A 57,671-nucleotide genomic window follows, 5' to 3' on the forward strand; every position below is an offset into this window, starting at 1 on the left:
AGTTTTCAGTCGGCAGAACAGCCTCTACTGGGTCAGTTTTCGGTCAGCGGCAACATACGTCTATAAGTTCGTCCCCAGCGGGCGTTACGTGCCCGGTGCCGATCAGGCCAACCGTCAGCTGCTGGACAGCGGCATTCTCTACGTGGCGCGTTTCAATGCTGACGGCAACGGCGAGTGGCTGGCGCTGGTTCACGGCCAGAACGGCCTGACTGTCGCAAATGGCTTCGCCGACCAGGCTGAAGTGCTACTCAATGCCCGCGCTGCTGCTGACCAGGCCGGCGCGACGCCCATGGACCGGCCGGAATGGGTGGCGGTGCACCCGCGAAGCCGCGAGGTCTACGTGACCCTCACTAACAATGACGGTCGCGGTAAAAAGCAGCCCACCGACAAGGCCAACCCACGACCGAACAACCTGCACGGACAAATCCTGCGCTGGAACGAGCAGGGCGCCGATCCGACCGCTACGTCCTTCACTTGGGAGATCTTTCTATTGGCCGGCGAGCGGCCAGGCGCCAAAGATGCGGAGGGCCAGCCGGTGCCGGCCAACCTCACCGGCACTATCGATGGCGATATCTTTTCCTCGCCGGACGGCGTGGCGTTCGATGGCGCTGGCAGGCTGTGGATCGAGACCGACTACGGCGACGAGGAAGTAGTGATGCAGGCCATGGGCACAAACCAGCTGCTCTGCGCCAATCCCCGTACGCGTGAGGTCCGGCGCTTTCTGGTCGGCCCGCGTGGGTGCGAGATCACGGGCATCACCTGGAGCCCGGATTACCGTGCGATGTGGATCAATGTGCAGCATCCCGAACTGAGCTTCCCCGCCAGCGATGGCAAGACCCGCCCGCGCGCCTCAACCGTGCTCATCACCAAGAATGACGGTGGCGTCATCGGCACCTGAAAGCGAATCGTCCGAGCGATGGGCTAGGCTCGGAAAAGAGCCGGCTCACTGCTGAGGTGCGTCCTAAACGCGTCGATGAACGTTTCGGCAAATGCCTGGCTCTAAACATGCAGATACATTCCCTACTGCATGTAACCAAGGAGCTGGGCCATGGCAATCCCGCATTTGCGTGCTCGCGTATCCCTCGCCGTATTCGTCGCTTGTGTTCCGGCAGTCAGTCAGGCTGACCTGTATTCCTTGAAGATCGAAAACGATGTCATCGCCACCGGCAATGATGGCCACTACACCAACGGCTTCGAGTTGATGCGCTCATTCAAGCCCGACGCTGATCACTGGTCGCGCCGGTTCGCCGATGTGCTGCCGGGCTGGAGCGCGGACGATGTGGACAATGTCGCCTACCGGCTGGGTCATCAGATCTACACGCCAAACGATATCGAGCGAGCTGAACTGATCGAAGACGATCGGCCTTATGCGGGTTTGCTGTTCGCCGGGATGTCTATTTTCTCGGATGACCAGCACGACGGTTGGCGCGGTGCCAGCGGTTTGCATCTGGACGCTGGCATCGTCGGGCCTGCCGCCGGTGGCAAGAAAATACAGCGCAGGGTCCATGAGATCACCGACAGCGACGAGCCTCGCGGCTGGGACAATCAGTTACGCAACGAGCCCTTCGTCAACCTAGCCTATCAGCATCGCTGGTGGCTGCAGCAACGTTTTGCCGGGCTGGAGTTCGAGTATGGGCCGAGCGCCGGCTTCTCACTGGGTAATCTCTACACCTACGGTTCTGCTGGGCTGGGGCTGCGCATCGGCCAAGGGTTGGCGCGCAGCTTCAGCATCCCAGCGGTAGCACCCGCGCAGAGCGGCAGCATGTTCTTCGACCAAGGCGGCGGGTTCGCCTGGAGCCTGTTCGCCAACGTGGAAGGGCGCTACATGGCGCAGAATATGCTGCTGGAAGGCAATACGTTCAAGAGCAGCCATTCAGTAGACCCACGCGAATGGGTCGGGGATGCCAAGGCTGGGGTGGCATTGACCTGGAACAGCTGGCAGTTGGCGTTTGCCAGTGTCTGGCGGACCCGGGAATTCAACGGCCAGGATGAGCATGATCAGTTCGGCTCGTTGACGGTCTCGACCTGGTTTTGACGGGCGTTCGAGTAGGGTGGATGACGTTTCATCGATCCACCAAGCCAAGGCCTGGTGGATGTAAAAACGACATCCACCTATGCCTTGGATTTCCTCATGTCGGATCGCGAACTCTTGAGTCGCGTTCGGCAGGGCGCGTATCCGCGTTCTACTTCTTCACCCAGTTGCCATTGAGCTGGATGATTTGCCCCGACGGGGTTTTCTCCAGGGCCTTCTTGCCGGCGATGGCTTCGACATCGCTTACGCTGATGCCGTTCTTCTGCGCCAGGCGATGGTATTCGGCGCGGCGTGCCTGGTTGATCTGGCTGGCAATATCCTCGGCTTGGCCGCCGGGCTGCACCACACCGAGGTAGCCATCGGGCTTCTCGCCGAGCTGGCCGCTGGCCTTGGCCAGGCCAAGTGCGGACATGGCTTCGTTGAGCGACATGGCGACGGCGGGCAGAGCCAGGCAAAGCGCCAGGAACAGGGTTCCGAGTTTCAGATAGGTTTTCATAACATTCCTTCAGAGCGACGGGCTCAGAACAGGCCGCTGTCTTCGTTGATGATTGAGTCGAGCTGCTTGTCGACCTTGATATAGATCTCGTGCTCGATTTTTACGTTGAGATTGATGTTGATCGGCTCGTTGGGCACGGCCAGTTCCACTCTCGGGGTGCAGGCGCTGGCAAGCAGGGCCAGCGCCAGAATGCTGATCGGATGGCGCAACCGCATGACGGTTTCTCCTGTTCGGGTTGTCGCTACAGTGCCTCATCTGAGGCGCTCCTGCACGCGTCGTTGAATGGTTTCGCTGACCCGATCGGACAATTGCAGGCTGGTCAGCAGCGCGGGAATGTCTTCTTCAAGATTGATCGAAAAGTTGATCGGTCGCCCGCCTTCCAACGCGGGATTTCGGCCGTGCAGCTTCAACCCGAGGTCTAGCGTGCCGTCGGCGGCGTATTGCACGTCGCTGGCGAGCAGGTCGTAGTGAAAGTCATCCAGCGCTTCGGTTACCAGACGCATCGCCGGATTGGACTGGCCCAGCGCCTGAATCTTCGCTGAGCGGAACTGCAGGACGCCGCCTGGCTCGCGCGCTTGCAGCGAGCCCTGTTCGATGCTCACGCCTGCCTCGTTGCGTAGTAATTGCAGCTCTCCGTCGATTACGCCGGTGCCTGAAAGGCCTTCGGTGGGGTAGGCCTCGAGCAATAACGGCAACTGCAAACCGCGTAGATGAGCCGTCAGCTGTTGCTCGTTGGCGGCCAGATCGGCAGCGCCGGGGTCCAGCCAGAGCCTACCGCCCAGCAGCTGGACTTCAGCGGTGGTCCAGGCAAGGCGGCCTCGGTCGAGACGCTCCAGGTTGCCGGCGTATTCACCGTTGAAGCGCAATGGACCGAAGGTGAAGCCGGGGTTGGCCTGCAGCAGGGTCAGTTCTTGTATGTCCAGCCGCAACTGATTGCGCTGCAATGCCAGCGCCAGGCTGGCGTCGAGTCCGCTCAGCTCGGTGCGGTCGTAAATGCCACCGAGGCCCTTGGCTGTGAGCGTCGCCGTGGCGGTTGGCGGTCCGCTGGCAGGCACATCGAGTTGCCCTTGAGCCTGTAAGCGGCCGGTGTTCAGCTCCAGCACTTGCGGCCAGCCAGCGAGGGTAGCGGCGAGCGGATTGCCTGCACGCAGGAATAGCTCTGGAAGCTTGGCGTCCAGGCGGATCGCGCCGCTGGCCCAGTTGCGCGTGAGTGTGAGTGGGAGAGTCAGCCCAGCATCGTTGTCCAGCGACCCATCGAGCGAAATCCGTTCGCGATCGCCGTTGAGCGTGCCGCTCCAGCGCCAACCCTGCGGACGCAGTGATGACTGGCGGAGCTTGGCCACGTTCACCGCGGCGCGCCCGTCGATCAGCAGCCTTTGTAGCTGTTGTTCAGCAAGGCTCGCCTCAAGGCCGATACCGGCCATATCCAATTGCAGCTTTTCCGCCGTGATCGCTGTCCCGCTCGACAGGCTACCCAGCGTGAGCTGCGAGCCATTGTCGAGCCGAACGACAACCTTCTCTTCAGAGGCGCGGCAGCTAAGGCGCAGGTCGGCTTTCAGGTCTGTCATTGCAATGTCCTGCAGTGACAGCGCGGGGCTTCGCAAGCTCAAGCGGGTCTGCTCGAAAGCCACGGCAAACGGCGCGGTGGTTTTGAACATGAGCTGTGCATCGAGCGTAACGGGGGAGGGGCCGCGAGCGGTCAGCTGGATCTTCAATGGCAGCGTTGAAGCCGACTCGCTTGCCGGGCCCGGCGTAACGACCAAACGAACATCGGCAGGCCTCAGTTGGGCTGGCAGTTCGCCGATCAGCGCGGCGGTGGGCTGCAATTGCATATCCGCCGCGAGTGCCGTCGGGATCCAGCTACCGCGGTCGACTTTGGCGGTCAGATCCAGCTGGCCCTGCAGCTGGCCGAGCTCCGCTATAGGCCAGGGCGCAGGAAGATTTGCGGACAGCCGAAAGTCGCCTTCCAAGGCTTTCCAGCCGCCTCCAAGGGCGTTTCCGTCGACGTATAACGCCCAACCGGCACCGATGCGCATCTGCTCGGGCAACTGGGGCAACTGGGGCAGCGGCGGTGGCGCGTAGTCCGACCATTCGGCTAGCCATTCCAGCAGCCATGGCGCTTCGGGTAATTCACTCATGGCCAGACTGCCACGCCACCGTGTTGCGCTGCCCTCCGGTGTCAGCTGGTTTTGCATGGTCAGGCGCTGTTGGCCGTCCAGCTGCAGCTGGAAACTCACATGGGTTTCATCGTCTTGTTCGTATGCATCAGCCAGCAGCGCCAGGCGATGCGTGTTGCGCTGCAGCTGCACGCTCACCTCGGCTGGCAGCGCCTGTTTGCCGGCATGCTGCCACTGCATTTGACCCTGTTCTCGGCACGTGCCGCTTGTGCAAGGCAGGACCAGGGCGAGCGAGGCGATGTGGCCCTGCCGGGGAATCCAGGTTGCCCAGCGCTCGAGTTGCGCGCGACCGGGCAACGCGAGTGGCTCATCCTCGCTTACATCGCTGTCGTCCGGTGCCGGCTGCCACTGAGCTTCGAGATGATCGATGCTGAGCGACCGAAGCGGCAACGGTTGCCACCAGGAATCGACGTCGAGTTGCAGGCCGTTGACTCTCAGCGCAAGCCGTTCGTCGGCGACTGCCTGCTGGATAACGACAATTTGTCGCACCGAGAGGCTAGCAGCCGACAGGCGCAAACCGCTGACATCGAACGCGACGATGCCGTGTTCGCGTTTGAACTGCAGCCAGCGAAATCCACCGTAGACACCGGCGCCTACGGTGAGCAGAAGCACGCCCACGACCGCCCAGAGCAGGAGTTCCCGCCGCTTCGTCATAGCCCTTCCCGTTGTGTTCAACGTGCAAGCATAAGCGGGTCGATGCGCGCATGCGACGTGCCTTGAGTCGGTGCAGCCGACGACTGGTCATGTTCTGAAAAGTTCCAGAACTGACCGCATAAAGTCCCGCGGAAGCGCTTAGGACGGGCGGTTTGCGCTTGTTGCGCCAAACTTGTGCACATTCTGCGAAGTGTATTGTCAAGCGCTTATGACAAACTGTCGTAAACCGAGCTGGCCCATAGATCGATAATTAACTTACTGAAAAATAAGGGAAAATTTCGTTGGTGAAAAAAGCGCCAGTTTGACCTCAGGCCCCTAACCATCAGCACTAGGGAAATCTGTAACCTGTTTGCCCACAGAGTTATCCACAGCTTCTGTGGATTAATTTTTTGTGTGATCTGGATCGCGCTTTTCAGCGTTTTGCAAGACTTTAACTCTCTGAAAAAAGGAGTAGAGTGCGCGCCCTTGTCCCTCCGATGCTTTCGGTGACCATGAGAACGCGTACTCTTGCTTCGGCTTCGGTCGATAGCGCTTCATCTTCTCCACGCCTGCCATTGCGTATGGCGTTGTGGCTGCTGGACAGCCAGCGTCTAGGACAGACCCAGAGTGTCAAACGAATCGCTGGTCGGCTGCTCAAGCAGCCAGCGCTGGAAGGCGTGGTCGAAGCGCAGAGCCGCCTGGGGCGATTGCTCTGTAATGATTGCGACAGCCAACGTGACCGCCGTATCGGTCTCGAGCTGCTGCGTCAGGCGGCGCGTGCCGGTGACTGCCAGGCGCAACTGGAACTCGGCCAGCTGTATTGCCAGCCCAAGCACCGCGAGCTGCGCAAGGCCAGGCACTGGCTGGAGCAGGCTGCGGCGCAAGGCTCTGCCGAAGCCTCGCGAGTGCTACAGCGGCTACAGGCCAAGCGCTAGGCAGACAAAACCTGCATCCAGCGCGGTAGACGGTCTGGACTGACCGGAAGGGCCTCGCTGGCTATACTGCCCGGCAATTCAGCCGGAGCAGCCCATGCCTCTCGATCCAACCTATCTGCTTGCCGGGCTCGGTGCCCTTTGTCTGGTATTGATCGCGACAGCGGCAGTGTTGCAGCGGCGGCTATCCCAGCGACAGGCCGAGCTGGCGCTGCTGGACGAGCGCCTGAGCCAGGCCGTCATGGCTCAGGAAGGCCTTAGCGCACAACTGGAAACCAGTCGTCAGGAACACGCCGACCTCGCGGAAACCCGCGCCGCGCTACAGGCCGAATTGGCCGCCTTGCGACGGGAGACCGAGTGGCTGCAGGCTCAGCGGCTGGAAACCCGTGAAACCCTCGACGATCTGCGGGCCGAGCGCGATGCTCAGCAGGCCGAACTGCGCGCGCTGAGCGCAACCCACGCGGCGGTCAGCGCCGAACTGAACGAACAGCGGAAGACTCACGATCAGCGTCTGGAAGATCTCCAGGGCGCCCGTGACGAACTGCGCGCGCAGTTCGCCGAACTGGCCGGAAAGATCTTCGAGGAGCGCGAGCAGCGTTTCGCCGAGGCCAGTCACGAGCGCCTGGGGCAATTGCTCGACCCGTTGAAAGAGCGCATCCAATCATTCGAAAAACGCGTCGAGGAGAGCTACCAGAACGAAGCCCGCGAGCGGTTTTCGCTGGCAAAGGAGCTGGAACGGCTGCAACAGCTGAACCAGCGACTGGGCGACGAGGCGACCAACCTGACCCGTGCCCTGCAAGGACAGAAAACCCAGGGCAACTGGGGCGAGCTGATTCTCGAGCGAGTGCTGGAGCACGCTGGGCTGGAGAAGGGCCGTGAATACCACACGCAGGTCAGCCTCAGGAGCGCCGATGGCGAGCGCTTCCAGCCGGACGTACTGATTCAGCTACCGGGCGACAAACAGGTCGTCGTGGATGCAAAAGTCAGCCTGACGGCGTATCAGGCGCTGGCTTGCGCCGAAGATGAAGGCAGTCGCGCGCTGGCGCTCAAACAGCATGTGCTGTCGTTGCGTAACCACCTGAAGGGTCTGTCGCTGAAGGACTATCAACGCCTCGAAGGCCTGCAAAGCCTGGATTTCGTGCTGCTCTTTGTGCCTATAGAAGCCGCCTTCGCAGCAGCGCTACAGGCCGATCCAGAGCTGTTTCAAGAGGCGTATGCCAAGCACATCGTGATCGTCAGCCCAACCACCTTGCTCGCCACGCTGCGGGTGATCGACAGCCTTTGGCGGCAGGAGCGGCAAAGCCAGAATGCCCGTGAAATCGCCGAACGGGCAGGGGCGCTTTACGACAAGTTCGCGGCGTTCATTCAAGACCTGGATGAAATCGGCACTCGCCTGCAGCAACTGGACAAGGCCTATCTCGGCGCGCGCAACAAGCTCACCGATGGGCGCGGCAATCTGGTCGGTCGCGCCGAACAGCTCAAGCTGCTGGGCGCGCGTGCGAGCAAACGGCTGCCCGCCGACTGGCTCGAGCGGGCCGGTGCCGAAACACCGCTGGAAGAGGCGGGGGAATAGCCGATCGTGATTGGGCGTGTGCAAGCGACGCCAGCCAGGCGTGGGAGGCCCGCCCCGGGGCGAAGCTTTGGCTTTTTGCGCTGGTTAAGCGCGCTTTCGCCGCGAGGGCGCGCCTCCTACGAAAGCGGATCGGCGCGGAGCAGCGGCATTTTGCTCAATGCAACGGCACATGCCGGCTCATCAAGGCGCGTAGCGCGGCCGGCTTGACCGGTTTGGCGAGGAAGTCCAGGCCGGTCGCGTGTATCGCCGCAATCAGCTCCGGGCGGCCATCGGCGCTGATCACCACGCCGGGCACCGGCTCGCCGAGGCGCGTACGCAGCCAGGCCATCAATTCCGAACCGGTGTCGCCATGGTCCAGGTGATAGTCGACCAGCACCAGCTGCGGCCTCACGTCCTCCTTGATCAACGTCTCGCAATCGGCCCGGTTGCTGGCCGTCCAGACTTGGCAGCCCCAGCGTGACAACAGGCTATGCATGCCAACCAGGATGCTGTCCTCGTTGTCGATGCACAGCACCTGAATCCCGGTCAGCGCCGTTTGTGGCGCTTCGCCTTTGCCATTGCCTTTCACCTGCCGGCTCACATTATTTGCGATCGGCACGGTCACGCTGAACACGCTGCCTTTACCGGGCTGAGAGCGCACCGCCAGCGGGTGGTCGAGGACCTGGCAGAAGCCATCAGCGATCGCCAGGCCCAGCCCCAGGCCTTTCTCGGCGCGGGTCTGGTGGCTGTCCAGGCGTTTGAATTCCTCGAAGATCACCTGCAGTTTGTCCTCGGCGATGCCCGGGCCGCGGTCCCAGACTTCCAGGCGCAGCGACGCGCCCTGGCGCCGCACGCCCAGCACCACGTGTCCCTTGGCATAGCGGAAGGCATTGGTGAGGAAGTTCTGCAGCACCCGGCGCAGCAACCGAATGTCGCTGTCGACCCGCAACCGGCTGCCATGCACCCGGAAGTCAACGCCCTGCTCAGCGGCCAGCATCGTGAACTCGGTGCTCAGGGTGTCGAACAGGGTTGCGAGCGGGAAGGGGTTGCGGTCCGGAGTGATGCGACCGTTCTCCAGGCGCGAAATATCCAGCAGGTCGGAAATCAAATCCTCGGCCGAGCGCAGCGAGCTGTCCAGGTGACGAACGAGATCCTGCGCTTCGCGCGGCAGGGCCTCTTGCTGGTGCGACAGGGCCGCGGAGAACAGCCGCGCGGCGTTCAATGGTTGCATCAGGTCATGGCTGACTGCTGCCAGAAAACGCGTCTTCGACTGGCTGGCAGCCTCGGCGGTGCTCTTGGCTTCGGTCAGCGCCTTGTTCAGCTCCGACAGTTCCTGGGTCCGCTCGGTGACGCGCTGCTCCAGGCCTTCGTTGGCATCTTTCAGGGCGCGTTCGGCCTCGCGGAAGGCGGTGATGTCACTGAAACTCATGACGAAGCCGCCGCCCGGCATCGGGTTGCCGATCAGTTCGACCACCCGGCCGTTGGGAAACAGTCGCTCGGAGGTATGCGCGCGGCCTTGGCGCATCCAGTGCAACCGTTTGGCCACGTGGGTATCCGCATCGCCGGGACCGCAAAGTCCGCGTTCGGCGTTGTAGCGAATCACATCGGCAATCGGCCGGCCGATGTAGACCAGCTCATCCGGGTACTCGAACATCTCCAGATAGCGATGGTTCCAGGCCACCAGTCGCAGCGACTGATCGACCACACTGATGCCCTGGGTGATGTTCTCGATCGCGCCCTGCAGCAGGGCACGGTTGAACTGCAGCACCTCGGAAGCCTCGCCGACGATGCGCACCACGTCATCGACTTGCATGTCGCGACCTTCCAGCGCGGACTTGACCACGGCGCGGGTCGAGGAGGCGCCCAGCACACCGGCCAGCAGACGCTCGGTATGGGCAATCCACTGACCATCGGCCTGCTGCTTGGGCGAATAGTCATGGCCGTGGCGACGGGCGAAGCGCTGGAAGCTGATTTCAGCGCGCTCTGCACCGACGAAGCGCGAGGCCAGCGACAACAGATCTTCGACCTGTACCGCCAGCAGACGGCGGGTGCTGGCAGTCGAATGAATTTCCTGGCCGATGAAGCGGCTGGCCTGCCAGTGTTCGGCCACGCGGGTTTGCGACAGGATCGAGACCCAGAAGAACAAAGTCGCATTGCCTACCAGGGACAGCATCACGCCCAAGGTCAGGGCGCTGGTGTTGAATGGCAGGTCGGTGCTGTACAGCCACTGCAGGCCGGGGAACATCTCCAGCGGCCAGCCGAGCAGCGGCAGGATCAGCGTGTAGACCCAAATCATCGCGCCGGCGGCGAGGCCGGCAAACACACCGCGGCGGTTGGCCTGCTTCCAATACAATGCACCGACCATCGCCGGCGCCAACTGGGTCAGCGCGGCGAAGGCAATCTGGCCGATAGTCGCCAGGCTCGCGCTGGAGCCGAGCAGGCGGTAGCTGACGTAGGCCAGCAGCAGGATCGCGACGATGCTGATGCGGCGCACCGACAGCATCCAGTGGCGGAATTCCTCGAACGGCTGCTCGGCTTCATTGCGACGCAGCAGCCAGGGCAGCAGCATGTCGTTGGACACCATGGTCGACAACGCCACGCTGGCGACGATGACCATGCCGGTCGCAGCCGACGCGCCACCGATGAAGGCCAGCAATGCCAGCGCCGGATGCGCTTCTGCCAGTGGCAAGCTGATCACGAAGGAGTCGGGACTGACCCCGCCCGGCAGCAGCATCTGCCCGGCCAGGGCGATCGGAATGACGAACACTACCGCCAGCACCAGATACAGCGGGAATACCCAGCGCGCCAGGCGGAAGTCGCGCGGCTCGATGTTCTCCACCACGGTTACGTGAAACTGCCGGGGCAGGCAGACGATGGCCATCAGCGCTACGCAGGTCTGCACCAGCATCGCCGGCCAATTCACCGTCTCTTCCCAGAACCCTGTCAGTTCCGAGGAATCGTAAGCCTGATTGAACAGATCGCCGAAGCCGTCATACAGACCGAATGTGACGAAGGCGCCGACCGCCATGAAGGCGAACAGCTTGACCAGGGACTCGAAGGCAATCGCCAGCACCATGCCACGATGGTGCTCGGTGACATCCAGATTGCGCGTGCCGAACAGCACCGTGAACAGCGCCAGCACCACGGACACGATCAGTGCCGTGTCCTGCGTGCCGGAGCCGGCGACAGCTTCGCTGTGCTTGCCGATCAGCAGATTCACACCGAGCACGATGCCCTTGAGCTGCAGGGCAATGTAGGGCAGCACGCCGACCAGGCAGATCAGCGTCACCACCACCGCCAATGGCTGCGACTTGCCGTAACGCGCGGCAATGAAGTCGGCGATGGAGGTAATGTTCTCCTGCTTGCTGATCATGATCGTTTTCTGGATCACCTGAGGCGCCAGCAGCATCAGCAGGATCGGCCCGAGGTAGATCGGCAGGAAGGACCACAGCTGTTCGGCCGCCTGGCCGACGGCGCCGAAGAAAGTCCAGCTGGTGCAATAGACCGCCAGCGACAAGCTATAGACCCAGGCGCGCACACGCGGCGACATCTGCGCGCGGTTACGATCGCCGTAAAAGGCGATGGCAAACAGCACGGCCATATAAGTGAAGGCGACCAGCGCGATCAGCCCACCGGACAACAACATGCGAACTCCAGACAGCAAATAAAGCGGCGGCTTCCATCCGCCCGGTCGCTTGGACGGGTCGGGCATGCCGAGCCTGGCGGCGCTCAAGTAATGGTCGGTACAGGCAGGGCAATCGCGTCGTTTGTGCTGATTAGGCTCAGCCGGTGCGATACACCTGTTCAGGACCGGGATTATCGCTCGGGCGACAGTTCATGCTCGGCAGGTTTCGGATAACCGGAGGCTGCCGCTAGTGATAGATGAATTTGCAAAGTTTCGCAGTAAAAAAGGTCCGCGTGTTGCGGCTGCGACCATGGTCGCATGAGGCTGGTGGTCGCAGAGGAAACCGACGAAAGTACCGTCCTACAATGGCTCGACTGGCTCGGCGGATGGCATGCGGGGACGGTGGGTCTGTCCCCGCCGCGGTCATTGCACGCCGCCCCGACGTCGAACCGGCCACGGCGAGTTTGCCGCGTTGGGCACTTCCCGCCTGCACAACGATCACAACAGCGTCCCATCCGCCCGTTCAGGAGAGTATCGATGTTCACGCCGCGCCCGGTCACTTTGCAGAGGGGAGCCTTGCGTCTGGATCCGCTCGCAGAAACCGATATTTCGGCCCTGGTAGATCTCGCCGACCGGAACCGCGACGAGTTGATCTACCTCAACGGGCCGCTACGCCCGGATTGGTATCGCTTCGCCCTCAATGAACAACGCGAAGGGCGCTCGGTGGCGTTCACGCTGCGCGTGGCCGATCGCATTGTCGGGACTACCCGCTTTGCCGATTTCAACCCGCTGCTGCCGGCTGGCGAACTCGGCTGGACCTGGCTGGACAAGGCCGAGCACGGCAGCGGCCTGAATACCTCGATCAAATACCTGTTGCTCAAGCACGCCTTCGAAGACTGGCAGCTGGTGCGCCTGCAACTGAAGACCGCCGCCAGCAACCTGCGCTCGCAGCGTGCCATCGAAAAGCTCGGCGCCCAGCGCGAAGGGCTACTGCGCAACCACCGCCGTCTCGCCGATGGCCGCCTGGATGACACGGTGCTTTACAGCATCACCGACCGCGAGTGGCCGGCAGTCAAGAGTGCGTTGGAGGCGCGGGCGAGCGGTTGATTCGTCAGAATCGTGCCGGCTCGGTTGATTGGTTTCGCTTCGCTCTACGCCATCCGACGAACAGGTTTTTCGGTTGGACTGTTGATGGCAACGATCTTCGTCGCCGAAGCGAATCGGCAACCTTGAGGCATAACAAACTCGCTTTTACTCCCTCTCCCTCCGGGAGAGGGCTGGGGGTGAGGGACGGCGCGCGTCATGACCGATTGATGGGTTTCGCTTCGCTCTACGCCATCCTACGACAAGTTTTCGGTTGGACTGTTGATGGCAACGATGCTCGTCGCCGAAGCGAATCGGCAACCTTGAGGCATAACAAACTCGCTTTTTTACTCCCTCTCCCTCCGGGAGAGGGCTGGGGTGAGGGAAAGCGGCTCCGGCCCTGCTCACTAATCCCACGAGAAGCACGCCCCGTCGCCCTGGGACCTCAACATAAGGTAATGTCTGTCGCCTCCCGGGGAAGTCCGTCCCGCGGTCATCAGCTCGTCTTTAAAGTTCTACGCTCCGGCCGCGATGGCGGCGCGTAGCTCGTCATCGTTTGTGGTGCAGGCCTAAGGAGCCCCGATGTCCCGCTCGCAAGAGTTCTTGCACGGTTGCCGCGATATCCTCCCGCTGATCGTCGGCGCCATTCCGTTTGGCATCATTTTCGGCACGCTTTCGATCGGCGCCGGGCTTTCCACCTGGCAGACCATGGGCATGTCGGCGCTGGTATTCGCCGGCTCCGCACAATTCATTGCAATCACCCTGATTACTGGCGGGGTCGGCGCGGCCGTGGTGCTGCTGACCACCTTCGTGGTCAACCTGCGCCATGCGCTTTATAGCGCCGCGCTGCAACCTTTCGTGCGGCATCTGCCGAGCCGTTGGCGGGTGCCGTTGGCCTTCTGGCTGACGGATGAGGCCTTCGCCGTGATTCAGCATCGCTACGCCAGCGATGACGCCTCGCCGCACAAGCACTGGTTCTTCCTTGGCGCGGCGTTGACCATGTACCTGAGCTGGCAATTGGCGACGCTGGCCGGTATCGCCTTCGGCCAGGCCGTGCCGAACGTGGCCAGTTGGGGCCTGGATTTCGCCATGATCGCGACCTTCATCGGCATCGCCGTACCGATGATGCGGACCCGCCCGCAGGTGGCTTCGGCGTTGGTCGCCGGGGCCGTGGCGCTGCTGACCTGGGAGCTGCCTTACAAGCTTGGCCTGATTGCCGCGGCACTGGCTGGAATCGTTGTCGGCGTCTATCTAGAGCAGCGGGCCGAGCGTCAGCTGAATCGGGAGGCGCACTGATGCAGACCTGGCTGTTGATCCTCGGCATGCTGGCGATCACCTTCATGATCCGTTACAGCTTTTTCGCCTGGCCCAACCTGCGCTTCCCGCGGCTGGTGGAACAGGGGCTGCACTACGTGCCGGTCGCCGTGCTGACCGCCATCGTAGTGCCGGGCATGCTGATGCCCGAGGGCGAATGGGCGCTGGACTGGCGTAATGCGTACTTGTTGGCCGGTGTGCTGGCAATCCTCATCGCTGCGGTCAGCCGCAACCTGCTCGCGACCATTGCTGGCGGGCTGTTGAGCTTCTTTCTATTGCGCTGGGCGTTCGGACAGCTGCCGCTGTGATGGGCCGCCCAGCACGCCGTTCGAAAGCGACCACGATGTGTCGTCCGACGGCCTGCCACGCTCCAAGAGAAACTGTCTTTTCCATGGAACCGGATCGATGACCACTCATTCGCAGTTCACGCTGTTCGGCAAGCGGCGCTTCCTGCCGTTCTTCTTGACCCAGTTGTCAGGCGCCTTCAACGACAATCTGTTCAAGCAGGCATTGATACTGGCGATCCTCTACAAAATCGGCTCGAACGCCGATGCCAGCCTGCTGATCAACCTGTGTGCGCTGCTATTCATCTTGCCGTTCTTCCTGTTTTCGGCACTGGGCGGGCAGATGGGCGAGAAATTCGCCAAGGAGCGCCTGATTCGTGCGATCAAGGCCGGTGAGATCTTCATCATGCTTGCCGGGGCGGCGGGCATGCTGTTGGGCAACCTTCCGTTGCTGCTGGTCGTGCTGTTTTGCATGGGCACCCAGTCGGCGCTGTTCGGGCCAGTCAAATATTCCGTATTGCCCAAATTGCTGAAGGATCACGAGCTGGTTGGCGGCAACGCACTGGTGGAAATGGGCACCTTTCTGGCGATTCTCGCCGGAACCATAACGGCTGGCGTGATGATGGCCAGCGAGGGTTATGCTCAGTTGATTGCCGGCAGTGTCGTGCTGGTGGCAATCGCCGGGTACCTCGCCAGCCGCGGGGTACCCGCAACCGGCGCCTCTCTACCGTCCTTGCAGATGGACTGGAACCTGTTTCGTCAGACTGGCGCGATTTTGCGCATGGGGCTGGGGCAGCGCCTCTCGGTGTCGCGGTCGCTGATCGGTAACTCATGGTTCTGGTTTCTCGGTGCGACCTACCTGACCCAGATCCCGGCCTATTCAAAGGATCTACTGCATGGCGATGAAACCGTCGTCACGCTGATCCTGACCATCTTCTCGGTGGGCATCGCCCTCGGCTCGCTGCTCTGCGAACGCCTTTCCGGACATAAAGTGGAAATCGGCCTGGTGCCGTTCGGCTCCTTTGGTCTCACGCTGTTCGGCCTCTTGCTGTGGTGGCATTCGGGCGGATTCCCGCAGGGTGCGGCGCCCCACGATTGGCTGCAATTGCTGAGCTTCGCGCAGGCCTGGTGGATTCTCGCGTCGGTGCTCGGGATCGGTGTGTTCGGCGGCTTCTATATCGTGCCGCTGTATGCGCTGATTCAGTCGCGCACCGCCGAGCAGGAGCGGGCGCGGGTGGTGGCGGCTAACAACATCCTCAACGCGCTGTTCATGGTCACCTCGGCTCTGGTGGCCATCCTGTTGCTGAGCGTCACGGGGCTGTCGATTCCGCAGCTGTTTCTCGTCGTGTCGCTGATGAACGTGGCGGTAAGCGCGTATATCTTCAGCATCGTGCCGGAATTCAGCATGCGCTTTCTGGTGTGGCTGCTCGGCCACTCCATGTACCGGGTGCGTCAGCAAGGACTCGATGCGATCCCCGAGGAAGGTCCAGCGGTGCTGGTCTGCAACCATGTGTCATTTGTCGATGCGCTGCTGATCGCCGGAGCGGTGCGCCGGCCCGTGCGCTTCGTCATGTACTACAAGATCTTCCAGATCCCGGTGCTGAATTTCATCTTTCGAACTGCGGGCGCGGTGCCCATCGCGGCGCGACACGAGGACGAAGCGATCTACACCAGGGCGTTCGAGCGCGTCAGCCACTATCTGAGCAACGGCGAAGTGGTGTGCATTTTCCCGGAAGGCAAGCTCACCGCCGATGGCGAGATTAACGAATTCAAGGCGGGGGTCGAGCGCATTCTCGAAGCGAATCCGGTGCCGGTGGTTCCGATGGCGCTGCGAGGGTTGTGGGGGAGTTTTTTCAGCCGCGATCCGGACAAAGGGTTTTTCCGTCGCATCTGGTCGAGGGTCGACCTCATCGCCAGCGCGCCCATCGCCGCGAGCGAAGCCAATCGCCAGCAGCTACAGGCGCAGGTCAGTCTGTTACGCGGCGACCGGCGCTAGGCGCAGGTCGTCGCGCCGTCTCTATTTGATCTCGATGCGTTCGAGCAGATAGGCCTTGGCGCTTGGATCGCCTACCCGTGCGGCTTCGTCGGCCAGGCGCAGGGCCCGTTCCAGGTCTTTCGCCACCAATGCCGCATCGATGCCCTGACGGTAGTAGGCCTGGGTTTCCGGCAGGACTGCCGGGGCGGGTACCGACGGCAAGTCATTGCCCATCTCGCGACCGATGCTATAGGCCGGCACATAGGTATTGGCCTGCTGGCCGGCGACCTTGTCCTCGATCAGCACCATCTTGATCACCCCGGTGGGCGAATGCTGCGCCACTGGATCGGGAAGGCTGGGCGGCTCGTTGCCCAGCGCTTTGGCGTAGGCCTTGGCCGGGTGTTCGAGCGTGGTCTGGCCCTGCATCTGGCGCTCGCCTGTGAAGAGCACCAGGTAGTACTCGTTGCCGGGGTTGTTCAGGTACGTGCGGTCGATGCGCAGGCGGGCGTCCAGGCTGTCGCCTTTCAGGCCGGACGCGGGGGCGTAGGTGAAATCATCGGCGTCGAGCAGGCGCGTGGGACGCATGCGGCTGTCGAGCAGCATCGCGCTCGGGGCCAGTACGGTCTTGCCGGCCTGGCTGTAGAGACGAATCTCGAAGGACTTGCTGTCCTTGGGCAAGGCGAAGGCACGGAAGAAGCTCTTGCCGCTGTCGAAACGGTAGGCCGGAGCCGTGGCGTCCAGCGTCACGTCACCAGAAAAATTCACCGGGATCGGTTGAAAGGGCAGGTCTTCGATCGCGTCGCAGCAGATCGGCGCACTTGCCAAAGCCTGCCGGGCGTCGCTCATGGATAGCTCAAGCGGGGCGGGCGTCTGCGCAAATGCATCCACACGACGCAGGGGGTCGCTGCCGCAACCGGTGGCCAGCACGACGGCAAGGCCAAGCAGGGAAAATCGCAGATTGCTCATGGTGATACTCCAGTCGCCAATCGAAAAAGACCCCGACCAGCCACGGTCGGGGTAAAGACACCGTCAAAAACGGTGGGAGCGGAAAGCGAGAAGCGTTGCCCAGGGCAGCGGGCGAAGCGGGAGGAGAGAGACCGCCGCACACCGCCGACACTCAGGCAATTACCACCAGGCCTCGGCCTGCACGCCGAAGGTCAGGCCGTCATCGTCACCGGCGTCGATGGATTCGCTGGCTGCCTGATAGCGGCCGCCGTCCCACTGGGCGTAGGTGGCGAATACGCGAATCTGCGGGCGGGCCCAAATGCTGCGGCCGGCTGACCACTGCTGGGCGAGGGTGAGTTTCTTCAAATCGCGGCTGCGTTCGCCATCGGCCTGCGGGTCAATGCGGTCGTAGCCGAACTCCAGTGCGGTACTCATCACGTCGTTCCACTTGTAGACCGGGCGCACGCCGAACGAGAGCCACTGCTGGCCAGAGTCGTTGTCGAAGTCGCGGTCCTCGTAGATCTGCACGTAAAGCATCTCGATGTCGTCGGTGATGCCGATCGCGCCCTGGTTGACCAGGCGGAGCATGTCTCCATCGCTGTTGCCGGTGCTGTTGCGACCGCTGCTGCCGATGATGCCATCAGTGCCGTATTGAACCGCCAGCTTGTTGTAGCCGCCGAACCAGCTGGCCTGGGTGTGTTCGAGTGTGACCAGATGGCCTTTCTGATCGGTGTAACCCGGGTCGCTCTCTTGCTCGTCGGTCAGGTTGGCCTTGCCATAGTCATAGCCGACTTCGAGCTTGCCGTTGGGGTTGACGTCGATCTCGGCCAGACGGAAGTCGAGCGTGTCGTTGGCGATGTTGGTGCCGGTACCGGAGCCCTGGTACACGTAGTCACCATCGGTATTGCGAATCCAGGCGACGCTGGCCTTGGCGAAGACCAGGTCGATGTCCTCGATACCGGCGCCAGGACCGGATACGTCCCAATAGTAGTAATCGTTGATGTGCACATCGTGGCGCTTGTAATAGCGCTTGCCGGCCCAGATATCCGCGCCGGGCAGGCTCTCGATCAGGTTGTTGCCGACCACGTTGAACTGGCGGATGGCGACATCACCCGCCTCATCGAAGGGGTGATTCGCGCCGCCGTCGGTATCGGTGCGAGTCGCTTCATAGTCGTTACCCTGACGGGAGACGTAGGCGATCATGCTGTCGACATAGAAGCTCTGCTCGCCTTCCTTCCAGACCTCCTGACCCAGGCCGATTTCGGCGTAGGTCTCGCATTCGTTGCCGAGGCGATATTTGGCCGGCGCACCCGCCGCTTGGAAGCACGCCTGGTCGCCACCACCAGCGGTTGCGCCGATACCGGAGCGCAAATAACCATGGAAATCCACCGCCTGTGAGGGCATGGCCGCCAGCAGGGCTGCGCAGAGCAGGGTGGGTTGCAGAAGACGTACGGATTGTTGCGAGTTCATCGTGAAGGTCCTTTGTTCTTGTTTTTGGTCAGGTACTGCCAGCCATGGCGCCAACATCGCCCCGGTCGATATCCGGATCGGGCTGGCGGTGGCGAAAGCCTGCGGATCGACGATGTTCGCAACATCCTCCCGACCGTTTTTTTTCGAGGCGGAGCGGCAAGGCGTAGCGGGGGAGGAGGGAGATCGGCGCGTGCGCCGGTGCGCATTACGCCTGGCCACTAAGCCCTGAAAAATCCCCAAGGGGAGGTATGGCGAGACCGTCTGGCACGGCAGTCTGGCCTGGCAGGCGGTGTTGGTAGTGCGGCCTGCGCCCTGTCATCCGGGGAGCTGGTTCCCGTAGTCGGGTGCTCACAACAATTACAAAAGTGGAGCTACTTCGATGAAACATCCTTTGTTTCCTGCCCGCCTTGCCTTGGCGGTTTCTTCCCTGCTGCTGGTCCTGGGTACCGCTCAGGCAACCGATCTGGCCGGCAAGAGTCCGGCCGGGGTCCGTTATCACGGCGGAGATGAAATCATTCTTCAGGGCTTCCACTGGAACGTCGTCCGCGAATCGCCCAACGACTGGTACAACACCTTGCGCAGCATGGCGCCGACGATTGCCGCCGATGGCTTCAGCGCGATCTGGATGCCGGTACCCTGGCGCGATTTCTCCAGCTGGAGCGACGGCGCCAACTCCGGTGGCGGTGAAGGCTACTTCTGGCATGACTTCAACAAGAACGGCCGTTACGGCTCCGACGCCCAGCTCAAACAGGCTGCCGCGGCGCTGAACAATGCCCAGGTGAAGGTGCTTTACGACGTGGTGCCTAACCACATGAACCGTGGCTACCCGGACAAGGAAATCAATCTGCCGGCCGGCCAAGGCTTCTGGCGCCACGACTGCACCGATCCCGGTAATTACGCCAACGATTGTGACGACGGCGACCGTTTCATGGGCGGCGACGCCGATCTCAACACGGCCAACCCGCAGGTCTACGGGATGTTCCGCGACGAGTTCGCCAACCTGCGCAGCAATTACGGCGCCGGTGGTTTTCGCTTCGATTTTGTCCGTGGTTACGCTGGCGAACGGGTCGACAGTTGGATGAGCGCGGCCCACGACAACGCTTTCTGCGTCGGCGAACTGTGGAAGGCACCGGCGGAATACCCAAGCTGGGACTGGCGCAACACCGCCACCTGGCAGCAGGTGATCAAGGACTGGTCCGATCGCGCCAAGTGCCCGGTCTTCGATTTCGCCCTCAAGGAACGCATGCAGAACGGCTCGATCGCCGACTGGAAGAACGGCCTCAACGGCAACCCGGACGCGCGCTGGCGTGAAGTGGCGGTGACCTTCGTTGACAACCACGACACCGGTTACTCGCCGGGGCAGAACGGCGGTCAGCACCACTGGGCGCTGCGTGACGATCTGGTGCGCCAGGCCTATGCCTATATCCTCTCCAGCCCCGGCACGCCGGTGGTGTACTGGTCGCATATGTACGATTGGGGCTACGGCGACCTGATCCGCCAGTTGATCCAGATCCGGCGGGCCGCTGGGGTGCGCGCCGATTCGGCGATTGAATTCCACAATGGTTATTCCGGCCTGGTAGCGACCGTCAGTGGCACCGCGCAGACATTGGTGATTGCGCTCGGCTCGAATTTGAGTGATCCCGGTCAGGTCAGCAGCGGCAGCTTCAACCAGGCGCTGAATCAGGACGACGGTCAGTTGCGCATCTGGACGACCGGCAGCACTGACGGTGGAGACGACGGCAACGGCGGCGAGGATGGCAGCCTGGTCAGCGTCAACTTCCGCTGCAACAACGGCGTGACCCAGCCTGGCGACAGCGTGTATGCGGTCGGCAACCTGGCTCAACTTGGCAACTGGGCCCCGGCCAACGCGGTGCGCCTGACCGATGTCAGCAGCTATCCGACCTGGAAAGGCAGCATCAGCCTGCCGGCCCAGCAGGCTCTGGAATGGAAGTGCATCGTGCGCAGCGAAGCCAATCCGACCCAGGTGAAAAACTGGCAGCCGGGTGGCAACAACACGGCCACGACTGCGGCAGGCTTGACCACCACCGGCAGCCTCTGATCAGCAGGCGCGTCAAGTAGTTCGGTCGGCGCCGGCTTTGTCCTGGCGCCCGGCCGGGCTTTGTGGAGAATGCCTCTGGTGTCTCAACCGCGAACCCGCGAACCCAAAGGCCGATCACCGTGAACCTCGACAGTCGCATCAAGTTTCGCCATCTGCTGTGCTTTATCGAGGTGTCCCGTCAGGGCAGCCTGGCGCGCGCGGCCGACGTTATGTCAGTCAGCCAGCCGGCTATCTCCAAGACACTCAAGGAACTTGAAGCGCTGCTCGAGGCGAGCCTGTTCGACCGCAGCAAGCAGGGCGTGACCCTGACGGCCGCCGGACAGGCGTTTCTGCGTTACGCCGGGCCGAGTGTGCAGGCGCTACGTGAAGGGGTGCGCAGCCTGCGTGCCGGTGAACACGAGGCCGGTGTGGTGCGCCTGGGCGCGCTGTCGACAGTGGAAAGCTCGTTATTGCCAGACGTGGTGCGGCGGTTGCACGCGCAGCATGCGGCACTGGTGGTGAGTGTCGTGACCGGCCCCAGCGCCTACCTGCTTGGCCAGTTGCGCGGCGGTGAGCTGGATCTGGTGGTCGGCCGCATGACCGATGCCCCACAGATCGAGGGGCTCAGCTTCGAGCATCTTTATAGCGAGTCCATGACGTTGGTGGTTCGTCCCGGACACGAGCTACTCGACGGCGATCGCAGTCGTTTGGGCGAATTCCCCGTCGTGCTGCCGCAGAGCGGTACGACCATTCGCCGTCATGCCGATGGCCTGTTCATCCAGCTCGGCATCAGCCCACCGCCACGGCGGCTGGAGACGTTGTCCGTTTCGCTCAGCCGCCATTACGTTAGGGTCAGCGATGCGGTCTGGGTGGCGCCGCTCGATGCGGTGCGTGAAGACTTGGCGACCGGCGAGCTGATGGAGCTGGACCTCGGCTTGAAAGAGCCGGGCGGGTCGGTCGGCATCTGCAGCAACCCGACGCTGGCGGCGAGCCTGGCGATGCAGTGGTGTTGTGAGGCGCTGCGCGAGGCAGCTGTGAAATACCGTTAGCTTGATCCATAACCGTGCGGTTATGGATCAGGGCGAGCTTTTCAGTTTTCTACCTGTGACGCTCTGTCACACACTGGCGCCCAGCGGCTTCAAGCCATTCCACTTCCAATTTCAAGAAAGGGAGCTCGCCATGTCCGATCTGGACACCAGCCTGTTCGTCGCGCGTGATCGCACTCGGCATCCGAAGGCGTTGACGCCCGATTACAAAACCTCGGTTGCTCGTTCTCCGCAACAGGCATTGATCACCATAGCGCCGACCATTTCCGAAACCACTGGCCCGGATTTCTCGCACCTGAAATTCGGCCCGCACGACAACGATCTACTGCTCAACTTCAACAACGGCGGTTTGCCGATCGGTGAGCGCATCATCGTCTCTGGTCGGATCATGGACCAATACGGCAAGCCAATTCCGCACACCCTGGTAGAGATGTGGCAAGCCAACGCCGGCGGCCGTTATCGCCACCAGAACGACCGCTACGTGGCGCCGCTGGACCCGAATTTCGGTGGCGTCGGTCGTGCACTGAGCGACAGCGACGGCAATTACGTTTTCCGCACCATCAAGCCCGGCCCTTACCCGTGGCGCAACGGCCCGAACGAATGGCGGCCCGCGCATATCCATTTCTCTATCAGTGGTCCGTCGATCTCCACGCGGTTGATCACGCAGCTGTATTTCGAAGGCGACCCGCTGATCCCGCTTTGCCCCATCGTCAAGACCATTGGCGATACGGAAGCGGTGCAGAGCCTGATCGCCAAGCTCGATATGGGCATGGCCAATCCGATGGACTGCCTGGCCTATCGCTTCGATATCGTGCTGCGCGGCCAGCGTAAAACCCATTTCGAGACGCGCTGAGAAGGAGACGACGATGCCTGTAACACTTCTGCCGGAAACCCCTTCCCAGACTGCCGGCCCCTACGTACACATTGGCTTGGCGCTCGCCGCTGCCGGTAATCCCGTCCGGGAACTGGAACTCTGGAACGAGATGGCCAAGCCGGAGGCTGCTGGCGAACACATTTTGCTGATCGGGCAGGTGTTCGACGGGATGGGCCATTTGGTCCGCGATTCGTTTCTGGAATTCTGGCAAGCCGACCACGCCGGGGTTTATCAGACTTGCTTCGATCCGGAACGATCGTTCAACAGCTTCGGCCGTACCGCCACGACCTTCGAGGCGGGCGAGTGGACCCTGAAAACCGTCAAACCGGGTTCGGTAAAGAACCGCGCCGGTGAAACCATGGCGCCGCACATCAACGTCTCGTTGTTCGCCCGCGGCATCAACATTCACCTGCACACGCGCATCTACTTCGAAGATGAAGCACAAGCCAATGCGCAGGATCCGGTAATCAATTCGATTGAATGGGTCCCGCGTCGCGACACGCTGATCGCTCGCCGCTGTGAAGTCGACGGCAAGCCGGCCTATCGCTTCGATGTGCGCCTACAGGGTGAGGGGGAAACGGTTTTCTTTGACTTCTGATGCCCTTCAGGCGGCCCGCGAGACCTCAGCCGAGCCCGTCGCCCGGCTGGTGACGCAGAGTTTTCAGAACCTGCTCGAAACACGCGGATATCACGCCGATCCCGCACAGCATGCGGCCATCGAGCTACTCGCTCACTGGCTGGATGCCCGGCTGCGCGGTCGGCGCGGCTGGCTGCGTGGGCCTAAAACCGGCGTCTATCTATGGGGCGGAGTGGGGCGCGGCAAGAGTTTCGTCATGGACGCCTTCTTCGCGGCGGCGCCAGTGGCGGCCAAGCGCCGCGTGCATTTCCATGGGTTTCTTCATGAGGTTCAGCGGCGCCTGAAAGCGATCAGCGGTCAACCTGATCCGCTGGCGGTAATAGCGCGTGAGATTGCCGCGTACACGCATCTGCTCTGCTTCGACGAATTCCACGTACACGACATCGCCGATGCGATGGTGCTTGGGCGCTTGTTGCATCAGCTGGCAGAGCAGGGCGTCGGGCTGGTCGCCACTTCTAATTATCCGCCTCGTGGGTTGTGCCCCAATCCGCTCTATCGCGATCGCTTCAAACCCGCTATCGAGCTGATCGAGCGGCGTTTCGAGGTGTATAACCTGGACGGCGGTGAGGACTATCGTCAGCGCCTCGACAGCGGATACGTCTGGGGTGAGTACGCGCAAGTGCCAGCTGCCGAGCAGGCTGCGTGGGTCGCCGCACGGTTGTCCAATGAGGCGGAGCGGGATATCTCGCTGGAGGTGAATCACCGCACGCTGCGTCTGCGCGCCAGCGAAAACGGTCTCGCCTGGCTGGACTTCGATGAGCTATGTCGGTTGCCGCGCTCCAGTGCGGATTTTCTCTGGCTGCGCGATGAATTCGAGCGACTGACCATAACCGGCGTACCGACGCTCGACGGCGAGGGCATCGATGTTCAGCAACGCTTTCTCAACCTCATCGACATTTTTTACGACAGCGGTGTACAGCTGTTGCTGGTCGCCGAGACAAGTCCGGATCAGCTGCTCAGCGTTGGTGCTCATGTGGATTTCGCGCGAACTCGCAGCCGTCTGCAACAGCTCAGGCTCGTGGACGGAGCGCATGGTGATCGGGTGAACACTTAGATGCTCGCAATCCTTGGCATTACCGCACCTATCTTCATCCTCATCGCAATTGGATTTTTCTCGTGCCGCTCGGGCATGGTCAGCCGTGACCAGGCCGCCGGCATGGGGCGCTTCGTCATCAGCTTCGCGTTGCCAGCGCTGGTGATCAAGGCACTGTTGGAGCGGCCATTGGACGAAGTGGTCGATTGGAATTACCTGCTTGGCTATGGCCTTGGCTCGCTGCTGGTGTTTGGCCTGGGTTATGCCTTCGCGCGATGGGTGCGCAAGGACAGCCTCAGCGGTAGTGCGCTGGTCGGGCTGGGCATGTCGGTATCCAATAGCGGCTTCGTCGGTTATCCCATCGTTGCCATGGCGCTCGGTTCGCCGGCTGCGGTGGCGCTGGCGTTGGGAATGATGATCGAGAATCTGCTGATGATTCCGCTGGCGCTGACGCTGGCCGAGCTCGGGCGGCAGAACGATAAAGGTCCGTGGGCTGCGCTGCGTGGCACGTTGCTCAGCCTGGTTCGGCACCCGATCCTGATCGCCATTACGCTGGGCTTGCTGCTCGCGCTGTTCCAGTTGCGACCGCCAGCGGTGCTGATGCGGGTAATCGACATGCTGGCGCTGGCCTCCGCCCCAGTGGCGTTGTTCGTAATAGGCGCCAGTCTCTACGGAATGAAGGTCAGCGGTTTGGCGCTGGACGTGGGGCAGATGGCGATTGGCAAGCTGATCGTCCATCCGCTGATGATTCTGCTGTGCTTCACGCTGATACCGGTTGCCGACCCAGTGCTGGCATCGGCAGGCGTACTGATGGCCGCGGCGCCGATGATGAGTATCTATCCGATCCTTGGTGCGCGTTATGGATTGGAAGGACGCTGTGCCGCGGCGCTGGTTGCGGCGACGATTCTGTCGTTCCTGAGCATCAGCCTGTTCGTCTGGGCAATGACCTGATGGGGTATAGCAAATACCGTTCGATAGCCGCGCCATGGCTCGCTTATCGATTCACGACTCTATAGCGCGGGCGTAACTTGATCGACCGGCAGCGGCGTTCGAACGCCGGCGCTGAAACCATTACCAGAGCAGGAGCACAGGTTTGAATCGGCCCAGTAATCAACTCTTCGATGCCTATTTCACCAGTGCCGAGATGCGCGAGGTGTTTTCCGATGATGGCCGCTTACAAGGCATGCTGGATTTCGAGGCCGCGCTGGCCCGCGCCGAGGCGCGTTGCGGGGTGATTCCGCAAGCCGCGGTCGGCCCCATCGAGGCCGCCTGCAAGGCCGAACGCTATGACCCAAATGCGCTGGCACAGGCGATTGCCATTGCCGGCAATTCCGCGATTCCGCTGATCAAGGCGCTGGGCAAGTGCATTGCGCAAGACCATGCCGAGGCAGAGAAATACGTGCATCTAGGTGCCACCAGCCAGGATGCGATGGATACCGGCCTGGTCCTGCAACTGCGTCAGGCCGTCGGCTTGCTGGAGCGGGATCTTGCGAGTCTGGGCGAGGCATTGGCGCAGCAGGCCGAGCGCCACGTCGATACGCCCATGTCCGGCCGCACCTGGCTGCAGCATGCGACGCCGGTAACCCTGGGAATGAAGATCGCCGGTTGGCTTGGCGCGGTGACTCGCCATCGCGAGCGGCTGCAGGCGATCAAGCCACGCTTGCTCAGCCTGCAATTCGGCGGCGCTTCCGGTTCGCTGGCGGCATTGGGTGAGCAGGCCTGGCCAGTCTCGCAAGCCTTGGCCGACGAGCTGGCGCTGACGCTGCCCGAACAACCCTGGCACACCCAGCGCGACCGGCTGGTGGAGTTCGCCGCGTTGCTGGGCATGATCGCCGGCAGCCTGGGTAAGCTCGGCCGTGATCTGTCTTTGCTGATGCAGACGGACGTCGGCGAAGTCTTCGAACCCTCGGCACCGGGCAAGGGCGGTTCCTCGACCATGCCGCACAAACGCAATCCAGTGGGCAGTGCGGTGATGATCAGCGCTGCAACCCGCGCGCCGGGATTGGTCGCCACCCTGCTCAGCGCCATGCCGCAGGAACATGAGCGCAGCCTGGGCCTTTGGCACGCCGAGTGGGAAACCCTGCCGGAGCTGTGTTGCCTGGTGTCCGGCTCGCTGCAGCAGGCGCTCAGCGCCATCGCCGACCTGGAAGTCGATGCCGAGCGCATGCTGGGCAATCTCGAACAGACGCGTGGGCTGGTCCTGGCGGAGGCTGTGAGCATCACATTGGCGCAACGTATCGGTCGCGATACCGCGCATCATCTGGTCGAGCAGTGTTGCAAACGCGCCGTCGCCGAAGGCCGTCACCTGCGCGGTGTGCTGGCTGAGACCGCAGAGGTGCGTAGCGAGCTGAACGACGCCGAGCTCGATCGTCTGCTCGATCCGGCCTTCTATCTGGGGCAAGCGCGGCGCTGGGTCGAGCGCGCCGTGGCCGAGCACCGGGCAACCTGATTTTTGCTTTCTATTGCGGCTGCGTGCGTGCAGCGCTGGTCAACACCAACATGGGAGTGAACACGATGGATGAAAAAGAACGCTACGAAGCCGGCATGCAAGTGCGCCGCGCGGTGCTGGGCGATGCTCACGTGGACCGCAGCCTGAAAAACGTCACGCCGTTCAACGAAGAGTTCCAGGAAATGATTACCCGTCACGCCTGGGGTGACATCTGGACGCGACCGGGCCTGCCGCGGCATACCCGTAGCCTGGTGACCATTGCGATGCTCATCGGAATGAACCGCGAGGGCGAGCTGAAGCTGCACCTGCGCGCGGCGAAGAACAACGGCGTGACCCGCGACGAGATCAAGGAAGTACTGCTGCAAAGTGCGATCTACTGTGGCATTCCGGCCGCCAATGCCACCTTTCATCTCGCCGAAGAGGTTTATGACGAGATGGGCGTAGAGTCGCTGCAGGATAGTTAGCACCTGTAACGGCGCAGCGATCCATGTCTCGAAAGACGCTTTGACCGATGCGGCCTGGCCGTAGTCGATAGGCTGCGATCGGCTCTAAAGCGGGCGCATACACGTGCGGAGTGCCAACACACAGCTTGTAAAAAATCACTGCTCCGTAGGAGCGCGAGCTGTGGTTATCATTCGCCTCCATCGTTTGCGCTTGCCCTGTATGCCTACCTCATCGGAACCGCCCAATAGCATTCTCCCTGCCGAGACAAGCCGCCATGGCGGGTATCGATTTGCAGCAAATCGAATAGGACATGTTGGGAAAGCTTGCGATGAGCTCGCTGTAGCTGAAGATGAAATCTGCGCGCTTCCTTGAAGAAGCGGCCATGGCGGGCTCATCGAGTTGCATCAGCACGAGACGATACGCAACGTATCGCGCCCTGAACGACCGTCAACGGTTCCCGCGCTCGGATCTCATCGTTGTGGATATCCGCAAGGGTGTGAGGAAATATTCAGGATGATCGCCTCAGGGCGCCCCCGCTTTCCGTTCGGCAGTTTGGATAACCCGCTCGGCGTGTTCCAAGCAGGCCTTCGTCCGCCTGGCCAAAGGGGGGAATCCGAATTTAGCGGAGCTGATGCACCACTGCGATTTTTGCCGGGAAACGCGCTAAGCCATAGATCGGCGATGGAGCCTTCTATCGGGAGGACTGCTTTTGGATCGAATGCCGACCGCGTCTGGCCAACCCGCTCGGTAAGGTTCCGAACGAGAGAGCCTCGCCTCGGGTCTTTACAGCAATTAGAAACTCAGTCAAGGGAAACAAAAATTGGAATGGCTTGCTGATCCTACTGCCTGGCTCGGATTGCTCACGCTCATCATTCTCGAGCTCGTTCTTGGCATCGATAATCTCGTCTTCATCGCAATTCTTGCCGACAAGCTTCCTCCGCATCAACGCGACCGTGCGCGCCTGATCGGACTCTCGCTAGCGCTGATCATGCGACTGGGCCTGCTTGCCAGTATTTCCTGGTTGGTGACCCTGACAGCTCCGCTATTCGAGGTGTTCGGAAAGAGCTTCTCGGGCCGAGACCTGATCATGTTGTTCGGTGGGTTCTTTCTGTTGTTCAAGGCAACCATGGAGTTGCATGAACGGCTCGAAGGAAGGGGACACGTCCAGCAGGGCAGCCGCACATATTCGGCGTTTTGGCCCGTAGTCGCCCAGATCGTCGTTCTCGATGCAGTGTTTTCGCTCGATGCCGTGATCACCGCGGTAGGCATGGTCGACCATCTCATGGTGATGATGATTGCAGTGATTATCTCGATCGGCGTAATGATCGTGGCGAGCAGGCCGCTGACCGCGTTCGTTAACGCTCACCCTACCGTCATCCTGCTGTGCCTGGGCTTCTTGATGATGATCGGCTTCAGCCTTACGGCCGAGGGTCTGGGCTTCCATATCCCCAAGGGTTACCTCTACGCGGCCATCGGCTTTTCCATACTCATCGAAGTGTTCAACCAAACCGCCAGGCGCAAGCGAAAGCAGCAACTTCATGGCCAGCACGTAACGATGCGAGATCGCACCGCCTTCGCGGTAATGCGGTTGCTGGGCGGTCGCTCCGTCGATGTGGAAGAGGTTGGCGAGGAAATCGCCGACATGGTGCAGGGAGAGGGCGATCAAAGTGACCTGTTCGGTCGGCGCGAGCGGCTGATGATCAGCGGCGTTCTGCAGCTCGCCGAGCAGTCGATCAAGAGCGTTATGACCGACAGAATGGAAGTTGACCATCTGGCTCTGGATGCGCCTCGTGAACAGACCCAGCAGGCACTGCTGGACTCGCCTTATTCCCGGCTTGTCGTGGCCCGCGGCGAGTCTATCGACGAGCCCCTCGGTTATGTCCAGAAAAAAGAGCTGCTTCGCGAATTGCTACGCGGAGGCGAACTGGATATCGAGCCATTCGTCAGGGCGCCAATCAACCTACCGGACGGGTGCAGCGTGCTCAATGCACTGGAACAGATGCGCCAGGCATCTACGCATGTCGCTTTCGTCGTCAACGAGTTTGGACATTTCGAAGGCCTGCTGACGCTGACTGATATTTTGGAGTCCATTGCTGGCGAGCTACCCGATGCCAACGAGATCGAAGGCCCCGATATCGAGGAGTCGGGCAGCGGCCACGAGGTCAACGGTGGCTTGCCCCTCTCCGTGGTGCGCCAACGACTGGCTTTCCCCGCCCACGCCACGGACGATTACCAGACCATCGGCGGCCTAGCCATGAGTCTGCTTGATCGCCTCCCGAAAAAAGGAGACGAGGTCGTCTGGAATGGCTGGAAGCTCACCGTATCGGACGTAGAAGAGCGCAGGGTTACTCGCGTTATGTTGGTTCGGCTCTGACGGGGCCCGACGGTCGCTCTATCGATCGCTCGTTACGTCCGATCGAAAGACAGGTCGGTGGGAATCGGCAACAGATGTTGAAGAAGTTGGCGAAGCTCCCGCTACCTCGGGCTTGATGAGACCTGCCGCATGCCGCGCGGCGATATAGCCGAACGTCATCGCCGGGCCCAGGTTGATGCCCCCGGATGGGTAATGTCCGCCCATGATGCTGGCCATGTCGGTGCCGGCGGCGTAAAGGCCCGCTATCGCTTCGCCATGCTTATCCAGCACCTGTGCCTGTCCATTGGTGCGCAGTCCGGCGAAGGTGCCGAAGCAGCCGGGCTCCACCTTCACCGCGTAGAACGGCCCATGCTCGATGGGCGCCACGCAGGGGTTCGGTCCGTTGTGCGACGGGGCGCCCATCTTGCGGTTGTAGGCTGTCGATCCGCGCCCGAAGGCCGGGTCTTCACCGTTGCGTGCGTGACGGTTGTATTGCTCGACGGTGGCGACCAGCCCTTCCGGATCGATACCGCAGGCGCTCGCGAGCTCTTGAAGGGTACGTCCGCGCTTGAGGTAGCCGCAGCGCAGCATCGATCCGAGCGGCACGGGAAACGGCCTGGAGTAACCGAGGCCGTAGCGGCGTTGGGTTTGATGGTTGCAAATCAGCCAGGAAACGGTCGGCTGACCTTCCGGGATCGCCCGTAGCATCGCGGCGACATAGTCGTAATAACCGCCCGCTTCGTTGACGAAGCGTTTGCCATCGGCCAACACGCCGATAACGCCAGGTTTGGCGCGATCGATGATGTGCGGAAAGTGACCGACGCTGCCGTCACGATGGGGCACCCGTGACACCGGCGCCCAGGCCACCGGCGCCGCCAGGTCGGTCACCAACTGGCCGCCAACCGCTTCTCCCAAACGGATGCCATCGCCGTTGCAGCTGATGGGCGGCAACGCCAGGTGATCGTCCTTGCCAGGATGGCGCGGAAACAGGGCTCTGCGTCGTTCCACGTCATTGGGAAAGCCGCCCGCGGCAAGTACCACTGCTTTCGCGTGGATACGCAGGTCGCCCTTATCGGTCATCACTTGAGCACCGCTGACACGGCCATCGGCGTAAAGCAATTGGCTGGCTGCGGCATCGGTCAGCAGCTGCACGCCCAGCTCATCGGCGGAACGCACCAGCCGCGCTACCAGCGCTACGCCGTTGACCAACTGCATCGCGCGGCCGTGACGGGCCAGATCCAGCAGATGTCGGCCGAAGCGTCGAGCCACATGCCAGGCGGCGCTGGGCGAGCGGGTCATATTAAGGAATGCGGCCAGATCCGCGCCGGCCATGATCGGCATCCCCATGAACGAGGTTTCACGCATGGTCGGGCGCAGCCGGTGAATGAGCGTGCCGAGTTCGCGGCCGTCATAAGGTGCGGCGATGACCTGATGGCCTTGGGTAGCGGCGCCGGGTACGTCGCCATGAATGTCGGGGATGCCGTTGCCGTCGGTGAATTGCAGTCGCGTATGGGTCTCGAAGAAAGCGACCATCGGGCCGCAAGCGTCGAGAAAGGCATCGATGCGTTCGGCGTCGTAGCGTTCGCCAAGCTCGTTGCGCAAGTAGGTACGTGGCTGTTGCGGATCTTCGTGAATGCCAGCGCGGCGGGCGAGCGGGTTGCCTGGTACCCACATCCAACCGCCGGACCAGGCAGTCGCGCCACCCAGGGTGGAGTCCTTCTCCACGACGACGACCTTGAGGCCGTGCCACGCACCGGTAACTGCTGCCGAAAGCCCGGCGGCGCCGGAGCCGATCACGAGCAGATCGCAGTCGATGGGATCATGGGGCAACGGCATAAAATACTCCTGGGATTGGAACGATGTTCCAGTGTTAACGCCTGGACATAAAAAATGCCGGCGATGTCGTCAACGGCAAAGGCCCGTCGGAGCCGACGAGCAAACTGGAAACGAATGGCGTTGCGGTCAGGACAGGCTGACCATGGATCGCACGATCAGCGTGTTCTCGTCGTAGCCGACGTTGTTGGCGTCGCGCGCCGCTATCGGGCGCATCCTTTTTCTTGAGCCCATCACCGAATGTGGACGCTCTACAGAAGCAGGAAACCCCGGCGCGTGACGCCGGGGTTATGGCTCAAGGCTTAGGAATGTTCAGGGTTTCCGGTGATACTTCGGTCGCACCGGCTTCGTACAGCGACCAGGTCGTAACCGACTGCCAGCGATCGAGGAATTTCTTGGCCTCGTCACCGCTCAGGTTGAGCGGCTGGGCGCCGAGACCCTTCATGAAGCTCTGGAATTCTTCGTTACCTACAGCCTTGGAATAGGCCTCGGTGAGCTTCTTCTTGATGTCGTCAGGCGTGTCCTTACGGAACCATGCGCCCCAGAACGGACCCCACGGCAGGTAACTTTCCATCTTCGGAAGCGCCTTGGTGATCGGCTCGACGCCAGGCAGCTGCGGTAGCTCCTCGGTGGAGACCACGGCCAGACCCTTGATCTTGCCGGACGTAATCATTTCCCGCGCCGCGATCAGACTCAACGGCATGAAGTCGATATGGTCGCCCAGCATCGCAGTGATGCCTGGGCCATCGCCAGCGAAGGTCACTTCGCGAACCTTCAGGTCATCGACTGCTTCGATCATCGCGTGGACCGAGCCCGGCAGGCCGCCGGCACCGGTCACACCCATGCGCAGGGTGCCTGGATTGGCCTTGGCTTCGGCGAGCACGTCAGCCATGGAGTTGAACTTGCTGTCAGCGGGTGCGGCGATGACGGCGATGTTCTGGCCAATGATGTTGATCGTTTCGAAGGCGTCGTAATCGAAGTCCGCCAGCCCCAGCAATGGATAGAGCTGGGCGTTCTCTGCTGCGAGCAGCACGGTATAGCCGTCCGGACGCGACTGCAGTACATGGTTGCTGCCGATAACACCGGTGCCACCGGTGCGGTTGTTGATGATGATCTTGCCGCCCAGCTCCTTTTCCACGTACGGCGTGAGGCTGCGCATGACGATGTCGGTAGCGCCGCCGGCACCCCAGGGCACCACGCCCTGGATATTGCGCTCGGGGTAGTCGGCGTGTGCCGGCAGGGCCATGGCGACCGCCGCTGTGGTGAGCGTGACGCTGGCGATGAGTTTTCTGAGCATGGGTGTGACTCCGTTGTTGTTGTTTTTGCGTGGGTTGTTTCAGACCGACGTGGCTGCTTTGCGGCGCTTGAGCAGGCCCATCAGAGGGGTATTGCCGAGAACAATCAGCATCAGGCCGGTGGTCAGCAACAGCGACAGGGGATTGGTGAACAGATCGGTGACGAAGGTCACCGGGTTGTCGCCGACCGAGGACATCGCCTGACGGTACGAGGTGTCCATCAGCGGGCCGAGGATCACGCCGAGAATCACCGGGCCCATTTGGAAGCCGAAGGTCTTCAGGAAGTAACCCACCAGACCGAAGCCGAGCATCCAATACACCTCGGTCATGCTGCTGTTGATCGAGTAAGTGCCGACCGTGCAGAGCACCAGAATCAGCGGGACCAGGATCGCTTTCGGGATTTCCACCATCTTGGCGAAGAGCTTGATGCCGGCCAGGCCGAAGATCATCAGGAAGATGTTGGCCAGTGCCAGGTTGCCCACGGTGAACCAGAAAATATGCGGGTTTTCCACCATCAGCATCGGGCCAGGATTCAGACCATGAATCACCAGCGCACCGAGAATGACGGCGGTCACCGCATCGCCCGGCATACCAAGGGTCAGCATGGGCACATAAGCGCCACCCACCGCCGCGCTGTTGGCGGTCTCAGGCGCGACCAACCCCTCATAGGCGCCTTCACCGAAGGGGCGGGAGGGGTTTTTCACGCTGCGCTTGGCATGGTCGTAAGCCATCAGTGCGGCGATATCGCCACCGACACCGGGCAGTACGCCGACAACGACGCCGATGATCGAGGTGCGGATCGACAGCGGCAGGAACTTCAACACCATGGCCAACGACGGAATGATCTTGTCGACCTTCTGCTTGATCGGCGCGGTGTCCAGGTTGTGCATCATCGACAAGGCTTCGGCGACGCCGAACAGGCCGATCATCACCACCACGTAATGGATGCCGCCCATGAGTTCGATCTGGCCGAGGGTGAAGCGACCTTCCGCGGTGACCGGGTCCATGCCCACCATGCCAATGATGGCGCCGAGGGCAGCGGCAAATATGCCCTTGGCCAGCGAGCCCTTGGCCAGGCTACCGACCAGCAGAAGGCCGATGCCAGCTATCAGAAAGTAATCGCGCGGAGCGAATTTCAGCGCGAGATCGCCAATCACCGGTGCCGCGGTAGCCAGTAGCAATGTGCCGACCAGGCCGCCGATGACCGACATCACGGTGCTCAGGCCGATGGCCTGGCCGGCTTCGCCGAGCTTGGCCAGCGGATAGCCGTCGAAGGCGGTAGCGACGGAGGATGGCGCGCCAGGGATGTTCAGCAGGATCGCGCTACGCGAGCCGCCATAGACGCCGCCGATGTAGATGCCGACGATCAACGCCAGCGCCTGGTTGACTTCCCAGCCGAAGGTAAAAGACACCAGAATCGAGACGGCCATGGTGACCGAAAGGCCCGGAATCGCGCCGATATAAATGCCGGCGAAGGTGCCGAGGGCGGTGAGCATCAGCAGGTTCGGGTCGAACCAGGCCATGGTGAAATAAGTAAAGGCTTCGCTCATGTCATTGGCCTCAGGGCAGGTAGACGCTGAAGACCAGCGTGAACATCAGATAGATGATGGCCAGGGCCAGCGCACTGACGCCTAGTGCCAGCAGCACGCCGCCGCGACGCAGGTAGAGGATGCAGGCCGAGGTGAAGATAAAGGTGCTGACGTAAAAGCTGACCCAGTCCATGGCGACCAGGTAAGCCACCGCCATCGCCAGGAACACCAGCACGCGCACCGGAAAATGCTCGCCGCAGAACTGGCGCAGGGCGGCCAGCCCGTGAACGGCCGCGGGTTTCTTGGCCAGCGCTTCGACCAGGCACCAGAGGGCCGAGGCAACCATGATGAGGCTGATGCCGAGCGGGAAGGCGCCAGCGGAGTTGATCGAGGAAAAGCCGGAGATGCCGTAGGCCAGATAGCCGATGACCAGGCTCAGCATCAGCAGCACGGCGCCGAAAACGAGCTCGCCGACCAGTCGGGTCTTGGGTTCTTTCATGTCTTGCTCCTGCGTGGACGGGCGGGATGCCTCAGCGCGGTTGGAGCCGGAAGGGTAGCGGGAGGGGTTCGACTGTGCTGAAGAAAGGCTGCGCAGGGGCCCCGTCTGGTGGTCCGGCTGCAGCGGCTGGCTCGTCGCACGACCCAACGATGCGGGATGATTCATAGCAGGGACACTCTTATTGTTGGTGTGGTCGAGAAGGGCGGGCCCGTCTTCGTCTTGAGCTAATAGTGCGAGCACCACGACAGCGAATCAATTTGATCTGGCCGATTACCGCACGAAAACTAACTGGTTAGAACATATTGGGCAACATGCGTCGATTTCCCGATCCGGCTACCGTCTTTTAGAATCGCTGCCTTCTCAGACGGGGTACCGGCGCATGGCGGGCAATCAGATCGAAAGGGCACTGGGTGTGCTGGAACAGCTGGCCGGTGCGGGTGAGGGCCTGGCGCTGCAAACGCTGGCCGACCGTCTGAACATTCCCAAGAGCGCGACGCATCGCATGCTCGCTGAACTCGTACGCCTCGGGTACGTCCGACAGGACGGTTTGACCGGCCGCTATCGCTTGTCGACCCGCCTGATCGCGCTGGGCTTCCGACAGTTGGCGCACATCGGTGCGGATGTTGTTCAGCCGATTCTCGATCGCCTCGCCGAAACCGCCGGTGAGCTGGTGCGTCTCGGTGTGGTGGAGCCACGGCGGTTAACTTGGATCGCCAAATCGCAGGGTGCCCGTTCGGGGCTGCGCTACGACCCGGATATGGGCCGCGAAGCGCCACTGTTCTGCACCGCCTCTGGTCATGCCTGGCTCGCTTGCATGAGTGATGAAGAAGCTTTGGAGCGAGTACGACAGCAGCGAGCAAACAGTGCCGACATGGTCATCGGCCCCAACGCGCCGCGTGATGACCAAGCCTTACTGGCTTGCCTGGCGCAGGCGCGCACACGGGGTTACGCCTGGGTGGCGGAGAGTTCGGCGATAGGGATGTCAGCGCTGGCCGCCGTGGTTGTTCATCCGCAGCAGGGCCAGCCGCTCGGTGTGTTGAGCATTGCCGGCCCCAGCGCGCGATTGCCCGAGGCGCGTATCCATGAGCTGGCACCGGCGCTGATCGCAGCGAGCAAGGAACTGTCCGACGCCAGCCAGGCGTCCGAATTCTTCGCCTGAAATGGGCGGGGCAGGTTCCGGTCAGGCTGAGACGGCCTTCAGCGAAACGGTTGGCTGGTCTGTCGTTCTTGTCCGCGGTTTGTTTAGCCAACGCTTCGCTGACATTTCTGCTGTGGCTGTCGTGGCGACGCCGTATGCGGAAGGGAATGAGGCATCGGAGCGACGCACGGTTGTGTCCGATAACCGCACCAATTTGTTCGTTTGATCGAAATTCAGGTGTTCTGCGCGTTGCAGTAAGCGCGCTCGTACCTTCAAATATCGCCAGGATTAAAAAATGGAACCATGTTCCGGAATTGTGATTCGCCTGGAGACGACAAGCCTTGAACAATCCTTTGCAGATAGCGCTGATCGGTGCCGGTGTCATGGGCCGCCAGCATCATGAGGTGATCTCCCGCTCATCGGCAGCCCAGCTCTGCGCCATTGCCGATCCCAGCCCGCAGGCCGAAGCGTTGGCGGCTGGATGGGGCGTTGAATGCTTCGCCGATCCGGTTGATCTGCTTGAGCGAGTCAGACCCGATGCGGTCATTGTTGCCAACCCCAACGCCCTGCATGTGAGTACGGCGCTGCAATGCGTGGAACGCGGCATCCCGGTGCTGCTGGAAAAGCCCGTAGCCACCGAGCTGGACCAGGTACGCCAGCTCGTCGATGCCTGTAACAGGACTCGGGTACCGGTGTTGGTTGGCCATCATCGGCGGCACAACCCTCTGATCGTGCGGGCTCGCCAGTTGCTCGATGAACAGGCGCTGGGCCGGCTGACGACCGTCACTGCAATGTGGCAGTTACAAAAACCGGAAAGCTATTTCGAGGCTCCTTGGCGACGTGGGCCGGGCGCTGGGTTGCTGCTGACCAACCTCATCCACGATCTGGACCTGTTGCGGTATCTATGTGGTGAGGTGCGCCAGGTTCAGGCATTTCTCGACAATGGCGTCCGCGGTTTCGGCAATGAAGACAGCGCTGCGGTGATTTTGCGTTTCGAGAACGGCGCCGTAGGCAGTCTGACCGCTTCGGATGCCGTCGCGGCTCCCTGGAGTTGGGAGCTCGACTCCGGAGAAAATCTTGTTTACCCCCGCCAGTTCGACCAGCCCTGCTATTTGCTCGCCGGAACTCACGGCGCGCTCAGCCTGCCGCAGCTGCAGCGTTGGCAATATGCCCAGCCGGGTGAAGGCTGGCACCAGCCCTTGTTGCGTCACAGCGAGCCGATACCGGCGGGCGATGCCCTGAGCCTTCAGTTCGAGCACTTTCTCGCAGTGGTTCGCGGCGAAACTGCGCCATTGATCGACGCGGCCGATGCCGGACGGACCCTGGCACTGGTGGAGGCGATCGAGCGCGCCGCCCAGACCGGCTCAACGTGCGAACCCGAACGCCTCTAATGAGAACAACTCAATGACCGATCGAATCGTTTCCCTGGCAGCCCTGACCGTCCTTGAGCTGTCTCCGCCAGAAATGGTCGAGATCGCCGCCCGCGCCGGTTACAGCCACGTGGGGCTTCGCCTGATACCGGCCACGCCCGAAGAGCATCACTTCCCGCTGGTCGCTGACCGTACGCTTCAGCAGCAGACCCTTGCTCGCCTGCGCGACACCGGTGTGCGAGTGCTCGATGTGGAAATTCTGCGACTCAAGTCCGATACGCACGTTGCCGATTTCGAGGCGGTGCTGGCGATCGGCGCGGAGTTCGGCGCCAGCGAGGTGCTGGTCGCGGGCAATGATCCTGACGAGGCGCGGCTGACCGAGCGTTTCGCGCAGCTGTGCGATCTAGCCGCGCCGTTCGGCCTGCATCCACATCTGGAGTTCATGCCCTGGACCGATGCCCGCGATCTGACTCAGGCGGTGCGCATCGTCGAGGCGGCGGGTCGCGACAACGGCGGCGTGCTGGTCGATGCGTTCCATTTCGATCGCTCGGGGTCACGCCTGGGTGATCTGGCAAACGTATCGCCGGCACGTTTGCGCTACATGCAGCTATGCGACGTGGCGGGGCCGCGGCCAGACGACATGACTGAAATCCTCCGTCAGGCGCGCAATGAGCGCCGCTTTCCCGGCGAAGGGGATTGCGACCTGACAGGGTTGCTACAAGCGATGCCGGTGAACATTCCGCTGAGTCTGGAAATTCCCACGCGTCAGTTGATGGAGCAGGGTGTCAGCGCGCTAGACCGGGCACGCATGGCGCTGGAGGCGAGTCGCCGGGTGTTGGCATCGGTGTGATCCAAACGCAACGGCGAGTGGCCACCCGGAGTTTGGCGCTTCGAATTACGGTTCGATAATCGAACAATAAAACTCACCGGTTAGTACATTTGTTTTGCCTATCCGGTAATCGCACGCGAAGATCAGGGTCAATATTGGACCACCCGTATACGTTCGACGAAGCGACTACACGTCGCCGCCCATCGACCAGGAGCCATTCGCATGCATCGCTCGATCGCCACTGTCTCTCTGAGCGGGACCCTTCCAGAAAAGCTCGAAGCCATTGCCGCCGCCGGGTTCGACGGGGTCGAAATCTTCGAGAATGACCTGCTTTATTATTCCGGCAGCCCGCGCGACATACAGCGCATGTGCCAGGAATTGGGCATCGCGATCACCCTGTTTCAGCCCTTTCGCGATTTCGAAGGCTGCCGTCGCGAGCGGTTGCAGCGCAACATCGACCGCGCCGAACGTAAGTTCGATCTGATGCAGGAACTGGGTACCGACTTGGTGCTGGTCTGCAGCAATGTGCAGCCGGACTCGCTCGGAGATGAAAACATTCTCGCGGACGATCTGGCCCTGCTGGCCGAGCGCGCGGGTGCGCGCCAGCTACGGATCGGCTACGAGGCGCTGGCCTGGGGGCAGCACGTCAATACCTACCAGCAGGTGTGGAAGCTGGTACAGCAAGTCGATCACCCGGCGTTGGGCATGATTCTGGACAGTTTCCATACCCTGTCGATCAAGGGCGACCCGGCCGCTATCGCTGCGATTCCGGCAGACAAGATCTTCTTCGTACAGATGGCCGATGCGCCGGTGCTGGCCATGGATGTGCTGGAGTGGAGCCGCCATTTCCGTTGTTTTCCCGGCCAAGGTGAGTTCGACCTGCCGGGCTTTCTGGCACCGATCCTGAGCACCGGCTACACGGGCCCGCTGTCGCTGGAAATCTTCAATGATGGCTTTCGTGCGGCACCGCCCCGGAGCAATGCCGCCGATGGGTTGCGCTCGTTGCTCTACCTTGAGGAAAAGACACGCAAACTGTTGGAACAGACTCCGGCGCCTGCCGCACAGCTGGACAGGCTCTTCGCCCCGCCCGAGGCGAGCCGCTACGAAGGCGTGGAGTTTCTCGAGTTCGCCATGGATGAACCCTGCGCAGCCAAGCTGACCGGCTGGCTCGAGAAACTGGGCTTTGCGCAGGCAGGTAAGCACCGGTCCAAGGCGGTTAGCCTGCTTCGTCAGGGTGACATCAATATCGTGGTCAATGCCGAGCCTTATTCATTCGGCCACAATTTTTTCGAGGCCCATGGCCCGTCTCTGTGCGCCACCGCTCTGCGCGTGCGTGACGGTGCCTCGGCGCTGGAGCGCGCGCGGGCGTTCAAGGGCCAACCCTATCGGGGGCTGGTCGGTCCGAACGAGACGGAGATTCCCGCAGTGCGCGCGCCAGACGGCAGCCTGATCTATCTGGTGGAGCACGGCGAGCCGGGGCGCACCATCTACGACAGCGATTTCATCCTCGATCCTGCGGCCAAACAAAGTGGCCAACTCGAACGTATCGACCATATGGCCATGGCGTTGCCGGCAGATGTATTGGATACCTGGGTGCTGTTCTACAAAACGCTGTTCGACTTCCAGGCCGACGATGAAGTGGTGCTGCCCGACCCCTATGGTTTGGTCAAAAGCCGGGCGATCCGCAGCCGCTGCAGCAGCATCCGCCTGCCGCTGAATATTTCGGAAAACCGTAACACGGCGATTTCCCATGCCGTGTCGAGCTACCGAGGTTCGGGCGTGCATCACATCGCCTTTGCTTGCCAAGACATCTTTACCGAGATCAACCGGGCCAAGGATGCCGGCGTGCCGTTGCTCGACATTCCGCTGAACTACTACGACGATCTGGCCGCGCGTTTCGATTTCGACGATGAGTTCTTGAGCGAGCTGGCTTATTACAACGTGCTCTATGATCGGGACGCGCAGGGAGGGGAGCTGTTCCACGTCTATACCGAGGCGTTCGAGGGGCGGTTCTTTTTCGAGATATTGCAGCGCAAGAATGGTTACGCGGGGTACGGCGCCGCGAACGTCGCGGTGCGGCTGGCGGCGATGGCCAAATCGCGCAGCGGCGCAGCTGCTTCCCCGAAGCTGTAACGGGGCGGGCAGACGGCTCTTTATTTCAGCGGCAGGCGGTCCATAATCGCCAGCAGCCAAAGCCTGATAGATATAACAATGACCCAAGCAGCTGATGCCTTAGATACAGCGGTGCCCCGCAAGGGGCGCAAGAACAATCCAGAAAAGACGCGCCAGGATATCCTCGAAGCGGCCATCGCCGAGTTCGTCCAGCTGGGACTATCCGGCGCTCGGGTCGATGCCATCGCTGAGCGTACGCGCACTTCTAAGCGGATGATTTATTACTACTTCGGCAGCAAGGAGCAGCTCTACCTGCAGGTGCTCGAACGGCTTTACGGCGACATTCGCAATACTGAAAGCTCGCTGCACCTGGCTGAGCTGGAACCGCGCGACGCCATCCGCCGGCTGGTGGAGTTCACCTTCGACCATCACGATTGCAACCCTGGCTTCATCCGCATCGTCAGCGTCGAGAACATTCACCACGGTCAGTACGTGAAGCGCTCCGGGACGATCCGTTCGCTGAGCAATAACGTGCTGGTGCTGCTGGACGAAATCTTGCAGCGCGGCGAAGCCGAAGGGCTGTTCCGCAAGGGGCTGATAGCGCTGGATGTGCACCTGCTGATCAGCTCGTTCTGCTTCTACCGCAACTCCAACCGCCACACGTTCGGCGAAATTTTCCAGATCGACCTGCATGATCCGGTGGTGCAGCAACGGCATCGGGAAATGATCTGCGAATCGGTTCTGCGCTACCTGCAAGCCTGAGCAGCCCGGCCATTGCGGCCGGGCGCGAGCGCTACGTGAAAGCCAACCTTACATAGAAAGAAAGTGCGCCTGCATCCGCTCGGCATCGGCATGGATGCCTGTGAACAGCTCGAATGCCTTGACCGCCTGAAACACCGCCATGGTTCCGCCATCCAGTGTTTGGCAACCGATGGCGCGGGCGTGCTTGAGCAGTTCCGTTTCCAACGGGAAATAGATGATTTCAGCCACCCAAAGATGAGGTCGCAGCAACTCGACCGGCAGTGGCGTGCCCGGCAGTTTGGCCATGCCAACCGGGGTCGTATTGACCAGTCCGTCGGCGTTAGCCATCACGGCAGCCAGATCGCGGCCAACTTCGGCACGGCCTTCGCCGAAGGTGGCGTTGAGGTTGTTCACCAAGCCCTGAGCGCGTTCCGGCTCCACTTCGAAAACACTCAGACGCTCCACGCCCTCCAAAAGCAGGGCATGGGCCACGGCAGCACCGGCCCCACCCGCGCCCATCTGCATGACATGCCGGCGGGCCACGCCTGGCAGCCCGCGACGAAAGCCTTCGGCAAACCCGAGGGCATCGGTGTTATGCCCGACGCGTTTGCCATCCTTGAGCACCACCGTGTTGACGGCACCGATCCCGCGCGCCTCCTCGGACAGCTCATCGAGCAATGGGAGGATCGCCTGCTTGGCGGGAAAGGTGATGTTCAGTCCGGTGAAGCCCGTGCGCTCAGCCGCGGTCAGCAGGTCGGGTAGGGCCGCCAGATCCAGGCCGAGCTTGTCTAGGTCGATCAACCGGTACAGATAACGGATGCCTTGAGCGTCGCCTTCGTGCTCGTGCAGTGCCGGCGTGCGCGAGGCCTGGATGCCAGCGCCGATCAGACCGGCCAGTACGGATGGCTTGTTCGAATCAGTCATGGTCAGGCCTTGAGCAGGTGGACGAAGTGTTCCAGGCCGAGGCGGTAGCCGTGGCTGCCCAGCCCGCAAATTACACCGACGGCAATCGGTGAGACGTAGGAGTGATGGCGGAAGGCTTCGCGCTTGTGCACGTTTGAAAGATGCACCTCGATCACCGGGAGTTCCACCGCCGCCAACGCATCTCGTACTGCAACGGAGGTGTGGGTCCAGGCGGCAGGATTGATCAGGATGCCGGCGCAGCGGCCGCGTGCGGAATGGATGCGATCCAACAACTCGCCTTCATGGTTGGTCTGGAAGAATTCGACGGCCAGTCCGAGCGATGACGCCGTGCGTTCGCAAAGCGCGGCGATGTCCGCCAGGGTTTCGTAGCCATAGGTGGCAGGTTCGCGAGTGCCCAACAGATTCAGGTTGGGGCCGTTCAAAACAAGAATGGTCTGGGTCATTGTGGCTCTTCGATAAATGTACCATCTGGTTAATACACGATATCAAAGACCCCGCCGGGATCGTCATGCGCGTGCGGAAAGCCGGGCGGTAATCGAACAATGTTGTCATTCGACTTGCCATTGGCGCGCGTTACGACGCGCCTCGCGCAGTTCAGCTTGCAGCGCGTGCGCAGAGCCGAGCGCCGTCAGTCGCTGGAGATCGGAATGGCGTTCCCGTACCGCCTGCTCCAGCCAGTCGATTCGCGCCAATGTCGAGGGTGTGCAGGTCTGGCCGCCGAGGTCGTCCTGCAGGTCCAGCCAATGCGAGCGCCAGGCTTCCTTCAGGTACAGCGCGTCGAGATCGCCACTCAATGCTTGCTGCCATTCAGCGATGATGCCGCCCAGCCAATCGAGCACGGTCGCGCTGGCGCTACGTGCTTCGAGTTCCGCCCGCAGGCGTTGGTAGGCTTCGAGCGCGATGCGTTTTTCCAGCGCGAACGCGGCCAGTGCCAGGTGATCGCTTTGTTGTTCCAGCGGCAGCAGATGGGCGAAATACTGTCGGGTTTCGAAGCGCTCGGCTGCATGAAAACCCGGCGCTGCGGTGCCGTTGCTGTTGAACTGGCGCAGCGGATCGAAACGGTACATGTAGCCGAAGTCGAACAGGCGCACCTGCCCATCGTCGAGGGTGTTGCCGGGGCATAGGTCCCACTCGAACAGGCCGCCGAGTAGCAGCGTCACCAGCGCGTCGAACAACTGCAGCAGCTGCCGCTCGTTCCAGGTCTGGATGCGCTCGCCGTCGATCCATGGGGATAGCAGTACGCCATGGCGAAAGCTGGCGTAGCGGGTATCGACAATGGCGCTCAGATGCGCGCCGAGCGGCGGGTCGCGTTTGAGCACGCTCAGATCGGCGCGCCGCTGGATCTCATTGAGAAAGCTGGTCTGGCCATCGACGTTCTGCACCATGCAGCGCTCGCGTGCACGCTTGAGCGTCCAGTCGCGCCCGCCGGCGCGGATGCGGTAGACGTGAGCGGTCAAGCCGCCGCTGAAACATTCACGAACGTAGGGTTCGGTGCCCAAGGTGGCAGCCAGTTGTTCGAGCGGCAGCGGGCAGTCATCGCGCGTGCCGATTTCCAGCTCAGCGCCGCTGGCGACGAATGCCAACTGGGCCGCGTGGCGTTGCTGTTCCAAAGTCATGGCGCGAGTCCTCTGCCGATGGATGTTCGGACAGTTGCGGGTGGCTGGCGGCTCCAACCGCTGGATGGCAGGTGCGGAACTGACCGAAGCGGCGTCAATGCGGCGTATTCGGCGGGCTGTTTTTCTTGCCGAACGGGCAGCAATCGAAGGTTGGTGTCTTCACCCCTCTGCACCAGCAAAGGGTAGCGACCGGGCTCCGCCACGGTGAAATCGAAGCGACTTTCGGTGCGCAACTCATGGCGCGGAAAGGGTTTGAGCGGCTCGTGATCAGCTTTCCCCGAGCCGAGCTGCAAAGTGCCGGGTAGGAGCTCCAACTCCGTCGCGAAGCGATCGCCGGCGAGCGGTTCCCAGGTCGCCTGCAGCGCTTGACCGTTGAGTCGGATTTGGACCTGTGGTTCTGCTTGCGCGACAGGCGCGAGCAGACTGAAACAAAGGGCTAGGATAGAAGGACTAAGGGGCGGCAGAGGGCGCATGTCCGGCTCCGGCAAGGCGGGGAAGTCCCAGATATTCAAGCGGGTTTAGACGGCGTTGTGCAGGCTGAGAAAGGCCGATCGAGGCTTCCGGCGGCCACCGCCGGAAGGCAAAACTACGCCCCGCGGCTACGCCCCTCATCCAATCCCGAGGGAGGATGTTTTAGCCCACTTGCAGGGCGAGTATGGGTCTACTGCAAGACCGCCCAGCGGCACGCAGGAAGTTGTGGATCAAAAATAAGAAGCCACGAGGGATACACGAATGAACAAAAAGCTGTTTGCAGCGGCCGCGATCGGTCTCTCCGCAACCCTGAGTTTGCCGCTGTCCGTCCAGGCTGCCATCGAAGAAGGCAAGTTGGTCGTCTGGATAAACGGTGACAAGGGCTATAAAGGTCTGGCTGAGGTCGGCAAGAAATTCACCGAAGAAACCGGCATTCCAGTCGAAGTCGCCCATCCGGATGCGGCAACCGACAAGTTTCAGCAAGCCGCGGCCACTGGTAATGGACCGGATATCTTCATCTGGGCACATGACCGGCTCGGCGAATGGGCGCAGAGCGGGCTGCTTTCTCCGATTACGCCGAGCGCCAAGACCAAGGGTGAAATCGCTGATTTCGCCTGGGATGCGGTGAGTTATCAAGGCAAGCTGTGGGGCTATCCCATGGCGGTAGAAGCGCCTGCGCTGATCTACAACAAGGCGCTGGTGTCGACCCCGCCGAAATCCTTCGATGAAGTGTTCGCGCTCCAAAAAGAGCTTGCCGCCGATGGCAAGCGCGCAATTCTCTGGGATTACAACAACACCTATTTCACCTGGGCGCTGCTGGCGGCTAATGGTGGCTATGCCTTCGCCAACGGTGACTCGGGTTACGACGTCAGCAAGACCGGCGTCAACAACGAGGGCGCCAAGCAGGGCGCAACCGTGCTCAAAGAGCTGATCGATCAGGGCGTTATGCCCAAGGGCGCCGACTACAGCGCCGCCGAAGCCGCGTTCAACAAGGGCGAATCGGCGATGTTCATCAGCGGGCCCTGGGCCTGGTCGAATATCCGCAAGAGTGGCATCGATTTCGGAGTGGCACCGATCCCTGCCGTGGGTGACGGCCCGAGCAAGCCATTCTCCGGCGTGATGGCTGCGACGCTCAACGCAGCCAGCCCGAATCAGGCGTTGGCCGTAGAGTTCCTGGAGAACCACCTGTTGCAGGTCGAGGGGTTGAAAACCGTGAATGCCGACGTGCCGCTGGGTGCGGTGCCGAACAAGGCATACATGGCCGAACTGTCCAAAGATCCGCTGATCAAGGCCACCTTCGACAGCGCCGAACAAGGCCGGCCGATGCCGAACATCCCGCAGATGGGTGTGTTCTGGTCAGCGATGGAGCCTGCCCTGACCAATATCACGTCCGGTCGCCAATCGGTCGATGCCGCGCTAGATGACGCCGCCAAGCGAATCGTCAAGTAACGACAACCCGCAGCCGCCGCCGAAGACGCCTGCGTCTTTGGCGGCGCGCCATGAGGCCAAGATTCCGATGCCCGCCGTGAATGTTCCCGCCGAGATGCCCGGCCGCGCTGTGCCGAAACTGTCTATTCCCAGGTTGCCAGCTGCGATGCGCTGGGGGCTCTGGCTGCTTTGTAACGCCTTCGCCCTGTACTTGATTGTTGCTCTATATGCCCAGGGGCAGACGGTATTCGCCCTGCTTGGGCTGGTGGTCGCGGGGCTCGCCAGTTTCGTTTTCATCAATCGCCGCGCCTACGCCCACCGCTACATCTTTCCAGCGGTGGCCGGGATGCTGATATTCGTGATCTTCCCGCTGCTGTACACCGTAGGCATCGGCTTTACCAACTACAGCGGCACCAACCTGCTGAGCTTTGATCAAGCCCAGCGATATCACCTCAGCCAGACCTACCTGGCCGGGGAGCGCTTCGGTTTCAGCCTGCACCAGAGTGACGACGGCAAGATGCGTCTGCGCGTCGACAAGGGCGAGCAGGGCGTGTGGATTTCCGCACCTTTGCAGGGCGAGCCGCTGGAAAACGAGCCGCTGAGAATGAGTCCCGAGGCTGAGGTCGATGATTTGGGCCCGGCGTTGCCGCTGCGTGACGTGATTCGCCAGCGCAAGCAGTTGGAGCAGTGGGTTATGCGCGGCTCTGAAGGTCAGCTACTGCGTCTCTACGGGCTGCGTGAAGTAGCCGCGGTAGAGTCGCTGTATCGGTTGCAGGACGACGGTTCGCTGCTCAACAACCAGACCGGCGAACGCCTGACCGCCAACGACGAGATCGGCTTCTATGTAGACGCCGAAGGCCAAAATGTCGCGCCGGGTTATACCGTTTACGCCGGCTGGAGCAACTTTGCCAAAGTGCTGGCCGACCCGAAGATTCGCGGCCCGTTCCTGCAAATCTTCGTCTGGACGGTATGTTTCGCGGCGCTGACGGTGGTTTTCACCCTGGCCGTGGGACTGGTGCTGGCGAGCCTGCTGCAATGGGAAATGGTGCGCGGCAAGGCCTTCTATCGACTGATGTTGATCCTGCCCTACGCGGTGCCGGCGTTCATCTCGATCCTGGTGTTCAAAGGCCTGTTCAACCAGAGTTTTGGCGAGATCAATTTGATGCTCGATAGCCTGTTCGGGATGCGTCCGGCCTGGTTCAGCGACCCGACGCTGGCGCGCAGCATGATTCTGCTGGTCAATACCTGGCTCGGTTATCCCTACATGCTGCTGCTGTGCATGGGACTGCTGCAGGCGATTCCGCGCGACCTCTACGAAGCCTCGGCGATGGACGGCGCGACGCCGCTGGACAACCTGCTGAAAATCACCTTGCCGTTGCTGATCAAGCCGTTGGCGCCGCTGCTGATCGCGAGCTTCGCCTTCAACTTCAACAATTTCGTGCTGATCACCCTGCTGACCCGCGGCGGGCCGGACATCCTCGGCACCACCACGCCAGCCGGCACCACTGACCTGCTGGTCAGCTACACCTACCGCATCGCCTTCCAGGATTCGGGGCAGAACTTTGCCCTGGCCGCGGCTATCGCCACGCTGATCTTTATCGTCGTCGGCGCCATGGCCTGGCTGAATCTGAAGCTTTCCAAGGTCAAGGTATGAGGGTTTAAGAAATGGCCATGGTTCAACCGAAATCCGTCAAATATCGCGTATGGCTGACGCATGCAGGGCTGCTCGCCTTTGTCGCGCTGATCGTGTTTCCGCTGCTGATGGTGGTGTCGATCTCCTTTCGAGAAGGCAATTTCGCTACCGGCAGCCTGTTTCCGGAAAGCCCCACGTTGGAACATTGGTCACTGGCGCTGGGCATTCCTTACGTTCATGAAAATGGAGTGGTCAGCAATCCGCCGTTTCCTGTGCTCACCTGGCTGTGGAACTCCGTGAAGATCGCGCTGATCAGTTCGGTGCTGATCCTGATGCTGTCCACCACCAGCGCCTACGCCTTCGCCCGGCTGCGTTTCCAGGGCAAGGGACCGATTCTCAAGGGCATGCTGATCTTTCAGATGTTTCCGCCGGTACTGACGCTGGTGGCGATTTATGCGTTGTTCGACCAGCTCGGCCAGCACGTAGGTTGGCTAGGAGTGAACACTCACGGTGCGGTGATCATCGCTTCGCTGGGCGGCATGGCGCTGCATATCTGGACCATCAAGGGTTATTTCGAGAGCATCGACGGCTCGCTGGAGGAGGCGGCCATCGTCGATGGCGCCACCACTTGGCAGGCCTTCGTGCACATCCTGTTACCCATGAGCGTGCCGATTCTGGCGGTGGTGTTCATCCTCGCCTTCATCACCAGCATCACCGAATACCCAATCGCCTCGGTGCTACTAATGGATGTGGACAAACTCACCCTGTCGGTTGGCGCCCAGCAGTATCTCTACGATCAGAACTACCTGTGGGGTGACTTCGCCGCGGCAGCCGTGCTGTCCGGATTGCCGATCACCGCGGTATTCCTCTACTGCCAGAAGTGGATCGTTGGCGGCCTGACGGCGGGCGGAGTGAAGGGTTAGCGCGCAACAGTGAATGGAATCGAGGGAGACGATATGAACGCCGCAATGCCTGCACCGTTGCCACTGATACCCGCGAAGATGAAGATGCCGCCGATGCCGCGCGGACTGCTGGCGCGGCCAAGGCTGGACGAGTGGTTGCAGCGCCTGGGTGAGGTGCGCCTGGCGGTGTTGCAGGCGCCCAGTGGGTTTGGCAAAACCACGCTGGCCTGCCAGTGGGCGTGCAGCTTCGATGGACGAGTCGCCTGGCTGCAGCTGCATCCCGGCGATAACGATCCGCTTCAGCTCGGCCGTTACCTATTGCACGTGGTCGATGCGCAGCTGGAACACGGCTGTCCACGCAGCCTGTTATTGGCCGAGCAGGGCAGGGAAGTCTTCGACACGCTGCTCACACACCTGCTGGCGGAGCTGCCGGGGGAGCATGAGCCGTTGTTGCTGGTGCTGGATGATTTCGAGGTCCTGCACAACGCTGAGGTCATTGCGGCCCTGCGGTTTTTTCTGCGCAACATGCCGGCATGGATAACGCTGCTGGTGTGCAGTCGTGGCCTGCCCGAGCTGGGTGTGGCGGACTTGCGTGTCAAACATCAACTGCTCACGGTGAATGCTCAGCATCTGGCGTTCGAGACCGACGAGGTGGAGGCGTTGCTCGGTTTGGGTTTGCCAGTGACGGTCAATCGCGAGCAGATCGAACGACTCAACCGGCGTATCGGCGGCTGGCCCTGTGCGCTGCAGCTGGCTCTGCAGGAAGTGCAGACCGGACGCGGCATGGATCTGTTTCTGGAAAACCTGCAGCTCGGGCATCCCTATATTCGCGACTATATGCGCGAGCAGGTAATGGACCGACTGAGCGCATCGAAACTCGAATTTCTCCAGGCCACCTGCCTGCTGGAGCGCTTCAATGCCTCCCTCGCCAATCACCTGACCCAAAACAGAAACGCCCGCGACATGCTCGAGCAGCTGGATCGCGGCGGCCTGTTCCTGCTGCCGTTGGACAGCCTGCGCCAGTGGTATGCCTATCACCCGCTGTTCGCGACATTTCTTCAGGGCGAGCTGCGCACGCATCAGCCGCAGCGCCTGTCGGATCTGCATTTGCGCGCTGCCGAAGCGTTGATGGCCGAAAGCCTGCCGGAAGAGGCGGCGCGCCATGCGGTGCAGGCGGGTTGTCCTACACGAGTCGGCGAAGTGCTGGAGCGGCATGGCCGGCAGTTTTATCGTCAGGGGCGGCTGGGGCTGTTGCAGCAATGTTTGGAAACTCTGCCGGAACAGGCCATCGCTGGCTCGCCATTGTTCACGTTGCTCCAGGCCTGGGTATCGCAGAACTCTTATCAGTTCGATCAGGTTGAACGTTGGTTCAAGGCGGGCGAGCAGGCGTTGCAACACAGCTGTTCGGACGAGGATTGGGCGCGCATCGTCGGCGAGTTCAATGCCGTTCGCGCACAGGTGGCGATGAACCGTGGCGATGAGCAGCGGGCGATAGCCCTGGCCCGCGAAGCGCTGGTGCGCGAGCCGCTGATCATGCGCACCTCGAAAGTCGCGGCGCTGTCGGGACTGGCCGAGGCGCACTTCGTTCAGGGGCTGCTGCCCCAGGCGCAAAAGCAGTACGAGGAGGCCGAACGCCGCGCGCGGGAAATTCGCGCCTCGCATCTGGTGGTGTGGAATCTTGGCCAGCTCTCGGAAATCGCCATCGCCCAAGGCTATCTGCAGAAGGCCTATTCGCTGCAGGAGCGGGCGATTCAGTACGTCGAGCAGGCCGAGCTGCAAGCCACGCCGATCATGGAGTTCATCTACCGCGTGCGCGGCCAGGTGCTGCTCGAATGGCATCATCTGGATGCTGCCGAGCAGTGCGCCCTGCAGGGCATCCAGATTCTCGAGGATGTCGGTGATCGTTGGCTCATGCAGTGTTACGCGTTGCTGGCCGGCGTGGCCCATGCGCGCGGCCAGCAGAGCGCGTGCGCCGATTACATCGGCAAGATTCAGAGCATGCTGGCTGATGACAATTACCACGTCGATTGGCTGGCGAATGCGCATGCGGTGATGCTCAGCTACTGGGATTCAACCCAGGACAAAACCGCCATTCAGCAATGGTTGCTTACCGCACCGGCGTTGCAGCGCGGGCTCAATCACTTCGCTCAGTACAACGGTCGCAACCATGCGCGTGCCTATCTTTCGCTGAAGCAGCCGGACAAGGCGCTGCCGATCCTTCGCCAGTTGCAGATTGATGCCGAACATCATGGTCTGGTGATGGACCTCAACCGCAACCATATTCTGCTGGCCCAGCTGCACTGGCTGCGTGAGGAGCGTCAACAGGCGCTGGATCATTTGCAGTTGGCGCTGACTCTGGCCAGCAGCACCGGCGCCATCGGCAGCTTTCTGCGCATTGGCAAATTGATCATCGCCATGCTCAAGGCGCTGCAGCACGAGCGCCAGCTCGATGAACTGGAAGCCCAGCGCGCCGATCGGCTGATCGTATTGGCGCAGCAGCAACGCGACTTCAGCCGGGCGATCCGCATCACGCTCGACGAGGCGGTGATCCAGGACATCATCAATCGCCCGGACGTGCCCGAGCTGATCCGTCATTCACCGCTGACGCGCCGCGAATGGCAGGTGCTCAGTCTGATCCATGCCGGGCAGTCCAACGAGCAGATCGCCGAACACCTCAACGTGGCACCGACGACCATCAAGACGCATATCCGCAGCCTCTACCAGAAGCTCAACATCACCCACCGCAACGAGGCCGTACAGCTGGCGCGCAGCCTGTTGAGCAAGATTCAGGGCGAGTAGTGTTGATGACCGATTACGCATCCGGCCGGTCCAAGGTTGGATGCGTTTTTTATGACCGCTGGAGCCAGACATGTCGATGACCGAAAAACAGAAGATGCTCGCCGGTGAGCTGTATCAGCCGGGCGACGCCGAGCTGCAGGCTGATCAGGTTGCGGCCAAGGCTTGGATGGTGCGTTACAACGCCGCGGTCGGCGAAACCGCCGAAGTGCGTCGGGCCATGCTGGACGAGCTGTTTGGCAGCGTCGGCGAAGGCACGGTGGTGCGGCCGCCGTTTCACTGCGATTACGGCTACAACATCCATTTGGGCGATGGGGTGTTCCTTAACTTCAACTGCGTGATTCTGGATGTGGTCGAGGTGCGTATCGGCACTGGCACGCAGATCGGTCCGGCCGTGCAGATCTACGCGGCGGACCATCCTCGCGACGCAGCGGAGCGTCGTAGCGGCTTGGAATTCGGGCGTCCGGTGGTGATTGGTGAGCACGTATGGATCGGCGGCGGTGCGATCATCCTGCCGGGTGTGACCATCGGCGATGGTGCCTTGATCGGCGCGGGCAGTGTAGTGACTCGAGATGTTGCGGCAGGGGCGACCGTTGTCGGTAATCCAGCGCGTAGTCGCTGATCGGCTGAAGGGAAGAGAGGCAGCCGACCACATGGGCCGGCTGCCGATACCGCTTACTGCTGGGTCACGATGGCCATGTTGCCCGAGCCCATCTGCGACACGATCGCGCTGTTGTTCATGCCGCTCTGATCGAGTATCGCCTGGTTGGCGATGCCGCCCTGTAGCACTTGTGCCAGATGACCTTCGCCGGTCTGCATCAGGTTGACCTCGTTATCCGAACCGTAGATCTGCTGGATATCGGCGACGTTGAATTCACCCTGTTGAGTTACGTCCACAACATTGTTGTCGCCATAGCTTGCGCCGGTCAGTTCGTTGCCGTTGCCGCTCTGGTTGGCAGTGAGCAGGTTGTCGGAGCCGTCCTGAGCGAAGTCGATCAGGTGATCGGTGCCTTCCTGCGTGACGTAAGCCTCGTTGTATTCGCCGGCCTGCTGTAGCGAAGCGGTCTGCAGGCTACCGTCGAGCTGGTCGACGATGGCGTAGTTGTTGTCGCCGTTCTGCTCGGTGCTGGCGTCGTTGCTTTCGCCAGCCTGGAAAATGTCGGCGCTGTTGGACGTGCCGTCCTGATAAATCGATGCGGTTTGCAGCGAGCCGCTCTGGTCGATGTAGGCCTCGTTCATCAGCCCTTGCGATTGAATGCTGGCGGTATGTTCCGAACCCTCCTGCATCACCGACGCGGTCTGCAGATCGCCTTGTTGAACGACCTCGGCGCTGGAGTCGAAGGCATTCACCTGATAGACGGTCGCATCGTTGCTGTCGCCCTGTTGCTCGACGAAGCCGTCGTTGCGTGCGCCGCCTTCCTGCCATACCAGCGAGACGTTGTCGTTGCCGATCTGCAGTTGCTCGGATTGGCTCGATTCGGTGTTGCTCTGAATGGCTTCGGCGAAGTTGTCGTTACCGTCCTGATCGGTCACGGCGGTGCTCAGGTTGGCGGAGGTCTGCTCGGTGATCGCGGTATTGAAGTTGCCTTCCTGGTACTGACGCGCGCTGGCACCGAAGGAGTCGTTCTGGACGATGCTCGCGTCCTGGTTGTCGCCCTGTTGCAGCTGGATCGCTTCGCTCTGTTCGGTTGCGTTCTGCGTGATATCAGCGAAGTTCAGGTTGCCGGTCTGGGTCTGGACGGCATCCGATATCGTGGCCTGGTCCTGAGTGACCGTTCCGTCATTGTTCGCGCCGATCTGCGACTGATAAGACAGGTTGTCCTGGCCGCCGGTCTGGGTTACTTCCGCAATGTTGTCGGCACCCGACTGGTTTTGCTCTGCGCTGTTTTCGTCAGCGTAGGCTTGGGTGGCGAGGATCGCGATGATGGCGGCTGCGAGGGGCTTGCACTTGAACATGTCGACTCTCCATGGGTTTGGGGATGCGTGTCGCTCCTGGCTGGTGCGGCGGCGCAGGGAGTGCTGGGCGCGGCAGCTACTACGGGTCAGTCCTGGAACTGCACTGATCCTATAAGCCACTCGTGACAGATAAGTGTCGATTCGCTCGTTTGTCGACGTTTTTATGACGAAATATTCGAGGCGCTGATTTGAAGTTAAGACGGGCACTACGCCCCCTTTACGGCGCGTCTCTACGCCCGCGTCATACGCCTCGACAATCGAGGCGCGGGAGGATGTTGCGGTGGGTTGACGCACCTAGAGTGGCGGCGTGTTCCCCCAAACATCGAAGGTTGGTTGTATGAATCGCAATGACTGGTGGCGCGGCGGCGTCATTTATCAGGTTTACCCGCGCAGCTTTTTCGACAGCAATGGCGATGGGGTCGGCGATCTGCTCGGTGTGGTCGAGAAGATCGACTACATCGCCAGCCTCAACGTCGATGCCATCTGGTTGTCGCCGTTCTTTACCTCGCCAATGAAGGATTTCGGCTACGACGTGTCCGACTATCGCGGCGTGGACCCGCTGTTCGGCACGCTGGAAGACTTCAAGCAGGTCATTGAGGTCGCCCATTCACGCGGCATTCGTATCCTCATCGATCAAGTCCTCAATCATTCTTCGGACCAACATCCCTGGTTCAAGGAAAGCCGCTCCAGCCACTACAACCCCAAAGCCGACTGGTACGTCTGGGCCGACCCGAAGGACGACGGCACCGTGCCCAACAATTGGCTGTCGGTGTTTGGCGGCCCGGCCTGGACCTGGGACAGCCGGCGCAAGCAGTACTACCTGCACAACTTCCTCTCCAGCCAGCCGGATCTCAATTTCCACTGCGAAGAGGTCCAGCAACAGTTGCTCGATGACATGGAGTTCTGGCTGAAATTGGGCGTCGACGGCTTCCGTCTGGACGCGGCGAACTTTTACTTCCACGACCGCGAGCTGCGCGACAACCCGCCTAACTATGAGGTCCGCGAGGGCAGCATTGGCGTGCGCGTCGATAATCCCTACGCATTCCAGAAGCACGTGCACGACAAGACCCAGCCAGAAAATCTCGGCTTCTTGCGGCGCATTCGCCAGTTGCTGGAACGCTATCCCGGCAGCGCCACCGTGGCCGAAATCGGCTGTGATCACTCCCTGACCACCATGGCGGCCTATACCGGCGGCAGTGACACGCTGCACATGGCGTATTCCTTCGATCTGCTCACTGAGCAGTGCAGTCCAGGCTTTCTGCGCCACACCATCGATTGCGTTGAACGCGAGCTGGTGGACGGTTGGCCGTGCTGGTCGATCGGCAACCATGATGTGGTGCGGGTCATGAGCCGCTGGGCGCTGGCCAATCAGCCGGATCACGCCCGTGGCCGTATGTTCATGGCGATGCTGCTGTCGATGCGCGGCAGCGTGTGCCTGTATCAGGGCGAGGAGTTGGGCCTGGATGAAGCCGAGCTGCAATTCGAGCAGTTGGTCGACCCCTACGGCATCCGCTTCTGGCCTGAATTCAAGGGACGAGACGGTTGCCGCACGCCGATGCCCTGGCACGATCAGGATGTGCATGGCGGCTTCAGCCGCGAGCAACCCTGGTTGCCGCTCGCCGACAAACACCTGCCGCTGTCGGTCGCAGCCCAGGAGCCGGATCCGAACTCGATGCTCAACATCTACCGTCGCTTCCTCGCCTGGCGCCAGGATCAGCGCTTGCTGATCGAAGGCAGTATGCGCACCATCCACCACGACGGCGCGCTGCTGGTCTACGAGCGCCGTCTGGATGACGAGGTCTGGGTCTGCCTGTTCAATATGGGCGACAGTGCGCGGCACTTCGATCTATCGGCACCGGTCGAAGGGCTGGACGTACCATCGGCCATGGCCGTATTCGAAGGGCAGGGCGTACACCTGCCAGCGCACGGATTTGGATTCGCACGCCGGCTCGGATGAGTTGACCGGTGGGGACGAGGCGCTTGCCTCGTTTCAGCCGGCCTGCCGCCCGCCGCGATTCGTCGCGGCGACTGTTTGAGGAGAACAACAAGAATGGCCAGCGTAACCCTGCGCAATATCTGCAAGAGTTATGAAGATGTTCCCATCACCTGCGGTATCGATCTGGATATCGCCGATGGGGAGTTCGTGGTGTTCGTCGGCCCGTCCGGCTGTGGCAAGTCGACCCTGCTTCGGCTGATCGCCGGCCTTGAGGACATCACCGACGGCGAGCTGCAGATCGACGGCGAGCGGGTCAACGAACTGCCACCGATGGATCGTTCGGTGGGGATGGTGTTCCAGTCCTACGCGCTCTATCCGCATATGAATGTCGCCGAAAACATGGCGTTCGGCCTGAAACTGGCGAAAGTCGATAAAAGCGAAATCAATCGCCGCGTAGATTCAGTGGCGAAGATTCTGCAGTTGGATCAGTTACTTGAGCGCAAGCCCAAGGACCTCTCCGGCGGACAGCGCCAACGCGTCGCCATCGGTCGCACCATGGTTCGCGAACCCAAGGTGTTCCTGTTCGACGAGCCGCTGTCGAACCTCGATGCGTTCCTCCGCGTGCAGATGCGCATCGAAATCTCACGCCTGCACCAGCGCCTCAAGGCAACGATGATCTACGTGACCCACGATCAGGTCGAAGCCATGACCCTGGCTGACAAGATCGTCGTGCTCAACGCGGGGCGCATTGCCCAGGTCGGGCCACCGCTGGAGCTGTATCACTATCCGAAGAATCAGTTCGTCGCCGGCTTCATCGGCTCGCCACAGATGAATTTCATGCCGGTGCGCGTACTGCGTGCGGATGCCGATTCGGTGGAGGTGACGATGCCGGGTGGCAGCGCCTTGCGGGTGCCGGTGGATGGCACGCTGGTTAACCCGGGCGATGCGTTGACGCTTGGCGTTCGGCCTGAGCATTTCGTCGATGCCGAGCAGGCGGATTTCGTCTTCAACGGTGAGATTGCAGTGGCCGAGCGACTCGGTGACCACAACCTGCTGCACCTGAACTTCGAAGGCGTGGATGAAATGGTGGCGGTGGCCAGCGATGGCAATCGCCGTGTTGCGGTGGGAGAGGCTTATGCCACCGGCCTGTTGGCCAACAAATGCCACCTGTTCCGTGCCGATGGCGAAGCCTGTGCTCGACACTATCGCGAGCCTGCATTGCACGGTTGACGAGCGAGGCAGCGGGCGTTCGGCCGGCTGCCTCGTTGTTTCAATGGCTGAGCTTCAAACCGAGCAACCCGATACAGATCAGCAGCACGCTGCCCAGGCGGAACAGGCTCAGCGATTCGCCGAACAAGATGATGCCGGCGATCACTGTGCCCACTGCTCCCACACCGGTCCAGATGGCGTAGGCGGTACCTAGCGGCAACTCTTTCATCGCCAGACCTAGCAATCCAAGGCTAGCCAGCATTGCAGCGATTGTGAGCATCGTCGGAAGAGGACGGGTAAAGCCGTCGGTGTACTTCAGGCCAACGGCCCAGCCGATTTCGAATAGGCCGGCAAAAAACAAGATGATCCAGGACATGTCGCCTCCTCGTGGGACGATAAGCTGGGGTCGTCCCCGGAAGGCTGGTGCAAGTCTGAGGTCGTCCTCAGTGGTCGCTATTTTGCACAGTCAGCAGATCCGGGCAAGCAGCCCGGACCAAAGGAACGCCGCCTTATTAGCTCAGGCTTCGTCCTTGTCGCGCATGCGGCGGAAGCAGGTTGCCAGCAGCGCGCCGGAAAGGTTGTGCCAAACACTGAACAACGCGCTAGGAACGGCCGCCAACGGCGAAAAATGAGCGCTGGCCAATGCTGCGCCTAGACCGGAATTTTGCATGCCGACCTCGATTGACAGCGTTTTGCGCTGCGCGAGCGGCAAGCCGAAGGCACGTGCAACGAAGTAGCCGATGCCCAGACCTAAACTGTTGTGCAGAACCACCACCGCCATGATCAGCAGGCCGGATTCGGCGATCTTCGCTTGGCTGGCCGCTACCACCGCCGCCACGATAATCACGATACTGACCACCGAGATCAGCGGTAACACTTCCACCACTTGATGCACGCGTGCGCCCAGCAGACGCCGGGCGATCAGGCCGAGGGCGATAGGCAGCAACACGATCTGCACGATGGACATGAACAATGCGCCGAAATTGACCGGTAACCAGGCCGATGCCAGCAGCCAAATCAGCGCAGGCGTGACCAGCGGGGCGAGCAGGGTGGTGACGGCGGTGATCGCCACGGACAGCGCGACGTCACCGCGGGAGAACCAGGCGATCACGTTGGAGGCGGTGCCGCCTGGACAGCAACCCACCAAAATCACTCCCACCGCGATCTCAGCCGGTAGCCCCAGCAGCTGGCAGAGCAGCCAGGCGAGGGTCGGCATGATCAGGAATTGCGCCCCGACACCCAGCGCCACCCAAAGCGGGCGGCGTGCAACTTCCGCAAAGTCAGCTGCTTTCAGTGTCAGGCCCATACCAAACATGATCAGCCCCAGCAGCGGAACGATCCAAGCAGTGGCAGGCAGAAACCAGCTGGGCTGGAAGAAAGCGAGAACGGCGAACAGCAAGACCCAAAGGGCGAACGTATTGCCGATAAAGCGGCTGAGGGCAGCGAGGGCACGCATCGGGCTTACCTTGTAGTTATGGAAGGAGCGCCGTCAGCCGGGGCTGACGGCCAGGGCAGTTTAGATGCCCTGTGGAATCTCCTCACCACCCAGGGCTTCGAACAGCGCGGGCAAGAACTCACCGAAGGTCAGCATCATCAGCAGGAAGCTGGCGTCCTGCTGGCCGAGGTCGTCATCGCCGCCATCCTGTTCGGCCTGATCCTGCAGCAACTCTTCGAAGCGCAGACGCTTGATTACCATTTTGTCGTCAAGGACGAAAGACAGCTTGTCTTGCCAGCCCAGCGACAACTGAGTGACCTGCTTGCCGACTTCCAGGTGCTGCTGGATCTCGTCGCTGGTCAGGTCCTGGCGCTTGCAGCGCACGACACCACCGTCTTCATGGGTGTCGCGCAATTCGCACTCATCGAGGACGAAAAAGTCATCCGCGGCTTTCTGCGTCTTCACCCAGTCGGTCATGGTCGCCGAGGGCGCAATCTTGACGGTCAATGGACGAACCGGCAGCGAGCCGATGGCTTCGCGCAGAGTGGAGAGTAGGTCTTCGGCGCGCTTGGGGCTGGAAGAGTCGACCAGAATCAGACCTTGCTCCGGCGCGATGGCAGCGAAGGT

At 61.5% G+C, this 57,671-nt stretch carries 46 protein-coding genes (1 of these 46 running past the window's edge); 29 read left to right on the forward strand and 17 right to left on the reverse strand.

Going from position 1 to position 57,671, the window contains the following annotated elements; all coding sequences use genetic code 11:
• Together AC2LD7_RS16980 and AC2LD7_RS16985 are read left to right on the forward strand one after the other, a co-directional pair.
• The coding region (locus AC2LD7_RS16980; RefSeq protein ID WP_484598904.1) for a PhoX family protein at positions 1 to 898 on the forward strand (898 nt) is incomplete at its 5' end.
• A 150-nt stretch (positions 899 to 1,048) separates the two neighbouring features.
• Complete coding sequence (locus AC2LD7_RS16985; RefSeq protein WP_484598905.1) at positions 1,049 to 2,035, forward strand: lipid A deacylase LpxR family protein; 987 nt, start codon at positions 1,049 to 1,051, stop codon at positions 2,033 to 2,035.
• A gap of 148 nt (positions 2,036 to 2,183) precedes the next feature.
• Here the strand turns inward: AC2LD7_RS16985 and AC2LD7_RS16990 are convergent, their stop codons facing one another.
• From AC2LD7_RS16990 to AC2LD7_RS17000, 3 genes are read right to left on the reverse strand one after another with little or no spacing between them, the layout of a single operon-like run.
• Entirely contained in the window at positions 2,184 to 2,528 is a 345-nt protein-coding gene (locus AC2LD7_RS16990; RefSeq protein WP_484598906.1) for a YdbL family probable chaperone protein, read from the reverse strand.
• Positions 2,529 to 2,551: 23 nt separating this feature from the next.
• Positions 2,552 to 2,743 carry a YnbE family lipoprotein gene (locus AC2LD7_RS16995; protein WP_484598907.1) on the reverse strand — a complete coding sequence of 64 codons (192 nt, stop codon included), beginning with the start codon at positions 2,741 to 2,743 and terminating at the stop codon, positions 2,552 to 2,554.
• 36 nt (positions 2,744 to 2,779) lie between these two features.
• The gene (locus AC2LD7_RS17000) at positions 2,780 to 5,359 is read right to left on the reverse strand and encodes an intermembrane phospholipid transport YdbH family protein (protein WP_484598908.1); all 2,580 of its coding nucleotides are present in this window, start codon (positions 5,357 to 5,359) and stop codon (positions 2,780 to 2,782) included.
• 560 nt (positions 5,360 to 5,919) lie between these two features.
• Between AC2LD7_RS17000 and AC2LD7_RS17005 the strand changes: the two genes are divergently transcribed.
• Complete coding sequence (locus AC2LD7_RS17005; RefSeq protein WP_484598949.1) at positions 5,920 to 6,273, forward strand: tetratricopeptide repeat protein; 354 nt, start codon at positions 5,920 to 5,922, stop codon at positions 6,271 to 6,273.
• 94 nt (positions 6,274 to 6,367) lie between these two features.
• Positions 6,368 to 7,843: a DNA recombination protein RmuC gene (locus AC2LD7_RS17010; protein ID WP_484598909.1), complete on the forward strand. Its 1,476-nt coding sequence runs from the start codon at positions 6,368 to 6,370 to the stop codon at positions 7,841 to 7,843.
• A 154-nt stretch (positions 7,844 to 7,997) separates the two neighbouring features.
• On the opposite strand, the gene AC2LD7_RS17015 is transcribed toward AC2LD7_RS17010, so the two are convergent.
• Positions 7,998 to 11,468, reverse strand: a complete 3,471-nt coding sequence (locus AC2LD7_RS17015; RefSeq protein ID WP_484598910.1) for a hybrid sensor histidine kinase/response regulator — start codon at positions 11,466 to 11,468, stop codon at positions 7,998 to 8,000.
• A gap of 516 nt (positions 11,469 to 11,984) precedes the next feature.
• Here AC2LD7_RS17015 and AC2LD7_RS17020 point away from each other — a divergent pair.
• From AC2LD7_RS17020 to AC2LD7_RS17035, 4 genes are all read left to right on the forward strand, one after another.
• Positions 11,985 to 12,554 carry a GNAT family N-acetyltransferase gene (locus tag AC2LD7_RS17020; RefSeq protein WP_484598911.1) on the forward strand — a complete coding sequence of 190 codons (570 nt, stop codon included), beginning with the start codon at positions 11,985 to 11,987 and terminating at the stop codon, positions 12,552 to 12,554.
• A 558-nt stretch (positions 12,555 to 13,112) separates the two neighbouring features.
• Positions 13,113 to 13,826, forward strand: coding sequence for an AzlC family ABC transporter permease (locus AC2LD7_RS17025; protein ID WP_484598912.1), 714 nt, complete (start codon positions 13,113 to 13,115; stop codon positions 13,824 to 13,826).
• Entirely contained in the window at positions 13,826 to 14,152 is a 327-nt protein-coding gene (locus AC2LD7_RS17030; protein WP_255978881.1) for an AzlD domain-containing protein, read from the forward strand. Before AC2LD7_RS17025 ends, AC2LD7_RS17030 begins: the two co-directional genes overlap by 1 nt.
• 97 nt (positions 14,153 to 14,249) lie before the next feature.
• The gene (locus tag AC2LD7_RS17035; protein ID WP_484598913.1) at positions 14,250 to 16,124 is read left to right on the forward strand and encodes an MFS transporter; all 1,875 of its coding nucleotides are present in this window, start codon (positions 14,250 to 14,252) and stop codon (positions 16,122 to 16,124) included.
• 21 nt (positions 16,125 to 16,145) lie between these two features.
• On the opposite strand, the gene AC2LD7_RS17040 is transcribed toward AC2LD7_RS17035, so the two are convergent.
• Positions 16,146 to 17,069, reverse strand: a complete 924-nt coding sequence (locus AC2LD7_RS17040) for a MalM family protein (protein WP_484598914.1) — start codon at positions 17,067 to 17,069, stop codon at positions 16,146 to 16,148.
• A 159-nt stretch (positions 17,070 to 17,228) separates the two neighbouring features.
• Entirely contained in the window at positions 17,229 to 18,518 is a 1,290-nt protein-coding gene (locus tag AC2LD7_RS17045) for a maltoporin (protein ID WP_484598915.1), read from the reverse strand.
• 379 nt (positions 18,519 to 18,897) lie between these two features.
• On the opposite strand from AC2LD7_RS17045, the gene AC2LD7_RS17050 reads away from it, so the two are divergent.
• The 9 genes from AC2LD7_RS17050 (at position 18,898) to AC2LD7_RS17090 (ending at position 29,413) form a co-directional block, all read left to right on the forward strand.
• On the forward strand, positions 18,898 to 20,577 hold the full coding sequence (locus AC2LD7_RS17050) for a glucan 1,4-alpha-maltotetraohydrolase domain-containing protein (protein WP_484598916.1): 1,680 nt from the start codon (positions 18,898 to 18,900) through the stop codon (positions 20,575 to 20,577).
• Positions 20,578 to 20,696: 119 nt separating this feature from the next.
• Positions 20,697 to 21,605 carry a pca operon transcription factor PcaQ gene (gene pcaQ, locus AC2LD7_RS17055; protein WP_484598917.1) on the forward strand — a complete coding sequence of 303 codons (909 nt, stop codon included), beginning with the start codon at positions 20,697 to 20,699 and terminating at the stop codon, positions 21,603 to 21,605.
• Positions 21,606 to 21,735: 130 nt separating this feature from the next.
• On the forward strand, positions 21,736 to 22,455 hold the full coding sequence (pcaH, locus tag AC2LD7_RS17060; protein ID WP_484598918.1) for a protocatechuate 3,4-dioxygenase subunit beta: 720 nt from the start codon (positions 21,736 to 21,738) through the stop codon (positions 22,453 to 22,455).
• Between the two features lie 13 nt (positions 22,456 to 22,468).
• Entirely contained in the window at positions 22,469 to 23,074 is a 606-nt protein-coding gene (gene pcaG / locus AC2LD7_RS17065; protein ID WP_484598919.1) for a protocatechuate 3,4-dioxygenase subunit alpha, read from the forward strand.
• On the forward strand, positions 23,064 to 24,167 hold the full coding sequence (gene zapE / locus AC2LD7_RS17070; RefSeq protein WP_484598920.1) for a cell division protein ZapE: 1,104 nt from the start codon (positions 23,064 to 23,066) through the stop codon (positions 24,165 to 24,167). Before pcaG ends, zapE begins: the two co-directional genes overlap by 11 nt.
• Positions 24,168 to 25,097 (forward strand): AEC family transporter, encoded by a 930-nt coding sequence (locus tag AC2LD7_RS17075; RefSeq protein ID WP_484598921.1) that lies wholly within the window; start codon positions 24,168 to 24,170, stop codon positions 25,095 to 25,097.
• A 142-nt stretch (positions 25,098 to 25,239) separates the two neighbouring features.
• On the forward strand, positions 25,240 to 26,595 hold the full coding sequence (locus AC2LD7_RS17080; RefSeq protein ID WP_484598922.1) for a 3-carboxy-cis,cis-muconate cycloisomerase: 1,356 nt from the start codon (positions 25,240 to 25,242) through the stop codon (positions 26,593 to 26,595).
• Between the two features lie 65 nt (positions 26,596 to 26,660).
• The gene (gene pcaC, locus AC2LD7_RS17085) at positions 26,661 to 27,059 is read left to right on the forward strand and encodes a 4-carboxymuconolactone decarboxylase (RefSeq protein ID WP_484598923.1); all 399 of its coding nucleotides are present in this window, start codon (positions 26,661 to 26,663) and stop codon (positions 27,057 to 27,059) included.
• 800 nt (positions 27,060 to 27,859) lie between these two features.
• The gene (locus tag AC2LD7_RS17090; protein ID WP_484598924.1) at positions 27,860 to 29,413 is read left to right on the forward strand and encodes a TerC family protein; all 1,554 of its coding nucleotides are present in this window, start codon (positions 27,860 to 27,862) and stop codon (positions 29,411 to 29,413) included.
• Between the two features lie 18 nt (positions 29,414 to 29,431).
• On the opposite strand, the gene AC2LD7_RS17095 is transcribed toward AC2LD7_RS17090, so the two are convergent.
• The 4 genes from AC2LD7_RS17095 to AC2LD7_RS17110 all read right to left on the reverse strand — a co-directional run bounded on the left by AC2LD7_RS17095 (position 29,432) and on the right by AC2LD7_RS17110 (position 34,548).
• The gene (locus tag AC2LD7_RS17095; protein WP_484598925.1) at positions 29,432 to 31,228 is read right to left on the reverse strand and encodes an FAD-dependent oxidoreductase; all 1,797 of its coding nucleotides are present in this window, start codon (positions 31,226 to 31,228) and stop codon (positions 29,432 to 29,434) included.
• 292 nt (positions 31,229 to 31,520) lie between these two features.
• The gene (locus tag AC2LD7_RS17100; RefSeq protein WP_484598926.1) at positions 31,521 to 32,522 is read right to left on the reverse strand and encodes a tripartite tricarboxylate transporter substrate binding protein; all 1,002 of its coding nucleotides are present in this window, start codon (positions 32,520 to 32,522) and stop codon (positions 31,521 to 31,523) included.
• Between the two features lie 39 nt (positions 32,523 to 32,561).
• Entirely contained in the window at positions 32,562 to 34,070 is a 1,509-nt protein-coding gene (locus AC2LD7_RS17105; protein ID WP_484598927.1) for a tripartite tricarboxylate transporter permease, read from the reverse strand.
• Positions 34,071 to 34,080: 10 nt separating this feature from the next.
• A complete protein-coding gene (locus tag AC2LD7_RS17110; RefSeq protein WP_484598928.1) occupies positions 34,081 to 34,548 on the reverse strand; it encodes a tripartite tricarboxylate transporter TctB family protein in 468 nt (155 codons plus the stop codon).
• Between the two features lie 379 nt (positions 34,549 to 34,927).
• Between AC2LD7_RS17110 and AC2LD7_RS17115 the strand changes: the two genes are divergently transcribed.
• The 5 genes from AC2LD7_RS17115 (at position 34,928) to AC2LD7_RS17135 (ending at position 40,759) form a co-directional block, all read left to right on the forward strand.
• Positions 34,928 to 35,707, forward strand: a complete 780-nt coding sequence (locus AC2LD7_RS17115; protein WP_484598929.1) for an IclR family transcriptional regulator — start codon at positions 34,928 to 34,930, stop codon at positions 35,705 to 35,707.
• Between the two features lie 320 nt (positions 35,708 to 36,027).
• Positions 36,028 to 37,077, forward strand: a complete 1,050-nt coding sequence (locus tag AC2LD7_RS17120) for a Gfo/Idh/MocA family protein (protein ID WP_484598930.1) — start codon at positions 36,028 to 36,030, stop codon at positions 37,075 to 37,077.
• 13 nt (positions 37,078 to 37,090) lie between these two features.
• Positions 37,091 to 37,906, forward strand: coding sequence for a sugar phosphate isomerase/epimerase family protein (locus AC2LD7_RS17125; protein WP_484598931.1), 816 nt, complete (start codon positions 37,091 to 37,093; stop codon positions 37,904 to 37,906).
• A gap of 201 nt (positions 37,907 to 38,107) precedes the next feature.
• Positions 38,108 to 40,018: a 3-dehydroshikimate dehydratase QuiC gene (quiC, locus tag AC2LD7_RS17130; protein ID WP_484598932.1), complete on the forward strand. Its 1,911-nt coding sequence runs from the start codon at positions 38,108 to 38,110 to the stop codon at positions 40,016 to 40,018.
• A gap of 78 nt (positions 40,019 to 40,096) precedes the next feature.
• Complete coding sequence (locus AC2LD7_RS17135; protein ID WP_484598933.1) at positions 40,097 to 40,759, forward strand: TetR/AcrR family transcriptional regulator; 663 nt, start codon at positions 40,097 to 40,099, stop codon at positions 40,757 to 40,759.
• A 48-nt stretch (positions 40,760 to 40,807) separates the two neighbouring features.
• Here the strand turns inward: AC2LD7_RS17135 and AC2LD7_RS17140 are convergent, their stop codons facing one another.
• The 3 genes from AC2LD7_RS17140 to AC2LD7_RS17150 form a co-directional block, all read right to left on the reverse strand.
• Positions 40,808 to 41,662 (reverse strand): shikimate dehydrogenase, encoded by an 855-nt coding sequence (locus AC2LD7_RS17140; protein ID WP_484598934.1) that lies wholly within the window; start codon positions 41,660 to 41,662, stop codon positions 40,808 to 40,810.
• 2 nt (positions 41,663 to 41,664) lie between these two features.
• Positions 41,665 to 42,105, reverse strand: a complete 441-nt coding sequence (gene aroQ / locus AC2LD7_RS17145) for a type II 3-dehydroquinate dehydratase (RefSeq protein ID WP_484598935.1) — start codon at positions 42,103 to 42,105, stop codon at positions 41,665 to 41,667.
• Positions 42,106 to 42,210: 105 nt separating this feature from the next.
• Entirely contained in the window at positions 42,211 to 43,278 is a 1,068-nt protein-coding gene (locus AC2LD7_RS17150) for a protein kinase family protein (RefSeq protein WP_484598936.1), read from the reverse strand.
• 732 nt (positions 43,279 to 44,010) lie between these two features.
• Here AC2LD7_RS17150 and malE point away from each other — a divergent pair.
• From malE to AC2LD7_RS17175, 5 genes are all read left to right on the forward strand, one after another.
• Positions 44,011 to 45,198, forward strand: coding sequence for a maltose/maltodextrin ABC transporter substrate-binding protein MalE (malE, locus tag AC2LD7_RS17155; RefSeq protein WP_484598937.1), 1,188 nt, complete (start codon positions 44,011 to 44,013; stop codon positions 45,196 to 45,198).
• 67 nt (positions 45,199 to 45,265) lie between these two features.
• The gene (gene malF / locus AC2LD7_RS17160) at positions 45,266 to 46,831 is read left to right on the forward strand and encodes a maltose ABC transporter permease MalF (RefSeq protein ID WP_484598938.1); all 1,566 of its coding nucleotides are present in this window, start codon (positions 45,266 to 45,268) and stop codon (positions 46,829 to 46,831) included.
• A gap of 11 nt (positions 46,832 to 46,842) precedes the next feature.
• On the forward strand, positions 46,843 to 47,733 hold the full coding sequence (malG, locus tag AC2LD7_RS17165) for a maltose ABC transporter permease MalG (protein WP_484598939.1): 891 nt from the start codon (positions 46,843 to 46,845) through the stop codon (positions 47,731 to 47,733).
• A 33-nt stretch (positions 47,734 to 47,766) separates the two neighbouring features.
• A complete protein-coding gene (gene malT / locus AC2LD7_RS17170) occupies positions 47,767 to 50,511 on the forward strand; it encodes an HTH-type transcriptional regulator MalT (protein ID WP_484598940.1) in 2,745 nt (914 codons plus the stop codon).
• 70 nt (positions 50,512 to 50,581) lie between these two features.
• The gene (locus AC2LD7_RS17175; protein ID WP_484598941.1) at positions 50,582 to 51,130 is read left to right on the forward strand and encodes a sugar O-acetyltransferase; all 549 of its coding nucleotides are present in this window, start codon (positions 50,582 to 50,584) and stop codon (positions 51,128 to 51,130) included.
• A gap of 53 nt (positions 51,131 to 51,183) precedes the next feature.
• Here AC2LD7_RS17175 and AC2LD7_RS17180 read toward each other — a convergent pair whose 3' ends face one another.
• Positions 51,184 to 52,464 (reverse strand): hypothetical protein, encoded by a 1,281-nt coding sequence (locus tag AC2LD7_RS17180; RefSeq protein ID WP_484598942.1) that lies wholly within the window; start codon positions 52,462 to 52,464, stop codon positions 51,184 to 51,186.
• Between the two features lie 337 nt (positions 52,465 to 52,801).
• Between AC2LD7_RS17180 and AC2LD7_RS17185 the strand changes: the two genes are divergently transcribed.
• Both AC2LD7_RS17185 and malK read left to right on the forward strand, forming a co-directional pair.
• Positions 52,802 to 54,421 carry an alpha-glucosidase gene (locus AC2LD7_RS17185; RefSeq protein WP_484598943.1) on the forward strand — a complete coding sequence of 540 codons (1,620 nt, stop codon included), beginning with the start codon at positions 52,802 to 52,804 and terminating at the stop codon, positions 54,419 to 54,421.
• Positions 54,422 to 54,514: 93 nt separating this feature from the next.
• The gene (gene malK, locus AC2LD7_RS17190; protein ID WP_484598944.1) at positions 54,515 to 55,630 is read left to right on the forward strand and encodes a maltose/maltodextrin ABC transporter ATP-binding protein MalK; all 1,116 of its coding nucleotides are present in this window, start codon (positions 54,515 to 54,517) and stop codon (positions 55,628 to 55,630) included.
• Positions 55,631 to 55,670: 40 nt separating this feature from the next.
• On the opposite strand, the gene sugE is transcribed toward malK, so the two are convergent.
• From sugE to rdgC, 3 genes are all read right to left on the reverse strand, one after another.
• On the reverse strand, positions 55,671 to 55,985 hold the full coding sequence (gene sugE, locus AC2LD7_RS17195; RefSeq protein WP_484598945.1) for a quaternary ammonium compound efflux SMR transporter SugE: 315 nt from the start codon (positions 55,983 to 55,985) through the stop codon (positions 55,671 to 55,673).
• Positions 55,986 to 56,126: 141 nt separating this feature from the next.
• Positions 56,127 to 57,065: a bile acid:sodium symporter family protein gene (locus AC2LD7_RS17200; protein ID WP_484598946.1), complete on the reverse strand. Its 939-nt coding sequence runs from the start codon at positions 57,063 to 57,065 to the stop codon at positions 56,127 to 56,129.
• Positions 57,066 to 57,125: 60 nt separating this feature from the next.
• Positions 57,126 to 57,671, reverse strand: the 3' portion of a protein-coding gene (rdgC, locus tag AC2LD7_RS17205) for a recombination-associated protein RdgC (protein WP_484598947.1). Its footprint extends 375 nt past the window's final position; the window shows 546 of its 921 coding nt (coding positions 376-921); its start codon lies beyond the right edge, outside the window — the gene reads right to left on this strand; its stop codon occupies positions 57,126 to 57,128.

Source organism: Stutzerimonas sp., assembly GCF_982611455.1.

What these genes read in the sequence shown, in the direction of transcription:
- AC2LD7_RS17020 (WP_484598911.1), top strand. Translation starts at nt 11,985, where the DNA reads ATGTTCACGCCGCGCCCGGTCACTTTGCAGAGGGGAGCCTTGCGTCTG.
- AC2LD7_RS17150 (WP_484598936.1), bottom strand. Translation starts at nt 43,278, where the DNA reads ATGACTTTGGAACAGCAACGCCACGCGGCCCAGTTGGCATTCGTCGCC.
- pcaH (WP_484598918.1), top strand. Translation starts at nt 21,736, where the DNA reads ATGTCCGATCTGGACACCAGCCTGTTCGTCGCGCGTGATCGCACTCGG.
- malF (WP_484598938.1), top strand. Translation starts at nt 45,266, where the DNA reads ATGCCCGCCGTGAATGTTCCCGCCGAGATGCCCGGCCGCGCTGTGCCG.
- AC2LD7_RS17185 (WP_484598943.1), top strand. Translation starts at nt 52,802, where the DNA reads ATGAATCGCAATGACTGGTGGCGCGGCGGCGTCATTTATCAGGTTTAC.
- malT (WP_484598940.1), top strand. Translation starts at nt 47,767, where the DNA reads ATGAACGCCGCAATGCCTGCACCGTTGCCACTGATACCCGCGAAGATG.
- AC2LD7_RS17010 (WP_484598909.1), top strand. Translation starts at nt 6,368, where the DNA reads ATGCCTCTCGATCCAACCTATCTGCTTGCCGGGCTCGGTGCCCTTTGT.
- malE (WP_484598937.1), top strand. Translation starts at nt 44,011, where the DNA reads ATGAACAAAAAGCTGTTTGCAGCGGCCGCGATCGGTCTCTCCGCAACC.
- AC2LD7_RS17025 (WP_484598912.1), top strand. Translation starts at nt 13,113, where the DNA reads ATGTCCCGCTCGCAAGAGTTCTTGCACGGTTGCCGCGATATCCTCCCG.
- AC2LD7_RS17045 (WP_484598915.1), bottom strand. Translation starts at nt 18,518, where the DNA reads ATGAACTCGCAACAATCCGTACGTCTTCTGCAACCCACCCTGCTCTGC.
- pcaC (WP_484598923.1), top strand. Translation starts at nt 26,661, where the DNA reads ATGGATGAAAAAGAACGCTACGAAGCCGGCATGCAAGTGCGCCGCGCG.
- malG (WP_484598939.1), top strand. Translation starts at nt 46,843, where the DNA reads ATGGCCATGGTTCAACCGAAATCCGTCAAATATCGCGTATGGCTGACG.
- AC2LD7_RS16990 (WP_484598906.1), bottom strand. Translation starts at nt 2,528, where the DNA reads ATGAAAACCTATCTGAAACTCGGAACCCTGTTCCTGGCGCTTTGCCTG.
- malK (WP_484598944.1), top strand. Translation starts at nt 54,515, where the DNA reads ATGGCCAGCGTAACCCTGCGCAATATCTGCAAGAGTTATGAAGATGTT.
- AC2LD7_RS17075 (WP_484598921.1), top strand. Translation starts at nt 24,168, where the DNA reads ATGCTCGCAATCCTTGGCATTACCGCACCTATCTTCATCCTCATCGCA.
- AC2LD7_RS17100 (WP_484598926.1), bottom strand. Translation starts at nt 32,522, where the DNA reads ATGCTCAGAAAACTCATCGCCAGCGTCACGCTCACCACAGCGGCGGTC.
- AC2LD7_RS17015 (WP_484598910.1), bottom strand. Translation starts at nt 11,468, where the DNA reads ATGTTGTTGTCCGGTGGGCTGATCGCGCTGGTCGCCTTCACTTATATG.
- AC2LD7_RS17125 (WP_484598931.1), top strand. Translation starts at nt 37,091, where the DNA reads ATGACCGATCGAATCGTTTCCCTGGCAGCCCTGACCGTCCTTGAGCTG.
- AC2LD7_RS17175 (WP_484598941.1), top strand. Translation starts at nt 50,582, where the DNA reads ATGTCGATGACCGAAAAACAGAAGATGCTCGCCGGTGAGCTGTATCAG.
- quiC (WP_484598932.1), top strand. Translation starts at nt 38,108, where the DNA reads ATGCATCGCTCGATCGCCACTGTCTCTCTGAGCGGGACCCTTCCAGAA.
- AC2LD7_RS17115 (WP_484598929.1), top strand. Translation starts at nt 34,928, where the DNA reads ATGGCGGGCAATCAGATCGAAAGGGCACTGGGTGTGCTGGAACAGCTG.
- AC2LD7_RS17110 (WP_484598928.1), bottom strand. Translation starts at nt 34,548, where the DNA reads ATGAAAGAACCCAAGACCCGACTGGTCGGCGAGCTCGTTTTCGGCGCC.
- aroQ (WP_484598935.1), bottom strand. Translation starts at nt 42,105, where the DNA reads ATGACCCAGACCATTCTTGTTTTGAACGGCCCCAACCTGAATCTGTTG.
- AC2LD7_RS17030 (WP_255978881.1), top strand. Translation starts at nt 13,826, where the DNA reads ATGCAGACCTGGCTGTTGATCCTCGGCATGCTGGCGATCACCTTCATG.
- AC2LD7_RS17000 (WP_484598908.1), bottom strand. Translation starts at nt 5,359, where the DNA reads ATGACGAAGCGGCGGGAACTCCTGCTCTGGGCGGTCGTGGGCGTGCTT.
- AC2LD7_RS17200 (WP_484598946.1), bottom strand. Translation starts at nt 57,065, where the DNA reads ATGCGTGCCCTCGCTGCCCTCAGCCGCTTTATCGGCAATACGTTCGCC.
- AC2LD7_RS17180 (WP_484598942.1), bottom strand. Translation starts at nt 52,464, where the DNA reads ATGTTCAAGTGCAAGCCCCTCGCAGCCGCCATCATCGCGATCCTCGCC.
- AC2LD7_RS17005 (WP_484598949.1), top strand. Translation starts at nt 5,920, where the DNA reads ATGGCGTTGTGGCTGCTGGACAGCCAGCGTCTAGGACAGACCCAGAGT.
- AC2LD7_RS17140 (WP_484598934.1), bottom strand. Translation starts at nt 41,662, where the DNA reads ATGACTGATTCGAACAAGCCATCCGTACTGGCCGGTCTGATCGGCGCT.
- AC2LD7_RS17135 (WP_484598933.1), top strand. Translation starts at nt 40,097, where the DNA reads ATGACCCAAGCAGCTGATGCCTTAGATACAGCGGTGCCCCGCAAGGGG.
- AC2LD7_RS17040 (WP_484598914.1), bottom strand. Translation starts at nt 17,069, where the DNA reads ATGAGCAATCTGCGATTTTCCCTGCTTGGCCTTGCCGTCGTGCTGGCC.
- sugE (WP_484598945.1), bottom strand. Translation starts at nt 55,985, where the DNA reads ATGTCCTGGATCATCTTGTTTTTTGCCGGCCTATTCGAAATCGGCTGG.
- AC2LD7_RS16985 (WP_484598905.1), top strand. Translation starts at nt 1,049, where the DNA reads ATGGCAATCCCGCATTTGCGTGCTCGCGTATCCCTCGCCGTATTCGTC.
- AC2LD7_RS17035 (WP_484598913.1), top strand. Translation starts at nt 14,250, where the DNA reads ATGACCACTCATTCGCAGTTCACGCTGTTCGGCAAGCGGCGCTTCCTG.
- AC2LD7_RS17105 (WP_484598927.1), bottom strand. Translation starts at nt 34,070, where the DNA reads ATGAGCGAAGCCTTTACTTATTTCACCATGGCCTGGTTCGACCCGAAC.
- AC2LD7_RS16995 (WP_484598907.1), bottom strand. Translation starts at nt 2,743, where the DNA reads ATGCGGTTGCGCCATCCGATCAGCATTCTGGCGCTGGCCCTGCTTGCC.
- AC2LD7_RS17050 (WP_484598916.1), top strand. Translation starts at nt 18,898, where the DNA reads ATGAAACATCCTTTGTTTCCTGCCCGCCTTGCCTTGGCGGTTTCTTCC.
- pcaG (WP_484598919.1), top strand. Translation starts at nt 22,469, where the DNA reads ATGCCTGTAACACTTCTGCCGGAAACCCCTTCCCAGACTGCCGGCCCC.
- AC2LD7_RS17095 (WP_484598925.1), bottom strand. Translation starts at nt 31,228, where the DNA reads ATGCCGTTGCCCCATGATCCCATCGACTGCGATCTGCTCGTGATCGGC.